General features: G+C 72.2%; 56 protein-coding genes and 1 tRNA gene (2 of these 57 running past the window's edge). 30 read left to right on the top strand and 27 right to left on the bottom strand.

Translation table 11 applies throughout. The features are described from left to right. Positions 1–27, bottom strand: partial view of a GlxA family transcriptional regulator gene (locus tag BLW85_RS13860; RefSeq protein WP_070025248.1) — the start only. It extends 966 nt beyond the left edge of the window; the window shows 27 of its 993 coding nt (coding positions 1–27); the start codon lies at positions 25–27; the stop codon falls past the left edge of the window. Between the two features lie 160 nt (positions 28–187). On the opposite strand from BLW85_RS13860, the gene BLW85_RS13855 reads away from it, so the two are divergent. From BLW85_RS13855 to BLW85_RS13845, 3 genes are all read left to right on the top strand, one after another. Next, entirely contained in the window at positions 188–781 is a 594-nt protein-coding gene (locus BLW85_RS13855) for a cysteine hydrolase family protein (protein ID WP_070025249.1), read from the top strand. Continuing rightward, positions 778–1,497 carry a cysteine hydrolase family protein gene (locus BLW85_RS13850; RefSeq protein ID WP_079172332.1) on the top strand — a complete coding sequence of 240 codons (720 nt, stop codon included), beginning with the start codon at positions 778–780 and terminating at the stop codon, positions 1,495–1,497. The genes BLW85_RS13855 and BLW85_RS13850 overlap by 4 nt, the downstream gene beginning before the upstream one ends. 168 nt (positions 1,498–1,665) lie before the next feature. Further along, complete coding sequence (locus tag BLW85_RS13845; RefSeq protein ID WP_074992196.1) at positions 1,666–2,793, top strand: hypothetical protein; 1,128 nt, start codon at positions 1,666–1,668, stop codon at positions 2,791–2,793. Positions 2,794–2,883: 90 nt separating this feature from the next. On the opposite strand, the gene BLW85_RS13840 is transcribed toward BLW85_RS13845, so the two are convergent. After that, positions 2,884–3,861: an aldose epimerase family protein gene (locus BLW85_RS13840; protein ID WP_070027638.1), complete on the bottom strand. Its 978-nt coding sequence runs from the start codon at positions 3,859–3,861 to the stop codon at positions 2,884–2,886. A gap of 26 nt (positions 3,862–3,887) precedes the next feature. Further along, positions 3,888–4,775, bottom strand: coding sequence for an SGNH/GDSL hydrolase family protein (locus BLW85_RS13835; protein WP_070027637.1), 888 nt, complete (start codon positions 4,773–4,775; stop codon positions 3,888–3,890). A gap of 256 nt (positions 4,776–5,031) precedes the next feature. On the opposite strand from BLW85_RS13835, the gene BLW85_RS13830 reads away from it, so the two are divergent. After that, positions 5,032–5,526, top strand: coding sequence for a DUF3145 domain-containing protein (locus tag BLW85_RS13830; RefSeq protein WP_070027636.1), 495 nt, complete (start codon positions 5,032–5,034; stop codon positions 5,524–5,526). 82 nt (positions 5,527–5,608) lie between these two features. On the opposite strand, the gene fabF is transcribed toward BLW85_RS13830, so the two are convergent. From fabF to BLW85_RS13805, 5 genes are all read right to left on the bottom strand, one after another. Beyond that, positions 5,609–6,871 (bottom strand): beta-ketoacyl-ACP synthase II, encoded by a 1,263-nt coding sequence (gene fabF, locus BLW85_RS13825; RefSeq protein ID WP_070027635.1) that lies wholly within the window; start codon positions 6,869–6,871, stop codon positions 5,609–5,611. Positions 6,872–6,966: 95 nt separating this feature from the next. After that, on the bottom strand, positions 6,967–7,215 hold the full coding sequence (locus BLW85_RS13820) for an acyl carrier protein (RefSeq protein WP_070027634.1): 249 nt from the start codon (positions 7,213–7,215) through the stop codon (positions 6,967–6,969). Positions 7,216–7,296: 81 nt separating this feature from the next. Continuing rightward, positions 7,297–8,328, bottom strand: coding sequence for a ketoacyl-ACP synthase III (locus BLW85_RS13815; RefSeq protein WP_070027633.1), 1,032 nt, complete (start codon positions 8,326–8,328; stop codon positions 7,297–7,299). A gap of 17 nt (positions 8,329–8,345) precedes the next feature. After that, positions 8,346–9,272 (bottom strand): ACP S-malonyltransferase, encoded by a 927-nt coding sequence (locus BLW85_RS13810; RefSeq protein WP_074992195.1) that lies wholly within the window; start codon positions 9,270–9,272, stop codon positions 8,346–8,348. 89 nt (positions 9,273–9,361) lie between these two features. Further along, positions 9,362–10,567: a PucR family transcriptional regulator gene (locus tag BLW85_RS13805; protein WP_070027631.1), complete on the bottom strand. Its 1,206-nt coding sequence runs from the start codon at positions 10,565–10,567 to the stop codon at positions 9,362–9,364. Positions 10,568–10,732: 165 nt separating this feature from the next. On the opposite strand from BLW85_RS13805, the gene BLW85_RS13800 reads away from it, so the two are divergent. Further along, positions 10,733–11,386 (top strand): pirin family protein, encoded by a 654-nt coding sequence (locus tag BLW85_RS13800; RefSeq protein WP_074996066.1) that lies wholly within the window; start codon positions 10,733–10,735, stop codon positions 11,384–11,386. 75 nt (positions 11,387–11,461) lie between these two features. Here BLW85_RS13800 and BLW85_RS13795 read toward each other — a convergent pair whose 3' ends face one another. Both BLW85_RS13795 and BLW85_RS13790 read right to left on the bottom strand, forming a co-directional pair. Continuing rightward, the gene (locus BLW85_RS13795) at positions 11,462–12,289 is read right to left on the bottom strand and encodes a serine hydrolase domain-containing protein (protein ID WP_074992191.1); all 828 of its coding nucleotides are present in this window, start codon (positions 12,287–12,289) and stop codon (positions 11,462–11,464) included. Between the two features lie 19 nt (positions 12,290–12,308). Continuing rightward, the gene (locus BLW85_RS13790; protein ID WP_070027629.1) at positions 12,309–12,782 is read right to left on the bottom strand and encodes a GNAT family N-acetyltransferase; all 474 of its coding nucleotides are present in this window, start codon (positions 12,780–12,782) and stop codon (positions 12,309–12,311) included. Positions 12,783–12,879: 97 nt separating this feature from the next. Here BLW85_RS13790 and BLW85_RS13785 point away from each other — a divergent pair, with 97 nt between their 5' ends. Both BLW85_RS13785 and BLW85_RS13780 read left to right on the top strand, forming a co-directional pair. Next, entirely contained in the window at positions 12,880–13,344 is a 465-nt protein-coding gene (locus BLW85_RS13785; protein WP_070027628.1) for a MerR family transcriptional regulator, read from the top strand. After that, positions 13,341–14,357: an aldo/keto reductase gene (locus BLW85_RS13780; protein WP_070027627.1), complete on the top strand. Its 1,017-nt coding sequence runs from the start codon at positions 13,341–13,343 to the stop codon at positions 14,355–14,357. Before BLW85_RS13785 ends, BLW85_RS13780 begins: the two co-directional genes overlap by 4 nt. Here the strand turns inward: BLW85_RS13780 and BLW85_RS13775 are convergent, their stop codons facing one another. The 3 genes from BLW85_RS13775 to BLW85_RS13765 all read right to left on the bottom strand — a co-directional run bounded on the left by BLW85_RS13775 (position 14,358) and on the right by BLW85_RS13765 (position 17,301). Continuing rightward, positions 14,358–15,203, bottom strand: coding sequence for a DUF4429 domain-containing protein (locus BLW85_RS13775; RefSeq protein ID WP_070027626.1), 846 nt, complete (start codon positions 15,201–15,203; stop codon positions 14,358–14,360). It abuts the gene before it with no gap. Positions 15,204–15,269: 66 nt separating this feature from the next. After that, on the bottom strand, positions 15,270–16,490 hold the full coding sequence (locus BLW85_RS13770; RefSeq protein ID WP_074992190.1) for an alpha/beta hydrolase: 1,221 nt from the start codon (positions 16,488–16,490) through the stop codon (positions 15,270–15,272). A 184-nt stretch (positions 16,491–16,674) separates the two neighbouring features. Continuing rightward, a complete protein-coding gene (locus BLW85_RS13765; protein WP_074992189.1) occupies positions 16,675–17,301 on the bottom strand; it encodes a TetR family transcriptional regulator in 627 nt (208 codons plus the stop codon). A gap of 121 nt (positions 17,302–17,422) precedes the next feature. On the opposite strand from BLW85_RS13765, the gene BLW85_RS13760 reads away from it, so the two are divergent. After that, positions 17,423–19,042 (top strand): MFS transporter, encoded by a 1,620-nt coding sequence (locus BLW85_RS13760; protein ID WP_070027623.1) that lies wholly within the window; start codon positions 17,423–17,425, stop codon positions 19,040–19,042. Positions 19,043–19,227: 185 nt separating this feature from the next. Here BLW85_RS13760 and aceE read toward each other — a convergent pair whose 3' ends face one another. Next, complete coding sequence (gene aceE, locus BLW85_RS13755; RefSeq protein WP_074992187.1) at positions 19,228–21,975, bottom strand: pyruvate dehydrogenase (acetyl-transferring), homodimeric type; 2,748 nt, start codon at positions 21,973–21,975, stop codon at positions 19,228–19,230. 461 nt (positions 21,976–22,436) lie between these two features. Between aceE and BLW85_RS13750 the strand changes: the two genes are divergently transcribed. The 6 genes from BLW85_RS13750 to BLW85_RS13725 all read left to right on the top strand — a co-directional run bounded on the left by BLW85_RS13750 (position 22,437) and on the right by BLW85_RS13725 (position 26,868). Beyond that, the gene (locus BLW85_RS13750; protein ID WP_070027621.1) at positions 22,437–22,874 is read left to right on the top strand and encodes a DUF3052 domain-containing protein; all 438 of its coding nucleotides are present in this window, start codon (positions 22,437–22,439) and stop codon (positions 22,872–22,874) included. Positions 22,875–22,995: 121 nt separating this feature from the next. After that, entirely contained in the window at positions 22,996–23,454 is a 459-nt protein-coding gene (locus tag BLW85_RS13745) for a peroxiredoxin (protein WP_070027620.1), read from the top strand. Positions 23,455–23,594: 140 nt separating this feature from the next. Then, entirely contained in the window at positions 23,595–24,170 is a 576-nt protein-coding gene (locus tag BLW85_RS13740; protein ID WP_070027619.1) for a TerD family protein, read from the top strand. A 102-nt stretch (positions 24,171–24,272) separates the two neighbouring features. Beyond that, positions 24,273–24,851, top strand: a complete 579-nt coding sequence (locus BLW85_RS13735; RefSeq protein WP_070027618.1) for a TerD family protein — start codon at positions 24,273–24,275, stop codon at positions 24,849–24,851. Between the two features lie 63 nt (positions 24,852–24,914). Then, the gene (locus BLW85_RS13730; RefSeq protein ID WP_074992185.1) at positions 24,915–26,054 is read left to right on the top strand and encodes a DUF475 domain-containing protein; all 1,140 of its coding nucleotides are present in this window, start codon (positions 24,915–24,917) and stop codon (positions 26,052–26,054) included. Positions 26,055–26,142: 88 nt separating this feature from the next. Beyond that, the gene (locus BLW85_RS13725) at positions 26,143–26,868 is read left to right on the top strand and encodes a TerD family protein (RefSeq protein ID WP_070027616.1); all 726 of its coding nucleotides are present in this window, start codon (positions 26,143–26,145) and stop codon (positions 26,866–26,868) included. Here the strand turns inward: BLW85_RS13725 and BLW85_RS13720 are convergent, their stop codons facing one another. Further along, the gene (locus BLW85_RS13720) at positions 26,869–27,606 is read right to left on the bottom strand and encodes a TerD family protein (protein WP_070027615.1); all 738 of its coding nucleotides are present in this window, start codon (positions 27,604–27,606) and stop codon (positions 26,869–26,871) included. A gap of 178 nt (positions 27,607–27,784) precedes the next feature. Between BLW85_RS13720 and BLW85_RS13715 the strand changes: the two genes are divergently transcribed. Genes BLW85_RS13715 through BLW85_RS13705 form a run of 3 tightly spaced genes read left to right on the top strand, consistent with a single transcriptional unit; the run spans position 27,785 to position 32,239 of the window. Beyond that, entirely contained in the window at positions 27,785–28,951 is a 1,167-nt protein-coding gene (locus tag BLW85_RS13715) for an HpcH/HpaI aldolase/citrate lyase family protein (RefSeq protein ID WP_070027614.1), read from the top strand. A gap of 16 nt (positions 28,952–28,967) precedes the next feature. Beyond that, positions 28,968–31,424, top strand: coding sequence for a phosphoribosyltransferase (locus BLW85_RS13710; RefSeq protein ID WP_074992184.1), 2,457 nt, complete (start codon positions 28,968–28,970; stop codon positions 31,422–31,424). Continuing rightward, on the top strand, positions 31,424–32,239 hold the full coding sequence (locus BLW85_RS13705) for an HAD family hydrolase (protein ID WP_074992183.1): 816 nt from the start codon (positions 31,424–31,426) through the stop codon (positions 32,237–32,239). Before BLW85_RS13710 ends, BLW85_RS13705 begins: the two co-directional genes overlap by 1 nt. 178 nt (positions 32,240–32,417) lie before the next feature. On the opposite strand, the gene BLW85_RS13700 is transcribed toward BLW85_RS13705, so the two are convergent. After that, entirely contained in the window at positions 32,418–32,627 is a 210-nt protein-coding gene (locus BLW85_RS13700; protein WP_070027611.1) for an FmdB family zinc ribbon protein, read from the bottom strand. 170 nt (positions 32,628–32,797) lie between these two features. Here BLW85_RS13700 and BLW85_RS13695 point away from each other — a divergent pair, with 170 nt between their 5' ends. The 3 genes from BLW85_RS13695 to BLW85_RS13685 all read left to right on the top strand — a co-directional run bounded on the left by BLW85_RS13695 (position 32,798) and on the right by BLW85_RS13685 (position 37,717). Then, positions 32,798–34,981, top strand: coding sequence for a transglycosylase domain-containing protein (locus BLW85_RS13695; RefSeq protein WP_403420643.1), 2,184 nt, complete (start codon positions 32,798–32,800; stop codon positions 34,979–34,981). Between the two features lie 48 nt (positions 34,982–35,029). Continuing rightward, a complete protein-coding gene (locus tag BLW85_RS13690) occupies positions 35,030–36,325 on the top strand; it encodes a polysaccharide deacetylase family protein (RefSeq protein ID WP_070027610.1) in 1,296 nt (431 codons plus the stop codon). 174 nt (positions 36,326–36,499) lie between these two features. After that, positions 36,500–37,717, top strand: a complete 1,218-nt coding sequence (locus tag BLW85_RS13685) for an amidase domain-containing protein (RefSeq protein ID WP_244175028.1) — start codon at positions 36,500–36,502, stop codon at positions 37,715–37,717. 64 nt (positions 37,718–37,781) lie between these two features. Here the strand turns inward: BLW85_RS13685 and BLW85_RS13680 are convergent, their stop codons facing one another. The 3 genes from BLW85_RS13680 to BLW85_RS13670 form a co-directional block, all read right to left on the bottom strand. After that, positions 37,782–38,393 (bottom strand): DUF4383 domain-containing protein, encoded by a 612-nt coding sequence (locus BLW85_RS13680; RefSeq protein ID WP_079172331.1) that lies wholly within the window; start codon positions 38,391–38,393, stop codon positions 37,782–37,784. 109 nt (positions 38,394–38,502) lie between these two features. Next, positions 38,503–39,933, bottom strand: a complete 1,431-nt coding sequence (locus BLW85_RS13675; RefSeq protein WP_074992182.1) for a coiled-coil domain-containing protein — start codon at positions 39,931–39,933, stop codon at positions 38,503–38,505. A 71-nt stretch (positions 39,934–40,004) separates the two neighbouring features. Further along, on the bottom strand, positions 40,005–40,772 hold the full coding sequence (locus tag BLW85_RS13670) for a DUF4097 family beta strand repeat-containing protein (RefSeq protein ID WP_070027608.1): 768 nt from the start codon (positions 40,770–40,772) through the stop codon (positions 40,005–40,007). Positions 40,773–40,961: 189 nt separating this feature from the next. Here BLW85_RS13670 and BLW85_RS13665 point away from each other — a divergent pair. Further along, positions 40,962–41,033: transfer RNA gene (locus tag BLW85_RS13665), tRNA-Val, on the top strand. Between the two features lie 47 nt (positions 41,034–41,080). Here BLW85_RS13665 and BLW85_RS13660 read toward each other — a convergent pair. From BLW85_RS13660 to helR, 3 genes are all read right to left on the bottom strand, one after another. After that, positions 41,081–41,860: a lysoplasmalogenase family protein gene (locus tag BLW85_RS13660; RefSeq protein ID WP_107409117.1), complete on the bottom strand. Its 780-nt coding sequence runs from the start codon at positions 41,858–41,860 to the stop codon at positions 41,081–41,083. 18 nt (positions 41,861–41,878) lie between these two features. Further along, a complete protein-coding gene (locus tag BLW85_RS13655; protein WP_070027607.1) occupies positions 41,879–42,223 on the bottom strand; it encodes a hypothetical protein in 345 nt (114 codons plus the stop codon). A 68-nt stretch (positions 42,224–42,291) separates the two neighbouring features. Continuing rightward, positions 42,292–44,436, bottom strand: coding sequence for an RNA polymerase recycling motor ATPase HelR (gene helR, locus BLW85_RS13650; RefSeq protein WP_244174858.1), 2,145 nt, complete (start codon positions 44,434–44,436; stop codon positions 42,292–42,294). A gap of 454 nt (positions 44,437–44,890) precedes the next feature. Here helR and BLW85_RS13645 point away from each other — a divergent pair, with 454 nt between their 5' ends. The 3 genes from BLW85_RS13645 (at position 44,891) to BLW85_RS13635 (ending at position 46,634) form a co-directional block, all read left to right on the top strand. Further along, positions 44,891–45,145 (top strand): DUF2277 domain-containing protein, encoded by a 255-nt coding sequence (locus BLW85_RS13645; protein WP_070027605.1) that lies wholly within the window; start codon positions 44,891–44,893, stop codon positions 45,143–45,145. Between the two features lie 277 nt (positions 45,146–45,422). After that, a complete protein-coding gene (locus BLW85_RS13640; protein WP_070027604.1) occupies positions 45,423–45,881 on the top strand; it encodes a DoxX family protein in 459 nt (152 codons plus the stop codon). A 138-nt stretch (positions 45,882–46,019) separates the two neighbouring features. Beyond that, entirely contained in the window at positions 46,020–46,634 is a 615-nt protein-coding gene (locus tag BLW85_RS13635; protein ID WP_070027603.1) for a DedA family protein, read from the top strand. A 68-nt stretch (positions 46,635–46,702) separates the two neighbouring features. Here BLW85_RS13635 and BLW85_RS13630 read toward each other — a convergent pair whose 3' ends face one another. Continuing rightward, positions 46,703–47,347: an HNH endonuclease family protein gene (locus BLW85_RS13630; protein ID WP_070027602.1), complete on the bottom strand. Its 645-nt coding sequence runs from the start codon at positions 47,345–47,347 to the stop codon at positions 46,703–46,705. Between the two features lie 376 nt (positions 47,348–47,723). Here BLW85_RS13630 and BLW85_RS13625 point away from each other — a divergent pair, with 376 nt between their 5' ends. Together BLW85_RS13625 and BLW85_RS13620 are read left to right on the top strand one after the other, a co-directional pair. Further along, complete coding sequence (locus BLW85_RS13625) at positions 47,724–48,305, top strand: TMEM165/GDT1 family protein (protein ID WP_070027601.1); 582 nt, start codon at positions 47,724–47,726, stop codon at positions 48,303–48,305. Positions 48,306–48,478: 173 nt separating this feature from the next. Then, positions 48,479–49,147, top strand: a complete 669-nt coding sequence (locus tag BLW85_RS13620; RefSeq protein ID WP_070027600.1) for an HAD-IA family hydrolase — start codon at positions 48,479–48,481, stop codon at positions 49,145–49,147. A gap of 6 nt (positions 49,148–49,153) precedes the next feature. Here BLW85_RS13620 and BLW85_RS13615 read toward each other — a convergent pair whose 3' ends face one another. After that, positions 49,154–50,089, bottom strand: a complete 936-nt coding sequence (locus BLW85_RS13615) for a peptidoglycan-binding domain-containing protein (RefSeq protein WP_074992181.1) — start codon at positions 50,087–50,089, stop codon at positions 49,154–49,156. Here BLW85_RS13615 and BLW85_RS13610 point away from each other — a divergent pair. After that, positions 50,058–52,313 (top strand): MDR family MFS transporter, encoded by a 2,256-nt coding sequence (locus BLW85_RS13610; protein ID WP_275657246.1) that lies wholly within the window; start codon positions 50,058–50,060, stop codon positions 52,311–52,313. The two genes, BLW85_RS13615 and BLW85_RS13610, sit on opposite strands and share 32 nt — an antisense overlap. Here BLW85_RS13610 and BLW85_RS13605 read toward each other — a convergent pair. Further along, the gene (locus BLW85_RS13605) at positions 52,306–52,803 is read right to left on the bottom strand and encodes a GNAT family N-acetyltransferase (RefSeq protein ID WP_403420256.1); all 498 of its coding nucleotides are present in this window, start codon (positions 52,801–52,803) and stop codon (positions 52,306–52,308) included. The two genes, BLW85_RS13610 and BLW85_RS13605, sit on opposite strands and share 8 nt — an antisense overlap. A gap of 137 nt (positions 52,804–52,940) precedes the next feature. On the opposite strand from BLW85_RS13605, the gene BLW85_RS13600 reads away from it, so the two are divergent. Together BLW85_RS13600 and BLW85_RS40135 are read left to right on the top strand one after the other, a co-directional pair. Beyond that, complete coding sequence (locus BLW85_RS13600; protein ID WP_239697757.1) at positions 52,941–53,516, top strand: hypothetical protein; 576 nt, start codon at positions 52,941–52,943, stop codon at positions 53,514–53,516. A 22-nt stretch (positions 53,517–53,538) separates the two neighbouring features. Further along, positions 53,539–54,285 (top strand): hypothetical protein, encoded by a 747-nt coding sequence (locus tag BLW85_RS40135; protein ID WP_244174857.1) that lies wholly within the window; start codon positions 53,539–53,541, stop codon positions 54,283–54,285. A gap of 97 nt (positions 54,286–54,382) precedes the next feature. On the opposite strand, the gene BLW85_RS13590 is transcribed toward BLW85_RS40135, so the two are convergent. Next, positions 54,383–54,805, bottom strand: a complete 423-nt coding sequence (locus BLW85_RS13590; RefSeq protein WP_070027596.1) for a DnaJ family domain-containing protein — start codon at positions 54,803–54,805, stop codon at positions 54,383–54,385. Positions 54,806–54,904: 99 nt separating this feature from the next. Here BLW85_RS13590 and BLW85_RS13585 point away from each other — a divergent pair, with 99 nt between their 5' ends. Further along, positions 54,905–55,297 (top strand): FHA domain-containing protein, encoded by a 393-nt coding sequence (locus BLW85_RS13585; protein WP_070027595.1) that lies wholly within the window; start codon positions 54,905–54,907, stop codon positions 55,295–55,297. Positions 55,298–55,307: 10 nt separating this feature from the next. Here the strand turns inward: BLW85_RS13585 and BLW85_RS13580 are convergent, their stop codons facing one another. Further along, on the bottom strand, positions 55,308–55,849 hold the 3' portion of the coding sequence (locus BLW85_RS13580) for an O-methyltransferase (protein ID WP_070027594.1). It continues 130 nt past the right edge of the window; only the last 542 of its 672 coding nucleotides appear in the window; its start codon lies off the right edge, out of view — the gene reads right to left on this strand; it ends in the stop codon at positions 55,308–55,310.

Here is a 55,849-nt window from a genome sequence, read left to right as displayed (position 1 = left end):
CACGATCAGCTGGCGGGCGGTGCGCACGAACCCCTCCGGACGGTCAGGACGACACCGGCCTCCGCGATGTCGGTTTCTGCATGCTAGACGTCATTGCCGACGCGACGGGGCGGGCCATAGCGTCATAGGCGCAAGCCGCCGCACGGCGCGCTGCCTCGCCAACTCCCGATTTCTCAGGCGGTATTCCATGCCCAGAACGACGCTGCGTCAGCTCAACGGCTTCGACGAGACCCCCGCGAAGCTGGCCGATTCCACCCTGGTCCTGATCGACTACCAGAACACCTACACCACCGGTGTGATGGAGCTGGACGGCTGGCAGCCGGCCCTCGACGCCGCGGCCCGGCTGCTGGAACGCGCCCGCCGGGAGGGCGCCAAGGTCATCCACGTCGTCAACGACGGCGGCGAGGGCACGCCGTACGACATCCGCGCCGAGATCGGACGGATCCACCCGAGCGTGGCCGCGGCCGACGGCGAGCCCGTCGTCGTCAAGCAGGCCCCCGACGCCTTCCACGGCACCGAACTGGGCCGGCTGGTGGACGAGGCGGGCCGCGGCGACCTGGTCATCGCCGGCTTCATGACCCACATGTGCGTGGCCTTCACCGCCCAGGGCGCCTTCCTGCGCGGCAACCGGCCCACCGTGGTGGCCGACGCCTGCGCCACCCGCGCGCTGCCGGTCAACGGAACGGAACTGGACGCCCAGGGCGTGCACCTCAGCGCCCTCGCCACCATCGCCGACCTGTACGGGGTCGTCGTCGCGTCCCAGGAGGAGCTGGGCCGATGAGGTCAACGCGCCGCATCGCCGCGCTCGGCACCGCCGCCCTCCTCAGCGCCACGCTCGCCGCGTGCGGCTCCGGCTCGCAGGACTCCTCCGCCGCGAAGCCGGCCGCGGCGCCCGCCGCACGGACGAACGTCGCCGAGGACACCACGACGCTGCGCGAGCTCAACGGCTTCGACGAGACCCCGGCCACGCTCTCCGACGCCACGCTCATCCTGGTCGACTACCAGAACACCTACACCGACGGTGTCATGGAACTCGACGGCTGGAAGCCGGCCGTGGCCAACGCCAAGGCGCTGCTGAACCGGGCCCGCGCGGCGGGCACGCCGGTCATCCACATCGTCGACAAGGGCTACGACCTCTCGTCGAAGGCCGGACAGATCATCCCGGACCTCGAGCCCGCGAAGGGCGAGCCGGTCGTCCGCAAGAGCGTTCCGGACGGCTTCCACGGCACCGATCTCGCGCAGAAGGTCAAGCAGGCGGGGCGCAAGAACGTCATCGTCGCCGGCTTCATGACCAACATGTGCGTCCTGTTCACCACGCAGGGCGCGTTCCTGGCCGGCTACCACCCCACCGTCGTGGCCGACGCCTCGGCCACCCGGCCGCTGCCGCTGAAGGGCGACCCCGAGGGCATCCCCGCGCGGCAGGTGCACGAGGCCGCCCTCGCCACGGTCCAGGACCTCTACGGCGTCGTGGTGCCGTCGCAGAAATCCCTGACCTGATCCGCCGCGGCGTACGCCGCCGGTGCCCCCGGGCACCCATGGACCGGCCGGCCCGCCGGTGACCGGACACGCCGGCAGGCCGGCCCACCCCCACGAACACCCCCACGCCCCCCCACGCCTTTCCCCCCACCCCACGAAGACCGATCACTGATCACGGAAAGACGGGGCATGACCACTCGCAGAGGATTTCTGGGGACCGTTTCCGCCGTAGGGGCAGCCACCCTGCTGATGGAGACCCAGGCGGCCACCAACGCCTCGGCCGCGACCACCGCGACCGACGAGAAGGCCGCGCGGGACGCGATACGCGGCGTCAACTCCGGGATGCGCGCCAACTACGCGTCCCTGAAGGCAGAACTGATCAAGCACCTCAGCCCGGTCGTCGTCGTGCAGAACAACGCCGTCGGCGGGCGCTTCACCCTGATCGACAAGGGCGTCCAGGTGGAGACGGTGGACCCGGTTCCGGAGTACTTCGAACTGGCCAAGTCCATCGCCCACGTGCCCCTCGGCATCTACTCGGTGATCGCCGCCTACCTCGGCGGCAAGGTGCCGAACATCCCCAACGCCGACCGCATCGACCCGCACGACCTGGCCATGGTCGCCTTCAAGGCCGCGGGCGACACCGGCTGGACCACCCCGCTGACCAGCTTCCGGACCACCCTCAACGCGGCCCGCACCAAGCTGCCCACGGCGAACCTCCCCGCCGACCTGGAGACCTCCAGCAACACCATCCTCACCGAGGCCATCCGGTTCATCGACACCGCCCTCGGCGCCAAGTCCTTCGACATGGTGGCCTTCAACCAGTTCGCCGCCACCGTCTACCCGTCCATCCGGGTCAACATGACCTTCGCCTCCACCGCGCAGATCACCGGCATCGAGGCGCTGATGAAGCGGTGGCGGGCGCTGATCGGCGAAGCCGCGTGGAGCGACCTGTACGTCATGGTGCTGTCGATCTGGACGACCGCCGAACTGAACCAGGCGTCCATCATCATCCGGCGCACCATGAACCAGGCGAAGGTGGACACCCACCTCATCGACCTGCCGACCGCGGAGACCCCCGCGGACCCGATCGGCGTGGCCCTGGACAACCTCGCCCGCATCGTCCAGGACAACGTGGCGGCCGAGATGGTCTTCAACTCCGCCCTCGACGTCGCCGACGCCCTCAAGGGCAAGGAGGACCTGCTCTCGAAGGAGATCCTCAAGCAGCTCGACGGCACCGCGCCCGCCGCCAGGACCGCCGCCTTCGGCGCGGCGGCGGCCGGCACCTGCCCGGTCACCGGGCGGACCGCCACCGTCTGACCGACCCGGCGTCCCCCGGCCCGCACCGGCCGGGGGACACCCCGGGGCCGCGACAGGACGGCTCCCGGGCCGGCCCGCCCCCGCGCGCGTTCAGCGCGCCGAGAACCCGTACACCGTCTCCGAGCGGTACACCTCGCCGGGCCGCAACACCGTCGAGGGGAAGTCGGGGTGGTGCGGGGAGTCGGGGAAGTGCTGGGTCTCCAGGGCGATCCCGGCACCCGGGACGAACGGGTCCGGCAAATGGTCGCCCGTGTACAGCTGGAGGCCCGGCTCGGTCGTCGAGACGGTGAGCGTGCGGCCGGAGCCGGGGTCGTGCAGCTCGGCGACCTCCTGCGCCGTCCGCGTGACCCCCTTGTCCAGCACGTAGTTGTGGTCGTACCCCGAACCCACCTTGCGCGCCGTACGGAAGTCGAGGCGCGAGTCCGCCACGTCCCGCAGCTCGCCCGTCGGGATCAGCCCCTCGTCGACCGGGGTGAACCGGGAGGCGGCGAGCCTCAGTTCGTGCCCGCCCGCGGAACCGGACTCGGCGCCGGCCAGGTTGAAGTAGCTGTGGTTGGTGAGGCTGAGCACCGTCGGCGCGTCCGTCGTCGCCTCGTACGAGATCCGCAGCGCGCCCGACGCGGACAGGGAGTAGGTCACCGCGACCTCCACGGTGCCCGGGAAGCCCTCCTCGCCGTGCGGGCTCACCCGGCTCAGCCGCACCCCGTGCTCCACCGGCGCCGCCGCCCACACCCGCTTGTCGAAGCCCCGCGCACCGCCGTGCAGCAGGTTCGGCCCCTCGTTCGGCTCCAGGGCGTACACCCGGCCGTCCAGCGGGAACCGCGCGTCCGCCAGCCGGTTGGCGTAACGGCCGATCACCGCGCCCAGGTACGGGTCCGGATGCGCGAGGTAACCGTCCAGAGCGGCGAACCCCAGCGCCACCTCCGCCGGCCGGCCCTCCCGGTCCGGCACCCGCACCGACCGCACGACCCCGCCGTACGTCAGGACCTCCACCCGTGTCCCGCCGCGCTCCAGCGTCCAGCGATGGACCTCGGTGCCGTCGGGAAGTCTGCCGAAGAGTTCACTCATGGTGAAAACCCTAGGTCACCGTTGATCTAGGACGCCGGATCCGGTGCGGTGACGGTCCGGTAGGCGATCGCCGCGAGCCGCGCCTGGCCGTCCCTGCTGGGGTGGAACCAGTCCCAGTGGCTCAGCTGGTCGGTGCCGAACCGGTAGTCGTACACCGCGTTCCCGTCGAAGCGGCAGCGCCGGTCCCGGGCGCAGACCTCCTTGAGCACCTTGTTGTACGCCACCACCCGCTCCTGCACCCGGTCCCGCCGGCGCGCCGCCGACTCGCCCAGGTCGTCCGCGTCGCCCAGCATCGAGGGGCAGATGCCGAGCTTCCAGACCTCCTTGCCCAGCGGATCGTCCCGGCCCTGCTCCCACAGCCGCTTCAGGTTGGGCACGCTCGCCACGTACACCTGGGTCGCCGGACGGGCCGCGCGCAGTGTCCGCAGCGCCTCCTCGAAGTCCGCGCGGAACCCGGCCACCGACGTCATCGCCCGGGGGGAGGAACGGCAGGCGTCGTTCGCGCCCGCCATCACCGTCACCAGCTCCGGGTCCCGGGCCGCCGCCTCGCGCATCTGCCGCGTCAGATCCGCCATCCGGGCGCCGGTCATCGCGTAGTTCCAGCTGTGCGTCGCCGCACCGGCCGCACCGAGCAGCCGTACCGCCAGCGAGTCCACCCGGGCGTCGCTGCCCGTCGCCCAGGACACCTCGGGACAGTCCGACAGCACCGTGCACGCGTCGAAGCCCCGGGTGATGGAGTCGCCCACCGCGGCGATCGAGGCCGGGCTGCGGTTCCACACCGGGGCCCGCACGGCCCGCGCCTTGGTGCCCTCGGCCGCGGGCGAACCCCCGGCGGCGTCACATCCGGCGAGGCCCAGCACGGCGGCCGCCGCGACGGCCAGCGCGGCCCGCGCACGGTGGCTTCGCTTCCGCATTCCCGCACGTCTCCTCGCTCGGTGTCGGGTGTCTCCCCCCATCACAACGTGCGAGGGTTCCCGGCGCCCGGCCCGCTGGAACGAACGGACCCCGTACAAGCGTCCCCCCGGGTGAATGGCGGAGGATTCCTGGCGCCGGGACCGACGGTACGTCACACTCCTTGCGCCGCCGCAAGGTAGCCTCGCCATCAGTGCGGCCGTCGCGCCACGGCCGCCGGCCAGCCAGCAAGATGTCCCGCTCTGCCCGGAGGTTCCGGTGACGACACGTGGAGTTCTGTACGTGCACTCCGCGCCGCGCGCGCTGTGCCCGCACGTCGAGTGGGCCGTCGCGGGGGTGCTCGGCACGCGCGTCAACCTCGACTGGATCCGGCAGCCCGCGGCCCCCGGCACCTGGCGCTCCGAGTTCTCCTGGCAGGGCCAGGCCGGCACCGCCTCCAAGCTCGCCTCCGCGCTGCGCGGCTGGCACCTGCTGCGCTTCGAGGTCACCGCCGAGCCCTGCCCGACCGCCGAGGGCGAGCGCTACAGCTGCACCCCCGAGCTGGGCATCTTCCACGCCGTCACCGGCATCCACGGCGACATCCTCATCCCCGAGGACCGGCTGCGCGCCGCCCTCACCCGCGCCCAGCGCGGCGAGAGCGACCTGGCGGCCGAACTGGCCAAGCTCCTGGGCAAGCCCTGGGACGACGAACTGGAACCCTTCAGGTACGCGGGCGAGGGCGCCCCGGTGCGCTGGCTGCACCAGGTGGTGTGAGACCGCGCACGACCCGGACGGGCAACGGGAAGGGCCCCCACCAGCCGGTGGGGGCCCTTCCCTGTGTCTCGGAGGCGGTGGCTCAGAGGGTGCGGAACGCCAGGGCCACGTTGTGCCCGCCGAACCCGAACGAGTCGTTCAGCGCGGCGATCCGGCCCTCGGGCAGCCGGCGCGCCTCGCCCACCACGATGTCCGCGTTCACCTCGGGGTCGAGGTCCGCGACATTGATCGTGGGCGGCGCCGTACGGTTCACCAGCGCCAGGATCGACGCCACGGTCTCGATACCGCCGGCACCGCCGAGCAGATGACCGGTCATCGACTTGGTCGCGGAGATCGCCATGTGCTCGACGTCGTCGCCGAACACCTTCCACAGCGCCTTGATCTCGGCGACGTCACCCTGCGGGGTGGACGTGGCGTGCGCGTTCACGTGCACGATCTCGGCCGGCTTCAGGTCCGTGTTGTCCAGCAGGTTCTGCAGCGCGTGCGCGATGCCGTTACCGGACGGCTCCGGCTGCGTGATGTGGTGGCTGTCGGCGGAGATGCCCTGGCCGACGGCCTCGACGTAGATCCGGGCGCCGCGGGCCTTCGCGTGCTCCTCGGACTCCAGGATGATCACACCGGCGCCCTCGCCGAGCACGAAGCCGTCGCGACCGGAGTCGAACGGCCGGGACGCGCCCGCCGGGTCGTCGTTGTTCTTGGACATCGCCATCATGTTGCCGAACGCGGCGATGGGCAGCGCGTGGATCGCGGCCTCGGTGCCACCGGCCACGACCACGTCCGCACGCCCGGTGCGGATCATCTCGATCGCGTACCCGATGGCCTCGGCGCCCGAGGCGCAGGCCGACACCGGGGTGTGCACACCGGCGCGGGCGCCCAGCTCGATGCCGACGTTGGCCGCCGGGGAGTTGGGCATCAGCATCGGCACGGTGTGCGGGGAGACGCGGCGCACACCCTTCTCGCGCAGCACGTCGTACTGGTCCAGAAGCGTGGTCACGCCGCCGATCCCGGAGGCGATCACCGTACCGAGACGGTCGGGGTTCACGGACGCGTCCTCGCCGGCCCGGGCGGTGAAGCCGGCGTCCTGCCAGGCCTCACGGGCGGCGATCAGCGCGAACTGCGCCGAACGGTCCAGCTTGCGGGCCTGCGGCCGGGGGATGATCTCGCCCGGCTCGACGGCGGCCCGGGCGGCGATGCGGACCGGGAGGTCCGCCGCCCAGTCCTCCTCCAGCAGGCGGACACCGGACGTGCCGGCGACCAGGGCCTCCCAGAACGAGGATGCGTCGCCACCCAGCGGTGTGGTTGCGCCGATACCGGTGACGACCACGGTGCGATTGGTCGGGCTCACGGGAATTCTTTCTCCAACGGATGCGGGAATCTACGGCGCCACCGCCGGGTGGCGGGGCTGTACAGCCTGACGGCCGTGCGGCCTCAGCGAGTGGCTCAGGCCTGGTGCTTGAGGATGTACTCGGTCGCGTCGCCGACGGTCTTGAGGTTCTTGACGTCCTCGTCGGGGATCTTCACGTCGAAGCGCTCCTCGGCGGCGACGACGACCTCGACCATGGACAGCGAGTCGACGTCCAGGTCGTCGGTGAAGGACTTGTCCAGCTGGACGTCCTCAACCGGGATGCCGGCGATCTCGTTCACGATTTCGGCGAGACCTTCGACGATCTCTTCCTGGGTGGCGGCCATGTCAGGCGCTCCTTCTTCGATAATCCAGACGGTTTGTGGCAGTTGTCCCCTTGCCGAACCGCATGATCCGGCACGGAGTGCCTAGGGGAGGGTAACGACCGTGGCGGCGTAGACGAGACCCGCCCCGAATCCGATGACGAGCGCGGTGTCGCCGCTCTTCGCCTCCCCGGTCGCCAGGAGCCGCTCCATGGCGAGCGGGATCGAGGCGGCCGAGGTGTTGCCGGTGGTACGGATGTCGCGGGCGACCGTGACATGCTCCGGCAGCTTGAGGGTCTTCACCATCGAGTCGATGATCCGCACATTGGCCTGGTGCGGGATGAAGACGTCCAGGTCGTCCGCGGTGATCCCGGCCGAGTCCAGCGCCTGCTGGGCGACCTTCGCCATCTCGAACACGGCCCAGCGGAACACCGCCTGGCCCTCCTGCGTGATCGCGGGGAACTTGACGTTGCCCTCGCTGTCCACGGGAAGCTCGGACACGTCGCCGATCCGGAAGCGGTCCCACGGGACGGTCTGCTTGATGGTGCCGGCCTTGTCGCCCTCGGAGCCCCACACGGTCGGGCCGATGGCCGGCTCCTGGGAGGGGCCCACGACGACCGCGCCCGCGCCGTCGCCGAACAGGAAGGCCGTCGCCCGGTCCTCCAGGTCGGTCAGGTCGCTCAGCCGCTCCACGCCGATGACCACGACGTACTCGGCGGAGCCCTCCACCACCATGCCCTTGGCCAGGGTGAGGCCGTAGCCGAAGCCCGCGCAGCCGGCCGAGATGTCGAACGCGGCCGCCTTGTCGGTGCCGAGCTTGTCGGCGATCTCGGTGGCGATGGCCGGGGTCTGGCTGAAGTGCGACACGGTGGAGACGACGACCGCGCCGACCTGCGACGCGTCGATGCCGGCGTCCGCGATCGCCTTGCCGGCCGCCTCGACCGACATCGCGGAGACCGTCTCCTCGGGGCCGGCCCAGTGCCGGGTCTCGATGCCGGAGCGGGAGCGGATCCACTCGTCGGACGAGTCGATCTTCTCCAGGATCACCTCGTTGGGCACGACCCGGGTCGGGCGGTAACCCCCGACGCCGAGAATGCGGGCGTACGGGGCTCCCTTACTGGGCTTGATCTTCGCCATCTACGGCTCCTTAGGCGTCAGGCGTCGACGTGCTCGGTGATGAGCGCACGGGCCGCGTCGAGGTCGTCAGGGGTCTTCAGGGCCAGCGTCTTGACGCCGGGCAGCGCCCGCTTGGCCAGTCCGGTCAGCGTGCCGCCGGGGCACACCTCGATGAGCGCGGTGACGCCCAGCTCCTTGAAGGTCTCCATGCACAGGTCCCAGCGCACCGGGTTGGCGACCTGGCCGACCAGGCGGTCGAGGACCTCGGCGCCGGTCGCGACGGCCTTGCCGTCCTTGTTGGAGACGTAGGCGACGCGCGGGTCGGCGGGCGACAGCTCCGCGGCGGCCTTGGCCAGCGTCTCGACGGCCGGGGCCATGTGCCGGGTGTGGAAGGCGCCGGCGACCTTCAGCGGGACGACCTTGCGGACGCCCTCGGGCTTGTCCTCGTTCAGCGCGGCCAGCTGCTCCAGCGTGCCGGCGGCGACGATCTGGCCCGCGCCGTTGATGTTCGCCGGGGTCAGCCCCAGCTTCTCCAGGTGCGCGATCGAGGTCTCCGGGTCGCCGCCGAGCAGCGCCGACATACCGGTCTCGGTGATCGCGGCGGCGTCCGCCATGGCCAGGCCACGCGTGCGGACCAGGCCCAGGGCGGCGGCGTCGGACAGCACGCCCGCGAAGGCGGCGGCGGTGATCTCACCGACGCTGTGGCCGGCCACCGCACCGGGCGTGAACTCGGCGGTGGCACCGAGTGCCGCGCCGGACAGGAGCCCGGCGGCGACCAGCAGCGGCTGGGCCACGGCGGTGTCCCGGATGGCGTCGGCGTCGGCCTCGGTGCCGTAGTGCACCAGGTCCAGACCGATGGCGTCCGACCAGGCGGCGACACGGTCCGAGGCACCGGGGAGTTCGAGCCAGGGGGTCAGGAAGCCGGGCGTCTGGGCGCCCTGGCCGGGAGCGACGAGTACGAGCACTCTCACACTCTCTCTTGGGGACGGGCGCGGCCGCCCGTGGGGACAGGGACGAAGAACACGAAGGGCTTTTGTTGAGCTCCGACAAAACCCTATGCCTGGGCCTCGCCGTCGACCAGACGCCCCAGGATCAGCGCGATCCGCAACGTGAACGCGGATCGTACATCCGAAGGCGACCAACCGGTGACGTCTGTCACACGTCGGAGCCGGTAGCGCACGGTGTTCGGGTGAACGAAGAGCATCCGCGCCGCGCCCTCCAGGCTGCTCGCCTGCTCCAGGTAGACACTCAAGGTCTCCAGCAGCGCCGAGCCGGCCTCTTCGAGCGGTCTGTAGATCTCCTCCACCAACTGCTCGCGGGCGCTCGGATCGCCCGCGATCGCGCGCTCCGGCAGCAGATCGTCCGCCAGCACCGGCCGCGGCGCGTCCGGCCACGCGGTGCACGCCTTCAGACCCGCGGCGGCGGCCTGCGCGGACCGGGTGGCGGCCAGCAGGTCAGGTACGACGGGACCGGCGACCACCGGCCCGGCCGCGTACGGCCCGATCAGCGACTTCGCCACCGCGAGCGGGTTGGGGCTGCCGCCCGCGATCACCACCAGCCGGTCCCCGAGGACCCCGGTGAGGACCTGGAGCTTGGCGTGCCGGGCGGCCCGCCGGATCGCCTCCACGGTCAGTTCGCTGTCCCCGTCCGGGGCCGTCCCGAGCAGGACGCACACGTGCTCGGGCGAGTTCCAGCCCAGCGCGGCGGCCCGGCTCACCGCACCCTCGTCGGCCTCGCCGCTGAGCACGGCGTTGACCACCAGCGATTCGAGCCGCGCGTCCCAGGCGCCGCGGGCCTCCGCCGCCTGCGCGTACACCTGGGCGGTGGCGAAGGCGATCTCCCGCGCGTACACCAGCAGCGCCTCGCGCAGCACCCGCTCGTCGCCCGGTGCGGCCACCTCGTCGATGGCGCTCTCCATGACCTCGATGGTGGTGCGCACCATCTCCACGGTCTGCCGCAGTGTGATGGCCCGGGTCAGTTCCCGCGGCGCGGTCCCGAACACATCGGTGGAGATCGCCTGCGGGGCGTCCGGCCGCCGGAACCACTCGGTGAACGCCGCGATGCCCGCCTGGGCGACCAGCCCGATCCAGGAACGGTTCTCCGGGGGCATGGCCCGGTACCACGGCAGGGTCTCGTCCATCCGCGCGATGGCCTGCGCGGCGAGATTCCCGGAGGACTTCTCCAGCCGTTTCAGGGTCGCGGCGTGCGTATGGACGTTCGATGCTGCGGGGTCACTGCTGTGGGATTCGGGTTCGGGCACGGGGACAAGAGTGCCTTATCCGGACGGCACCATGCGCCGCCGGGTCACCGGTGGGGACGGGCGGGGGCCACGGGGACTACGGAGCGGGACGCCGGGGCGGACCCGTGGCACGGGGCGGGGTGCGGGTCCGTCCGCGGGCGGGGCGGGGATACGGTGGTGATCGTGATGGACGTACGGCGCGCCGCCGAGCGCTACCCGGGCGGGGACCCGGCGGCCGGGATCGAGACCCGCCACGCCTTCTCCTTCGGCCCGCACTACGACCCGGACAACCTGGCCTTCGGCCCGCTGATCGCCTGCAACGAGGAGCGCCTCGCGCCGGGCGCCGGATTCGGCGAACACCCGCACAGCCACACCGAGATCGTCACCTGGGTGATCGAGGGCGAGCTGACCCACCGCGACTCCGCGGGCCACGAGACGACGGTGCGCCCGGGGGACGTCCAGCACCTGCGCGCCGCGGCCGGCGTACGGCACGTGGAACGCAACGACGGCGAGGGCCCGCTGGCCTTCCTCCAGATGTGGCTGACGCCCCGGGAGCCGGGCGGCGACCCGTCGTACGCGATCGTCCCCGGCATCGCCGACGCCACCCCCTACGCCGTCCCGGCCGCGGGCGCGACGCTCCACGTCCGCCGCCCGGCCGAGGGCGCCCGCACCGCCCTGCCCGACGCGCCGTACCTCTACGTCCATGTCGTGCGCGGCGAGGTGCGGCTGGCCGGCGAGCAGTTGCACCCCGGCGACGCGGCCCGGATCACCGGCGCCCGCGGCCTGACGGCGGTGGCGACGACCCGGGCGGAACTGCTGGTCTGGGAGATGACCGGCTGAGGCCGACGCGGCGTACCCGCGGATGTGAACCGCCTCCCGCCGGGGGACGTCGAACGGGCCGGCCTCGGGCGACGGTCAGCGGGCGGCGCGCGTCTCGGCCAGCACCGCGTCCGTGAACACCGGCCACGCCTCGATCGCCCACGGCCCGAAGGCGCGGTCGGTCAGGGCGGCGCAGGCGAGGTCCGCGTCCGGGTCGACCCACAGGAACGTACCGGACTGACCGAAGTGGCCGAAGGTGCGCGCGGAGGACGAACCACCCGTCCAGTGCGGGGACTTGGAGTCACGGATCTCGAAGCCCAGCCCCCAGTCGTTCGGGTTCTGGTGCCCGTACCCCGGCAGCACGCCCTTGGTGCCCGGGAACTGGACCGTCATCGCCTCCGCCACCGTGCGCGGGTCCAGCAGCCGGGGCGCCAGCAGCTCCGCCGCGAACCGCAGCAGGTCCTCGACCGTCGAGACCCCGTCCTTCGCCGGGGAACCCGCGAGCGAGGTGGCCGTCATGCCCAGCGGCTCCAGCACCGCCTGCCGCGCGTACTCGGCGAACGGGATGTCCGTCGCCTTGGCGACATGGTCCCCGAGCTGCTCGAACCCGGCGTTGGAGTACAGCCGCCGCTCCCCGGGCGGTGCCGTCACCCGGTGCTCGTCGAAGGCCAGGCCCGAGGTGTGCGCGAGCAGGTGGCGGACCGTCGCCCCGGGCGGGCCGGCCGGCTCGTCCAGCTCGATCGCCCCCTCCTCGTACGCCACCAGCGCCGCGTACGCGGCCAGCGGCTTGGTGACCGAGGCGAGGGGGAAGCGGTGGGCGACGGGGCCGTGCGTCCCGAGGACGGTCCCGTCGGCTCGTACGACACCCGCCGCCGCGGTGGGCACGGGCCAGTTCTCGATCGACGCCAGGCTGTTCAACGACATGCGGACGAGCCTATGCGGCTCACAGCTCCAGCCGCATCGACGGGTCGGGCTTGCGGACGAAGCCGAGCGACGCGTACAGGGGCTCGGCCTGCGCGGACGCGTTGAGGTCGACCCGCCGCACGCCCTGCGCCCGGAACCACTCCAGCAGCTCTTCCACGCACGCCCGCGCGTACCCGCGCCGCCGCGCACCGGGATCGGTGGCCACGCTGAACACATGCCCGACCCGCCCCCGCGGGTTCCCCGCCCGGCCGATGCGGTACTCCACGGTCCCGCAGGCCAGCGCGGCCAGCGCCCCCGGCCGGTCCGGGTGGTCCACGACGAAGGCCGCGAAGCCGCCGCCCGGATCGGCCAGCCGGTCCCGCAGCGCCGGAAGCGATTCGGCGTGCCAGTCCGTCGGCCCGCCGCCGTCCGCGGACATCGAGTCGATCATCACCTGCCGCAGTCGCAGGACTTCGCCGGCCTCCTCGGGCAGTGCCCGCCTCACTGGACTCATGAAGCCGTAGGCTAACCACCGGCCTCGCCGCCGGTCCCGCGCTTTTCTTACCGGCCTCGCTTGCTTGGAGTGCACTCCAAGGTCATAGCGTTGAGGCATGACGGTGATGCAGACCACGCCTGCGACGCTCGAGGAATCCCACCCAGCCGACATCTGCTCCGCCCGGCCCGCGCCCCATCCGCGCCCCGACGGCCAGGACCGCTACACGATCAGTGAGGTCGTCGCCTTCACGGGTCTGACCGCGCACACCCTGCGCTGGTACGAGCGGATCGGGCTGATGCCGCACATCGACCGCTCGCACACCGGGCAGCGCCGCTACAGCAACCGCGACCTGGACTGGCTGGACCTGGTGACCAAACTGCGGCTGACCGGCATGCCGGTGGCGGACATGGTCCGGTACGCGGAACTGGTGCGCGCGGGCAGCAGCACCTACCGGGAGCGGCAGGAACTGCTGGAGCAGACCCGCCGGGACGTCCTCGGGCGGATCGCCGAACTGCGCGACACGCTCGCCGTACTGGACCGCAAGATCAGCTTTTACGCGACAGAGGGGACCACTCGATGACCGACGCCAGGATTCCGACGGCACGCCTGGGAGCGCAGGGGCCGGAGGTCGGCGTGCAGGGCCTCGGCTGCATGGGCATGAGCTTCGGCTACGGCCCCACCGACGCCGAGCAGGCCCGCGCGGCCCTCGACCGGGCGCTGGAGCTGGGCGTGACCCTCTACGACACCGCCGACGCGTACGGCGCCGGGGAGAACGAGCGGTTCCTCGCCCCCTTCTTCCGTGCCCACCGCGACGAGGTGGTGATCGCCACCAAGTTCGCCCTGTCCATCCCGAAGGACGACCCGACCAAGCGGATCATCCGCAACGACGCCCCCTACATCCGCGAGGCCGTCGAGGGCAGCCTCCGGCGGCTCGGCGTGGACGTGATCGACCTCTACTACATGCACCGCCGCGATGTGAACGTGCCCATCGAGGAGACCGTCGGCACGATGGCGGAGCTGGTGCGCGAGGGCAAGGTCAAGCACCTGGGCCTCAGCGAGGTCACCGCCGACGAGCTGCGCGCCGCGCACGCCGTGCACCCGATCGCCGCCGTGCAGTCGGAGTGGTCCCTGTTCAGCCGGGACATCGAGGCGCACGTGGTGCCGGCCGCGCGGGAGCTGGGCGTCGCCCTGGTGCCGTACTCGCCGCTCGGGCGGGGCTTCCTCACCGGCGCCTTCGCCAACGCCGACCAGGACCTGACGGCCGACGACTTCCGCCGTCAGCAGCCCCGCTTCACCGGCGACAACGCGGCGGCCAACGCGGCCCTGCTCGAACCCCTGCGCGCCGTCGCGGAGGCCCACGGCGCCACCCCGGCCCAGATCGCCCTGGCCTGGGTGCAGCAGCGGGCGGCCGTCGACTCGCTGGCGGTCGTCCCGATCCCGGGCACCCGCAAGGCGAGCCGGGTGGCGGAGAACGTGGCCGCCACCCGCATCACCCTGACCGAGGCGGAACTGTCCCGGCTGGAGCCGATCGCGGGCAAGGTGGCCGGCGAGCGGTACGCGGACATGAGCTTCACCTCGGCGGGCCGGGAGTAGTCAGAGTTCCGCGAGCAGCTGCGCCTTCTTGCCGGCGAACTCCTCGTCGGTGACCAGCCCGGCCTGGTGCAGCTCCCCGAGGTGCCGGATGCGTTCGGCGATGTCCGCCGGGTCACGGCGGCACGGCGGCGCCGCCGGCACCGGACGGCGCGAGCGGACCGCCGCCAGCACCGCGGCGGCGAACGGCAGCGACTCGTGCACCGGACCGTAGCCGAGCCCGAACACCACCGCCGCCGGATCCTGGTCGGGCTCGGGCGCCACGTCCGGTGCCGGACCGGAGGCGCGCAACCGGAGATAGCCCGCCAGGGCCTCCGGTGAGCGCCACTCCACCCCGCACAGGTCGGCGACCGGGTAACTCTGGTCGCCGGCCTTCCACTTGGCCGACGACGCGCCCGTCCACGACCACCGGAACTGCACCGACGTGCCGTCGAAGGCGGCCTTCCCGTCGTACGCCTTGAACTGCAACGGCGCCTCGGGCGCCGCCACCAGATAGCGGTCCGCCGGCCCCGACTCGGTGAGCCGCGACGTCAACTCCCCGGCGCGGGACGCGGCCTCCGACTCCCGCTCGGCCGGCAGGACCAGCCGGTAGGGATCGGAGCCCTCCTTCAGCTGGCCGTCGGCCGCCTCCATCAGCGGATCGGCACCCGCGCGGGGCAGCAGCCGCAGGACGACGGTGCCGCGCCGGCCCGGAGCGAGCCGTACCTCCTCGACCGCGGACAGCGGGATGCGCCGCTCCCCGAGCGCCTGGAACAACTTCGGTGTTCGAATCCCCCGTTCGTAACGGATGAGCACGGAGTCGGACTCGAACTCCCAGACGGCATGAAAACCCGCCAGTACGTCACCCATGCGGCTCATCGTATGCGGCACGTCCCCCTCCGTCGCCTCCCTCGCGGACCGCACTTCCTGCTGTTTCTACGCGCGTTGGGCCGTCTTCGTGCCGGGCAGGTCCGCCCGGCACGCGGCGGTACCGCCGGCGCAGGTCACCTCGTCGTAGGCGCCCGTGCCGATGTCGGCGAGGTTGCGCAGGCTGTCCGTGCCCGGCTGGAAGTAGCCGGCGTGGCCCTGCGCGTCCTCGGCGGACAGCACCCGGGCGCCGAAGGCGGCGGAGACCGGGTCGGCGCCGTGCCCGAGCCCGCCCAGCTCCAGGTACGGCACGTCCGCGATCCAGTCGGTGGCGTCCCGCATGGCCCACACCCGGGCGGCGGTGTCCAGGTGGGCGGCCTTGGAGACCCGCATGCCGGGGCTGGCGGCGACCGCTATGTCGGTGACCCGCCGCGGCATTCCGGGCGCGGCCACGCCGCAGAGCACCGAGCCGTAGCTGTGGCAGAACATCGACACCGGGGCGCCGCCGGGCAGGGCCCGCAGCAGCGCGTTCAGCCGCAGGGAACCCTCCGCCGCGCGCAGCCCGGTGGCCGCGTCCACGCCGAGGCCGTCGGGGGAGGTGTAGTCGGCCCAGGCGATCACCGCCGTACGCGTGGCGGGACGCGTCGCGCGCTCCTGTGCGTACAGCGCCTTGGCCATGCCGACCGGGGCGGTGTACGGCCGGTTCGTCTTCTGGAAGGTGAGCAGGTCGGTGTCGACACCGGGGACGACGACCGAGATCCGCTCGGCCCTGGTCAGGTTCCCGAAGACCTCGGAGATGCGGCCGGTGCCCTCCGGGTCGAAGGAGAGGATCTGCCGGCCGGGGGTCAGCAGCGACTCGTAGCGGTGCATGCGGCGGCCCGCGTCCTGCTGGCCGGCCGTGCTGAGCCGGCTGTCGTGCATGCGCTCGCGCTCGGTCGCGCGCTCCTGCTCCAGCGCCAGGTGGTTCGCCCGGTACCGCAGGTCGACCGGCGCGCCGTTCATGTTGCCGACGGCGAGCGGGTAGCGGTGGACGAGGCGGGTGCGGTCGTGGGCGGAGAGCGTGGCGAAGAAGCGGGAGAGCCGCGCGGGGCCGGCCTCCGGATCGGGCAGGCGCAGCCCGTGGAGGCTGCCGTGTCTCCACTTGTCGAGCGAGGCCTGGAGCTCGCTCGACTCCCGGTGGGTGCGCAGCGCGGTCCATCCGGTGGTGGCGAGCATCACGAACACGACGGCCAGCGCCAGCATCGCGCGCCAGACGTTGAGTTGCGGGGAGGAGGTGTCGAAGGAAGTCACTGGGAGGACACACTAGGAGAACGAGACGGTCTCGCGGTAACCGGGTGACCGGGATCACGTTTCGACGGAAGTCGAACACGCCGTGAACGATCTTTCGAACCCGGCGAAGTGGATCTGGCGGACGCCGCGCCGGCGGTCGCCCGGACCCGCGTCGGACGATCTTTCCGGCGTGCTGCCAACGGCCTCAGGCCGAGCGCCAGTTCCCCCCGAGCGCCGAAGTCACCTGATCGAGGTACGAGACGGTGAGCTTCCGGACGGCTTCCAGACTGCAGTCACGGCCCGAGCACCACTGGCGTTCCGTGACCCTTATCACCCCGCCGAACACCGCCACCGCGAGCCGCGGCCGGGGGTCCGTGTCCACGTCCACGCCCTCCCGCTCGGCCAGCAGTCGCGCCATCGTCTCCTCGGCCGCGGTCGAGCGGCGCAGATGGGCGGCGAGCAGCGCGGGCGTCGACTCGATCGTGCGGTACATGCGCAGATACAGATCGACCGGCACGGCCGACTCCAGGTTGCCCCGGACCGCGTCCCAGCCCTCCAGGACGGCCTGCCGCAGCGCCTCCATCGGCGGCTCGTGCGGCGGACGGGCGCGCAGGGCGGCGAGGAAGAGCGCCTGCGCCCGCTCCTGCATGGCGAAGGCCGCTTCCTCCTTGCCCGCGAAGTAGCGGAAGAAGGTGCGCTGGGAGACGTCGCAGGCCGCGGCTATCTCGTCCACGGTCGTGCGCTCGTACCCCCGGGTGGTGAACAGTTCCAGAGCGGCCCGCAGCAGCGCCTCCCGGGTACGCCGCTTCTTGCGCTCGCGCAGCGTCTCCATGGCCCTCGACGGCCCCTCTCATGACGTTCGGCCAGCTCAGCAGTGTATATCCGCCTCCTGTCAGTTACCGACTTATGAAATTGTTTGTCAATTGTCAGTGGCTGTCACTAGTCTCGAACGCATGACTGGTCAGACCACCATCGACACGACAGGGCCGGGTGACGGAGCCCCGGCGGCCCCGGCGGAGCGGACCCCGGACGCGGGGCTGCGCGGCCACCCCTGGCTCACCCTGATCACCGTTGCCGTAGGGGTCATGATGGTGGCCCTGGACGGCACCATCGTGGCCATCGCCAACCCGGCCATCCGGGACCATCTGCACGCGAGCTTCGCCGATGTGCAGTGGATCACCAACGCCTACTTCCTCGCCCTCGCGGTCACCCTGATCACCGCGGGCAAGCTCGGTGACCGCTTCGGCCACCGGCAGACCTTCCTCATCGGCGTGACCGGCTTCGCCGCCGCCTCCGGGGCGATCGGCCTGTCGCACACCATCGCCACCGTCATCATCTTCCGTGTCTTCCAGGGCCTGTTCGGCGCGCTGCTGATGCCGGCCGCGCTCGGCCTGCTGCGGGCCACGTTCCCGGCCGAGAAGCTCAACATGGCCATCGGCATCTGGGGCATGGTGATCGGCGCGTCCACCGCGGGCGGCCCGATCCTCGGCGGCGTCCTCGTGCAGCACGTCAACTGGCAGTCGGTGTTCTTCATCAACGTGCCGGTCGGCGCGATCGCGCTGGTGCTCGGCGTGCTGATCCTGCTCGACCACCGGGCCCAGAACGCGCCGCGCTCCTTCGACGTGCTGGGCATCGTGCTGCTGTCCGGTGCGATGTTCTGCCTGGTCTGGGCGCTCATCAAGGCCCCGTCCTGGGGCTGGGGCGACGGCAGGACGTGGGGCTTCATCGTCGCCTCGGTCCTGCTCTTCGCGTTCTTCGCGTTCTGGGAGACCAGGGTCGCCGAGCCGCTCATCCCGCTCGGCCTGTTCCGCTCGGTGCCGCTGTCGGCCGGTGTGGTCTTGATGGTCCTCATGGCCATCGCCTTCATGGGCGGCCTGTTCTTCGTGACGTTCTACCTCCAGAACGTCCACGGCATGTCCCCGGTCAACGCGGGCCTGCACCTGCTGCCGCTCACCGGCATGATGATCGTCGCCTCGCCGCTCGCCGGCGCCGCGATCACCCGGTTCGGCCCGCGGGTGCCGCTGGCCGGCGGCATGGCCGCGACCGCGATCGCCATGTACGGCATGTCCACCCTCAAGGCCGGTACCGGCAGCGGGGTGATGTCCCTCTGGTTCGCCCTGCTCGGCCTCGGCCTCGCGCCGGTCATGGTCGGCGCGACGGAGGTCATCGTCGGCAACGCGCCCATGGAGCTGTCCGGTGTGGCCGGCGGCCTCCAGCAGGCGGCCATGCAGATCGGCGGCAGCCTCGGTACGGCGGTGCTCGGCGCGGTGATGGCCTCCAAGGTCGACAGCTCGCTGGAGGGCAACTGGAAGGCGGCCGGGCTGCCGCCGCTGACCCCGGCCCAGCTGGACCAGGCCTCCGAGGCAGTACAGGCCGGTGTGGCACCGGTGCAGAAGGGGATACCGGCGCCGATCGCCGCGAAGATCACCGAGGTGGCCCACCACACCTTCATCTCCGGCATGAGCCTCGCCTGCCTGGTGGCGGCGGGCGTCGCGGTGGTCGCCGTCCTCGTCGCCTTCCTCACCAAGCGGGGCGACAACGCGGAGGCGGGGGCGGGCGTGGGTCACATCTGACCCGCGGTCGCCCGGCCGGGTGACTCGGCCGGGGTTCCCTGGCGCGGCGCGCACCGCGCGCCGCAGAGTGGATCACGCCCGGGCGCACGCTGCAGGAGGGGAACAGCGTGCGCCCTGCGGGCCGTTGACCGGGCACGACGCGCCGCCGGGCCCCGGCGATCGCCCGCCGAAGCGGGCGGCGGTGGTCAGGCGTCGCCGCCGGCCGCTCCCGGGTGGGCCGCCGTGACGTCCAGGACCTGGTAGCGGTCGATGGCCTGCTTCAGGGCGGAGCGGTCGATCCGGCCCGCCCGTGCCAGCTCCGTGAGCACGGCCACCACGATCGACTGCGCGTCGATGTGGAAGAACCTGCGCGCCGCGCCCCGGGTGTCGGCGAAGCCGAAGCCGTCCGCGCCGAGCGACTGGTAGGGCCCCGGCACCCACCGGGCGATCTGGTCCGGCACCGACCGCATCCAGTCGGACACGGCCACGAACGGCCCCTCCGCGCCGCTCAGTTTGCGCGTCACGTAGGGGACGGCCTGCTCCTCCTCCGGGTGCAGCAGGTTGTGCTGCTCGCAGGCGACGGCCTCCCGCCGCAGCTCGTTCCAGGACGTCGCGGACCACACGGCCGCCCGCACGTTCCAGTCCTCCGCGAGGATCCGCTGCGCCTCCAGCGCCCACGGCACCGCCACCCCGGACGCCATGATCTGCGCCGGGATCGCCCCGCCGGGGCCGTCGGAGAGCTTGTGGATGCCCTTGACGATGCCCTCGACGTCCACGTCGGACGGCTCCGCCGGGTGCCGGATGGGCTCGTTGTAGACGGTGAGGTAGAAGAAGACGTCCTCGCCGTGCGGGTGTTCGGGCGAGCTGCCGTACATCCGCCGCAGACCGTCCTGCACGATGTGCGCGATCTCGTACGCGTACGCCGGGTCGTAGGCCACGCACGCCGGGTTCGTCGAGGCCAGCAGCTGCGAGTGCCCGTCGGCGTGCTGGAGGCCCTCGCCGGTCAGCGTCGTACGGCCCGCGGTCGCGCCGAGGACGAACCCGCGCGCCAACTGGTCGGCCATCTGCCAGAACTGGTCACCCGTGCGCTGGAAACCGAACATCGAGTAGAAGACGTACACCGGGATCAGCGGCTCGCCGTGCGTGGCGTACGCCGAGCCCGCCGCGATCAGCGAGGCCGTGCAGCCCGCCTCGGAGATGCCGTCGTGCAGCATCTGCCCGGTCGGCGACTCCTTGTAGGCGAGCAGCAGTTCACGGTCCACCGACTCGTACTGCTGCCCGAGCGGGTTGTAGATCTTCGCGCTCGGGAAGAAGGAGTCCATGCCGAACGTGCGGTACTCGTCCGGCGCGATCAGCACGAACCGCCGGCCGATCTCCTTGTCCCGCATGAGGTCCTTGAGCAGCCGCACAAAGGCCATCGTGGTGGCGATGGACTGCTGCCCCGTGCCCTTCTTCACGGTCGCGTACGCCTTGTCGTCCGGCAGCGCGAGCGGTTTGGAGCGCACGACGCGCGTGGGGACGTAACCGCCGCAGCCCTTGCGGCGGTCGTGCATGTACTGGATCTCCTCAGAGTCCCGGCCCGGGTGGTAGTACGGCGGCAGGCCGGACTCCAGCTCCCGGTCGGAGATCGGCAGGTGCAGCCGGTCCCGGAAGCGCTTGAGGTCGTCGACCGTCAGCTTCTTCATCTGGTGCGTGGCGTTGCGGCCCTCGAAGTTCGGGCCCAGCGTCCAGCCCTTGATCGTCTTGGCCAGGATCACCGTCGGCTGGCCCTTGTGCTCCTTGGCCGCCTTGAACGCCGCGTAGATCTTGCGGTGGTCGTGCCCGCCGCGCCCCAGGTGCAGGATCTGGTCGTCGGTCATGTTCTCGACCATGGCGCGCAGCCGGTGGTCGTCGCCGAAGAAGTGCCGGCGGATGTAGGCGCCCGACTCCGTGGCGTACGTCTGGAACTGCCCGTCCGGGGTCATGTTCATCTTGTTGACCAGGACGCCGTCCCGGTCCTGCGCGAGCAGCGGGTCCCAGCTGCGGTCCCAGATCAGCTTGATCACGTTCCAGCCGGCGCCCCGGAAGACCGACTCCAGCTCCTGGATGATCTTCCCGTTGCCGCGCACCGGTCCGTCCAGGCGCTGGAGGTTGCAGTTGACCACGAAGGTCAGGTTGTCCACGCCCTCCCGGGCCGCCAGCGTGAGCTGGCCCAGCGACTCCGGCTCGTCCATCTCGCCGTCGCCGAGGAACGCCCACACGTGCGACCTGGAGGTGTCCGCGATCCCGCGCGCCTCCATGTAGCGGTTCATCCGCGCCTGGAAGATCGCCCCCAGCGGGCCGAGGCCCATGGAGACCGTCGGGAACTCCCAGAAGTCCGGCATCGAGCGCGGGTGCGGATAGCTGGACAGGCCGTTCGGGTACTTCGACTTCTCCTGGCGGAAGCCGTCCAGCTGGTCCTCGGTGAGCCGGTCCAGCAGGTAGGCGCGCGCGTAGATGCCGGGGGAGGCGTGGCCCTGGAAGAAGACCTGGTCGCCGCCGTCGCCCTCGTCCTTGCCGCGGAAGAAGTGGTTGAAGCCCACGTCGTAGAGCGACGCCGAGGAGGCGAAGGTGGCGATGTGGCCGCCCACGCCGATGCCGGGCCGCTGGGCGCGCGAGACCATCACGGCCGCGTTCCAGCGGGTCGCGTTCAGGATCCTGCGCTCGATCTCCTCGTTGCCCGGGAAGAACGGCTCGCTCTTGGTGGGGATGGTGTTGACGTAGTCCGTGCTGCGCATCTCGGGCACGGCCACGCGCTTCTCGCGGGCCCGCTCGATCAGCCGCAGCATGAGGTAGCGCGCCCGCTCCCGGCCGCGCTCGTCCACGACCGCGTCGAGGGAGTCGAGCCACTCCTGGGTCTCTTCGGGATCGAAGTCAGGAACCTGACTCGGAAGGCCGCCAATGATGATCGGGGTGCGATCGGATCCGGAAGCCACGCTGTTCCTTACCTGTCGGAGGGCCGGTTCTTGCTCGTACTGCTGCTCGCTGCTCGTACCGCTACTCGCGCCTACTGTTCGTGCCCGCGCCGTTCCCCATCGTGTACCGAGGGAGCACGCCCGTCATCTCCACCGCCGGCTCCCCGCCGTACCGCCGGAGCACACCGCCGGTCAAAACGCAACGATACGCCCGGGGTGTGACGCGCTTGGCAAAGTTGTTCGATGGTTCCATCCGTGGATGATTCCGCGCCGTGCAAACCGGGCACATCGGGGTGATGTGGGTGGCGCGGAATCGAGATACGGTGCCAGGAGTTGCGGCGACACGGCCGGGATCGTCACCGTTTCGGCGGTCGGGACCGCCGGGTACTTGCGCGATCCGCCCCGCCCGTGTGGACTACGGCCAATGCTTCGCGCACGCGCGTGGCTGAGATATTCACCAAGACATGATCAGGAGGCAACCCGTGAGCGCGACCGCGGACCACGCGGAGGAGCGGACGAACCCTGCCGCCAGGCTGGGGTTCCAGCCCGGGCAGGTGGTCCAGGAGATCGGCTACGACGACGACGTCGACCAGGAACTCCGCGAGTCCATCGAGGAAGCCATCGAGGGCGATCTGATGGACGAGGAATACGACGACGTGGCCGACGCCGTTGTGCTGTGGTTCCGTGATGACGACGGCGACCTGACGGATGCGCTGGTGGATGCCACCACGTACATCGAGGAGGGCGGCGCGATTCTGCTCCTCACGCCGAAGACGGGTCGTGACGGGTACGTGGAGCCGAGCGACATCCAGGACGCCGCCACGACGGCCGGGCTGACCGCGGCCAAGAGCGTGAGCGTCGGCAAGGACTGGAGCGGCAACCGGCTGGCCACGCCGAAGGCGGCCAAGTCGAAGCGGTGACCGCCGCCCGGGCGGGCCGGATCCCACCGGCCCGTCCGGGAACCCTGGTGATCGCTGCGTAGGGTGGAGCCGAGCGTTTGCTGTGCTCTCACCCGAACAGCCCACCGAAGGGAAGCACGACATGGCGATCCAGGTCGGCGACAAGGCGCCCGATTTCGAGCTCAAGGACAACCACGGCCGCACCGTGCGGCTCGCCGACTTCCGCGGCGAGAAGAACGTGGTCCTGCTCTTCTACCCCTTCGCCTTCACCGGCGTGTGCACCGGCGAGCTGTGCGCGCTGCGCGACAACCTGCCGAAGTTCACCGACCGCGACACCCAGCTGCTCGCCGTCTCCAACGACTCCATCCACAGCCTGCGCGTCTTCGCCGAGCAGGAGGGCCTGGAGTACCCGCTGCTCAGCGACTTCTGGCCGCACGGCAACGTCTCGCGCGCCTACGGCGTCTTCGACGAGGACAAGGGCTGCGCGGTGCGCGGCACCTTCGTCATCGACAAGGACGGCGTGGTGCGCTGGACGGTGGTCAACGGTCTGCCGGACGCGCGCGACCTCAACGACTACGTGAAGGCGCTCGACACCCTCTAAATCGGCCGGTCGGCCGATATCCGGGGCCCTTCGGGTCCAGGGTCCGCGGGGGGCGGGAACCCGTCACTAGGATCGGTTCGTTGATCCCATATCCGAAGCACGACGGGGCTCCCCGCCCCTCGACACCACATGGAGGACTCGTGGGAGTCAGCCTCAGCAAGGGCGGCAACGTCTCGCTGACCAAGGAGGCCCCGGGCCTGACCGCCGTCATCGTCGGTCTGGGCTGGGACGTGCGGACCACGACCGGCACCGACTTCGACCTCGACGCGAGCGCGCTGCTGCTGAACACCTCCGGCAAGGTCGTCAGCGACCAGCATTTCGTCTTCTTCAACAACCTCAAGAGCCCCGACGGCTCCGTGGAGCACACCGGCGACAACCTCACCGGTGCGGGCGAGGGCGACGACGAGGCCATCAAGGTCGACCTCGCCGCGGTCCCGGCCGACGTCGACAAGATCGTCTTCCCGGTGTCGATCTACGACGCCGAGAACCGCCAGCAGTCCTTCGGCCAGGTCCGCAACGCCTTCATCCGCGTCGTCAACCAGGCCAACCAGCAGGAGATCGCCCGCTACGACCTCAGCGAGGACGCCTCCACCGAGACCGCCATGGTCTTCGGCGAGCTGTACCGCAACGGCGCCGAGTGGAAGTTCCGCGCCATCGGCCAGGGCTACGCCTCCGGCCTGCGCGGCATCGCCCAGGACTTCGGCGTCAACGTCTGACGCCCGTGCGTTTCGCGGCACTCCGTCCGGCGCCGAGCCGTTTACGGCCGGCGCCGGACGCGCAGGACAACAGGGAAGCACCGTCAGGGGAGGACCAGCATCATGGGCGTCACGCTCGCCAAGGGAGGCAACGTCTCCCTCTCCAAGGCCGCACCGAACCTCACCAACGTCATGGTCGGGCTCGGCTGGGACGCGCGGTCCACCACCGGCGCCCCCTTCGACCTGGACGCCAGCGCGCTGCTGTGCGGTGCCGGCAACCGGGTGCTGGGCGACGAGTGGTTCGTGTTCTACAACCAGCTCACGAGCCCGGACGGCTCCGTGGAGCACACCGGCGACAACCTCACCGGTGAGGGCGAGGGCGACGACGAGTCCATCCTGGTGGACCTCGCCAAGGTGCCGCCCCAGTGCGAGAAGATCATCTTCCCCGTCTCCATCCACATGGCCGACGAGCGCGGGCAGACCTTCGGCCAGGTCTCCAACGCCTTCATCCGCGTGGTCAACCAGTCCGACGGCCAGGAACTCGCGCGCTACGACCTCAGCGAGGACGCCTCCACCGAAACCGCCATGATCTTCGGCGAGCTGTACCGCTACCAGGGCGAGTGGAAGTTCCGTGCGGTGGGCCAGGGGTACGCGTCCGGATTGCGCGGCATCGCTCTAGACTTCGGAGTCAACGTTTCGTAAAGCCGTGCTCGGCGCGGGGGAGACCCTCATGGGAGGCGCCCCCACAACACGATGGGGTAACCAGTGCTTCTGAAAACCTTCGGCTGGTCGTTCGCGGTGACCGCGCTCGGCCTGGTCGCCGCCGTCTTCTACGGGGGCTGGGAGGCCTTCGGGGTCGTGGCGATCCTCGCCGTCCTCGAGATCTCGCTGTCCTTCGACAACGCGGTGGTCAACGCCGGGATCCTGAAGAAGATGAACGCCTTCTGGCAGAAGATCTTCCTCACGGTCGGCGTGCTCATCGCCGTCTTCGGCATGCGACTGGTCTTCCCCGTCGTGATCGTCGCCATCACCGCCAAGCTCAACCCGATCGACGCGGTCCACCTGGCCTTCGCCGACAAGGACCGCTACCAGCAGCTGGTCACCGACGCCCACCCGGCGATCGCGGCCTTCGGCGGCATGTTCCTGCTGATGATCTTCCTGGACTTCATCTTCGAGGACCGCGACATACAGTGGCTGCGCTGGATCGAGCGGCCCCTGGCCAAGCTCGGCAAGGTCGACATGCTGTCGGTCTGCATCGCCCTGATCGTGCTGCTGATCACCTCCTTCACCTTCGCCACCCAGGCCCACCAGCACGGCGGCATCCACGCCGACAAGGCGCAGACGGTCCTGATCTCCGGCATCGCCGGCCTGATCACCTACATGATCGTCGGAGGTCTCTCCGGCTTCTTCGAGGAACGCCTGGAGGAAGAGGAGGAGCGCGAGCACGAGGAGGAGGAAGAGGCCGCCCGCACCGGCAAGAAGAAGTCGGCCGTCCTGCTGGCCGGCCAGGCCGCGTTCTTCATGTTCCTCTACCTGGAGGTCCTGGACGCGTCCTTCTCCTTCGACGGCGTGATCGGCGCCTTCGCCATCACCAACGACATCGTGATGATGGCCCTCGGCCTCGGCATCGGCGCGATGTACGTCCGCTCGCTCACCGTCTACCTGGTCCGCCAGGGCACCCTGGACGACTACGTCTACCTGGAGCACGGCGCCCACTACGCGATCGGCGCCCTCGCCCTGATCCTGATGGTGACCATCCAGTACGAGATCAACGAGGTGATCACCGGCCTCGTCGGCGTCGTCCTGATCGCCCTGTCCTTCTGGTCCTCCGTGCGCCGCAACCGGGCCCTCGCGGCGGCCGGTGCCGGCAGCGGGGAGAAGGCCGAGGTCTCCTCCGGGGTGTGACACCCTGACCGGTGAGGAACGCTTCGTTCGGGGCGGCGGGCACGGCCGGCCGCCCCGACGGCATGCGGACGACGACCTGGGGGCGGCAATGGGCTTCTTCGACGGGCTGCTGGGCGCACGCGCGGTCGACTTCGACTCGGGCGGCACCGGCAACGCCATCGAACTCACCAAACGGCACCACACGGTGTCCCTCAGCAAGCAGGGCGCGGCCACCGGCCATCTGCGCGTCAACCTCACCTGGCGGATGCGCAGCTCCGACTTCGGCATGCAGCGGCCCAGCCTGCTGCGCCACCCCCTCAAGGCCCTGAAGCCGCCGGAGATCCAGGGCCACGGGCAGAGCATGGTCGACGTCGACCTCGACCTCGGCTGTCTGTACGAGCTGACCGACGGCACCAAGGGCGTCGTCCAGCCGCTGGGCGACTACCTGGGCGACGTCAACGCGGCCCCGTACATCAAGATCAGCGGCGACGACCGGTTCGGCTCGGGCTCCGGCGAGACGATGTACATCAACCTCGACCACCGCGAGTCCATCAAACGCGTCCTGGTCTTCGTGTACATCTACGACCAGACCCCCGCGTTCGACCGCACGCACGCCATCGTCACCCTGTACCCCAGCAGCGGCCCCCGCCTGGAGATCAGCCTGGACGAACGCCACCCCCAGGCCCGCTCCTGCGCCGTCCTGCTCATCGAGAACGTCAAGGGCGAACTCGTGGTCCGCCGCGAGGTCAAGTTCGTCTACGGCTTCCAGGCCGAGCTGGACCGCCTGTACGGGTGGGGCCTGCAATGGGGCCGCGGCTACAAGACCAAGGCCTGATCACCGCCCGATGAACTGCGGCCCCTGCGGCGGCAGCCGGAACCCGGGGTCGGGCGCCGCCGGCACCGGCTGCGGGTATCCGTACGCCGGCGCGGACGTGGGCTGCGGGTAGCCGTAGGCCGGCTGGGGCGGCACCGCCGTCGCCGGCTGCTCCGGAGGCAGCGGCTGGGACACCGTCGCCGGCTCCTCCGGTTCCGACTCGTCCACCGAGATGCCGAAGTCCGTGGCGAGGCCCTTGAGCCCGTTGGAGTAGCCCTCGCCCAGCGCCCGGAACTTCCAGCCCTCACCGCGCCGGTACAGCTCCCCGCAGATCATCGCGGTCTCCGCGCCGGTCTCCGGTTTGATCTCGAACGTCGCCCACGGCTCACCGTCGGCCACCGCCGCGTCGTACACCAGGATGCTCAGGTTCGGCACCCGGTCGAAGGCGACCCCGTCCGCCGAGGCGACCAGCAGGATCCGCCCGATCTCCGGCTCGACGCCCGCCAGGTCTGTCTGGATCGTGTCGGTGAGGCCCTCGGTGATGCGCTTCTTGCCCAGCCGCCACACCGTTCCCGACGGATGCCGGGGCTGGTTGTAGAAGACGAAGTCCTCGTCCGAGCGCACACGGCCGTCGGGGCCCAGCAGCAGCGCCGAGGCGTCCACGTCCGGGACCGACTGGCCCGGTGTCCAGCGCAGCACGGCGCGCACCGTGGTGGCCTCCAGCGGGACGTTCGAGCCCTTGAGCATCGCGTGCGTCATGCCGTCATCCTGCCCTCTCGGCCCTGGCCACGACAATGCGGGGGGTGTCGGCCGCCGACACGGCCGGGTCACCGGGAATTCACGTCCGCAGGGAACCCCGGACAGGTGTTCCTACGTACTATTACCGGCCACCTTTTACCGAATCCAGGGGTTCGGCACGCGTCTTCGAGGGAGTCCTATGCGTCATTTCGGGCACGTCGCCCCCGAGGTGCGGCAGCGCCTCTTCCACCGGGAGCCCCGCACGTTCACCGCGGACTCGCCGGCCCGGCTGCTCGCCACCGCCCTCGGCGCCACGCTCTACAGCCCCGCCACCCGGCCGAGACTGGCCGACGACATCCTCAAACAGGCGGGCAACGGCGTGGTCTCCATGGTGCTGTGCCTGGAGGACTCCATCGACGACGCGGACGTGCCCGCGGGCGAGGAGAACCTGGTCCGCCAGCTCGCCGACCTCGGCTCCCGGCCCGCCGCCGAGCCCCCGCTGCTGTTCATCCGGGTGCGCGCCCCCGAGCAGATCCCCGACCTCGTACGCCGCCTCGGCGACTGTGCACGGCTGCTGTCCGGCTTCGTGCTGCCCAAGTTCACCGAGGAGCGCGGCCTGCCCTTCCTGGAGGCCCTGGCCACCGCCGAGACCCACACCGGCCGCCGCCTGTTCGCGATGCCGGTCCTGGAGTCCCCGGAGCTGCTGTACCGCGAGTCGCGCGTGGAGACCCTGGAGGGCATCTTCCGCGCCGTCGACAAGTACCGCGACCGCGTCCTCGCGCTCCGCCTCGGCGTCACCGACTTCTGCTCCTCCTACGGGCTGCGCCGCGCCCCCGACATGACCGCCTACGACGTCCAGGTCGTCGCCTCCGTGATCGCCGACGTGGTGAACATGCTGGGCCGCGCCGACGGCACCGGATTCACCGTCACCGGCCCCGTGTGGGAGTACTTCCGCCACTCCGAGCGCATGTTCAAGCCCCAGCTGCGGCAGAGCCCCTTCCTGGAGGTGCAGGCCGTCGAACTGCGCGAGAGGCTGCTGGAGCACGCCATGGACGGGCTGCTGCGGGAGATCTCCCTCGACCAGGCCAACGGGCTGCTCGGCAAGACCTGCATCCACCCCTCCCACGTCCTGCCCGTGCACGCGCTGTCCGTGGTCAGCCACGAGGAGTTCAGCGACGCCCGGGACATACTGCGGCCCGAGCGGGGCGGCGGAGGCGTCCTCCGGTCCGTGTACACGAACAAGATGAACGAGGTGAAACCGCACCGCGCCTGGGCCGAACGGACCCTGCTGCGCGCGGAGGCGTTCGGCGTCGCCCACGAGGACGTCGGCTTCGTGGAACTGCTCGCCGCCGGCATACCCGGCTGACCCCTCCAAGGAACGCATGAACAACGCAGTGAACGACGCGGTCTGGTCCGGCAGCTGGGTCGCCGAGCGACTCGGGGTCGAGCTCCGCGGCGACGACGGGCTGCCGGCCCTGCTGGGCCTCGCCCTGCGCCGCAACCCCAAGCGGGCCCACCTGCTGGTCTCCAACGTCCTCGGCAAGCACGTACCGCAGACGCCCTCGGTGGTGTACGGCCACGGGGTGCGGCTGGGCCGGCGGGTGGCGGAGCGGCTCGGCGGGGAGGCGGCCCGCGCGGTCGTCCTCGGCTACGCGGAGACCGCGACGGGACTCGGGCACGCCGTGGCCGACGGCCTCGGCACGGCGCCGTACCTCCACTCCACGCGGCGGCCGGTCGCCCAGGTCGCCGCCGCGGGCGGGTTCGAGGAGTCGCACTCGCACGCCACCTCCCACCTGCTGCTGCCCGCGGACCCCGCACTGCTGGCGGGCGACGGGCCGTTGGTGCTGGTGGACGACGAGTTCTCCACCGGGAACACGGTGTTGAACACCATCCGTGACCTGCACGCGCGGTACCCGCGCCGCCGGTACGTGGTGGCGGCGCTCGTGGACATGCGGTCGGCCGAGGACAGCGCGCGGATGGCACGGTTCGCCGAGGAGATCGGGGCACGGGTGGACCTGGTCGCCGCGGCCTCGGGCACGGTGCTGCTGCCGGAAGGCGTGCTGGAGAAGGGGCGGGAGCTGGTGGCCCGCCACGAGTGCGCCGGGCCCGCGCCGCACGTGCGGCCGGACGCCGCGCACCGCGCCCCCGTGACGGTGGACCTGGGCTGGCCCGCCGGCCTTCCCGACGGGGGCCGGCACGGCTTCACCCCCGCCCACCGCGCCCGTCTCGAAGCCGCCCTGCCCGCCATGGCCGAGCGGATCGCGAAGGCGCTGCCCGCCGGGGCCCGGCGGGTGCTGGTCCTCGGCTCCGAGGAGCTGATGTACGCCCCGCTCCGGCTCGCCCACCAGCTGGAGCGGACCGTGACGGCCGAGGTGCGCTTCTCGACCACCACGCGGTCGCCCGTGCTCGCGGTGGACGACCCGGGGTACGCCATCCGCAGCCGCCTGGTCTTCCCGGCGCACGACGACCCGGCCGACGGGCCCGGCGAGCGGTACGCCTACAACGTCGCGGGCGGCGGCTTCGACGCCGTCGTCGCGGTCGTCGACTCGGCCGGCGACACCCCCGCGCTGCACGCGCCCGACGGACTGCTGGCGCGGCTCGCGGCGCAGGTGCCGCACGTACTGCTCGCGGTCGTCCCCTCCTACGTCCCCGCGCCCCCGCGCGCTCCCGAAAGGCCGGCCATGCTGCCCGAGCCCCTCCGCGGCCCCGCGTTCTCCTCGTACGCCCCCGAGGAGGTCGGCTGGCTGCTCCAGGACCTCTCGGACGTCGCCCTGGAGGCGCCGACCGAGGAGCGGGAGGAGGCCGTCCAGAACGGCGGGGCGCACTACGCCGAGTCGCTGCCCGTGGAGTACCAGCCCAGCGCCCGCTACCAGGAGCTGTTCCACGCGGCCCTGGACGCCTCGGCCGCACGGATCGCCCGGGCCGTCGGCGTGGTGACCGAGACCGTCCTCGGCGAGCGGTCGCCGCGCCCGGTGCTGGTGTCGCTGGCCCGCGCCGGAACCCCGGTCGGCGTGCTGATGCGCCGCTGGGCAGCGTTCCGGCATGGCCTCGAACTCCCGCACTACGCCGTGTCGATCGTGCGCGGGCGGGGCATCGACGCCAACGCGCTGCGCTGGCTGGCCGCCCACCACGACCCCCGGGACGTGGTGTTCGTGGACGGCTGGACCGGCAAGGGCGCCATCACCCGCGAACTCGCCGAGGCCGTCGAGGAGTTCGCCCGCAGGACGGGCGTCACCGGCTTCGACCCGCAGATCGCGGTGCTCGCCGACCCGGGTTCCTGCGTGCGCACCTACGGCACCCGCGAGGACTTCCTCATCCCCTCCGCCTGCCTCAACTCGACCGTCTCCGGGCTGATCTCCCGCACCGTCCTGCGCGCCGACCTGGTCGGCCCGGACGACTTCCACGGCGCCAAGTTCTACCGCGAACTCGCGGGCGCCGATGTCTCGGTGGCCTTCCTCGACGCCGTCGCCGCCCGCTTCCCGGAGGTCGCCGACACCGTGGACGAGGCGGTCAAGGAGCTGTCGGCCGAGGACCGCACCCCGACCTGGGCGGGCTGGCGGGCCGTGGAGCGGATCAGCGAGGAGTACGGCATCCACGACGTGAACCTCGTCAAGCCCGGCGTCGGCGAGACCACCCGGGTGCTGCTGCGCCGGGTGCCCTGGAAGATCCTCGCGCGCGCAGGCGCCGGCCGCGACCTGGACCATGTCCGGCTGCTCGCCGGGCAGCGCGGGGTACCGGTCGAGGAGGTCGCCGAACTGCCCTACAGCTGCGTCGGGTTGATCCACCCCAAGTACACGCGCGGGGCCACCGGGGCCGACGGCAGGGCGGTGAACGTCTGATGCCGGTGCTGGTGGCGAGCGATCTCGACCGTACGCTGATCTACTCCTCGGCGGCCCTCGCGCTGAAAATGCCGGACGCGCGGGCCCCCCGGCTGCTGTGCGTCGAGGTGCACGAGAGCAAGCCGCTGTCGTACATGACGGAGACGGCGGCGCGGCTGCTGACCGACCTCGCGGACCGGGCCGTGTTCGTGCCGGCCACGACCCGGACCCGCAAGCAGTACCAGCGCGTCAACCTGCCCGGCCCGCAACCCGGGTACGCGATCTGCGCCAACGGCGGCCATCTGCTGGTCGACGGGGTCACCGACCGCGACTGGCACGCCCGGGTGCTGGCCCGGCTCGCCGAGGAGTGCGCGCCGCTGGCGGAGGTCCGGGACCATCTGACGCGCACCGCCGACCCGGTGTGGCTGCGCCGGCAGCGGGTCGCCGAGGACCTGTTCGCCTACCTCGTGGTCGAGCGCGAACTGCTGCCCGAGGAGTGGGTGAAGGAGCTGACGGCCTGGGCGGACGACCGCGGCTGGACGGTCTCCCTCCAGGGCCGCAAGCTCTACGCTGTGCCCAGGCCGCTCACCAAGAGCGCCGCGCTGCGCGAGGTGGCCCGCCGTACCGGCGCCGGCCTCACCCTGGCGGCGGGCGACTCCCTGCTGGACGCCGACCTCCTCCTGGCCGCCGACCAGGGCTGGCGCCCGGGCCATGGCGAACTGGCGGACACCGGCTGGTCGGCCCCCAAGGTCAGCGCGCTGCCGGAGCGGGGAGTCCTCGCGGGCGAGCGCATCCTGGGCGAATTCCTGAAGGCGACGCGCGCCGCGAATCCCTAGGGTCTTTCGTTTGGATCAGGCCGGATCAGGGAGCGGGGTCTGGTGCCGTGCGTCGCAAGGCGGAGGAGGGCGCCATGGCGGAGCCATGGCAACCGACGACAACGCCGCGAGGCGCGGTGCCAGGGTCCGCGAGCCCGGCAAGATCCAACGAGAGGCCCTGGGGGCCCGGCGCGGGCGGTTAGCCGCAGCAGCCGCCGCCGCAGCAGCCCCCGCCCTGGGGCGCCGGGGCCGCGGAGCCCGCGGTACCGCCCACCGCGACCGTGGACAGCAGCTTGACCGTGTCCTCGTGCCCGGCGGGGCACACCGCGGGCGCCGCCGACTCGGACATCGGCCGGCTCAGTTCGAACGTGTCGCCGCAGCTGCGGCAGCGGTACTCGTAGCGAGGCATGAGGTCAGGGTAACCGGGGCGCCGAAAGAGGCGTCTCAATGTTTGATGAGTGTTGGGATACACCCGACACTCGTGCGGAGGAATCGAAAACTTCGCTGATAACTTGTGAACGCCGTTGCGAGGACGCTCAGCTCACCGCGCGAGCAAGAGCGAGTGCGGAGGGGAGACGCATAGTGACCGATGCGTCGCAGGGGGAGGGCCGTTCCGAGACGGGCGGTGGCGACGAGCAGCCGCTCGACTCCGACAGGACCCTGCATCTGAGAGTGGAGGGCCTGCGGGCCGACGAGACCATGCAGCTGCGCGTGCCCGCGCGGCCCGAGCCGTCCTCGGCGGGCGGCCGGGCCGAGCGGCGGCGCGGCACCCGGCCCCCGGGGAAGAAACGCGTCGGAGGCGCGGCCGCCCGCGCGCTGGGGCCGCTCGCCCCCTACGCGCGCCGCCTCAAGCCGGCCTATCCGCGTCCCGGACGGACCGGCTGGCGGCGCTGGGTGCCCTCCTGGCGGCAGTGGCTGGGCGGCGTCCTGACCTCGTTCGGCCTGCTCGGCGCCTTCCTGGTGACCGCGTACGCGGTCACCGACATACCCACCGACCTGAACACGTACGCGACCCAGCAGGACAACGTCTACTTCTGGTCCGACGGCACCCCGATGGCCCGCACCGGATGGGTGCAGCGGCAGGCGATGCCGCTGAAGGACATACCCCCGGACGTCCGCTGGGCGGTCCTCGCGGCGGAGAACGAGACCTTCTACTCGGACCCCGGCATATCCGTGAAGGGCATCAGCCGGGCGCTGTTCCGCACCGTGGGCGAGGGGGACACCCAAGGCGGCTCCACCATCACCCAGCAGTACGTCAAGAACGTCTACCTCAACCAGAACCAGACGGTCAGCCGCAAGTTCACCGAGGCGATGATCTCCCTCAAGCTCGACAACAAGATGAGCAAGGACAAGATCCTCGAGGGCTACCTCAACACCAGCTGGTTCGGCCGCGGCACCTACGGCATCCAGCGCGCCGCCCAGGCCTACTACGGCAAGGACGTCAGCGAACTCAACGTCTCCGAGGCCGCGATGCTCGCCGGACTGCTCAAGGGCGCCGGTCTTTTCGACCCCACCCTGAGCAAGGCCAACCACCAGCGGGCCGTGGAGCGCTGGTCCTGGATCCTCGACCGCATGGTCAAGATCCACAAGCTGTCGCCGCAGGAGCGCGCCACGTACACGACGTTCCCCGAGCCGCTGAAGTCCAACCCGCTGTACAACACCGGCGAGCAGAGCGACTACCTGGTGGAGCTGGCGTCCCAGTACGCCAAGAAGGCCGCCCATCTGACCGACCAGCAGTTCGACCTGGGCGGCTACCAGATCTACACCACGTTCGACCGCAAGCGGGAGAACGCGCTCACCGACGCCGTCACCAAGGCCCGCAAGCAGGCGAAGCAGGACAACCCCGACGCCGCGAAGAACGGCCACTACGGCGCCGCCTCCGTCGCCACCGACGGCCGGATCCTCGCCGTCTACGGCGGCCCCGACCACCGTACCCAGGGCTACAACGAGTCCAACGCGACCACCGTCCCGGCCGGTTCCGCGTTCCTGCCCTTCGTCTACGCCGCCGGGCTCGAACACGGCGTCCACAAGACGCGCGGCGGACCCGCCACCCCCGTCACCCCCGACAGCGTCTACGACGGCGACGACGGCGTCCCCGTGACCACCCCCGAGGGCCCCTACTGGGACCGCAGCGGCAAGAAGGTCGCGGCACACAACGACGGCAACAGGTCCTACGGGAAGATCACCCTGCGCGAGGCCCTCGCCAAGTCGGTGAACACCCCGTTCATGCAGCTCGGCATGGACACCGGCCTCGCCCAGGTACGGCAGACCGCCCAGGCCGCCGGACTGCTGTCCTCCAGCATCGGCCCCCAGGTGCCCGCCCTGTCCCTCGGCAGCTCCACCCCCAGCGCCATCCGGATGGCCAGCGGATACGCCACCTTCGCCGCCGGCGGCACCCACACGGAGCCCTACTCGGTCGGCCGCATCACCCGCAACGGCGCCCCCGTCGCCCTCGCCACCCCGCACCCGGCCCGCGCGGTCGGCACCGAGGTGGCCAAGGACGTCGACCAGGCGCTCACCGACTCCTTCCGCGCGGCCCACCCGGACGTGACCAAGCCGGGCCTGTCGGGGAAGGCCGGCACCGCCGACAAGGACACCGCCGCCTGGTACGCCGGCACGGACGACTCCGTGTCGACGGCGGTCGTCCTCTACCGCATCGATCTGGCGAAGTCCCTGGAGCCACTGCCGCTGAAGGGCCTCGCGGGCAGCTCGCCGGACAACGTGCCCTACCGCCTCTGGTCGGCCGCCATGGGTCTGGACTGACCGCCCGGACCCCCGACCCCCCTCGTCCCCTCGGAGATTGAGCCGCGCATGTCCCGCAAGAAGTCACCGAAAGGCCGGCGTCGCGCCCCCGGCCGCCGCCGCGTCCCCGCCGCCACCCGCCCGCAGGTCATCACCCTCGCCGCCCTCCTCGTCGTGGCCTCCCTGGTGGCCGGCTACCTCGCCCTGAGCCGCCCGGACGACACCACGCCGACCGCCGCCTCCGGCAAGGGAGCCGGCACCGCCGCCCCCAAGCCCTCCGCGACCCCCGAGTGGGACGGCAAGACGCACGTCCTCGGCGACGGCTCCACCTCCTACACCGGCCCGCAGAAGGGCACGCTGAAGCCCGTGCCGCTCAAGCCAGGGGAGAAGCCGCCCCAGTTCGTCGTCTTCTCCTGGGACGGCGCCCTGGAGGGCGACGACCACCTCTTCTCGCACTACCGGGAGATGGCCAAGGAGTACAACGCCCACATGACCTTCTTCCTCACCGGCATCTACCTGCTGCCCAAGAGCAAGAAGGACCTCTACCACGGGCCGATGCACCAGCCCGGCGACGCCGCCATCGACTACCCCACCGACGAGCACATCCGCACCACCCTGGAACAGCTCCGCCTCGCCTACGAGCAGGGCAACGACATCGGCACCCACTTCAACGGCCACTTCTGCGAGGCCAAGGGCGGCGGCGACTGGAGCGTCGACCAGTGGAAGAGCGAGATCGACCAGTTCTACTCCTTCGTGGAGAACTGGAAGACCAACACCGGCTACAAGGACATCCCGCCGCTGCCCTTCGACTTCAAGCAGGAGGTCGCCGGCGGCCGCGCGCCCTGCCTGGAGGGCCAGCCCAACCTCCTGAAGGCCATCAAGAGTTACGGCTGGCGCTACGACGCCAGCTCCCCGGGCGACTTCCAGATATGGCCCACCAAGAAGAACGGCGTCTGGGACTTCCCGCTCCAGATGCTCCCGTACGAGAACGGCAAGTTCCAGGGCCTGTCCATGGACTTCAACTTCCTCTACAACCAGTCCGGCGGCGAGACCGACGGCGACCCCGCCAAGTACCCGCAGTGGCTCCAGCAGACCGTCGACTCCTACATGGCCGGCTTCAACCGCGTCTACTACGGCAGCCGCGCCCCGCTGTTCATCGGCAACCACTTCGAGCACTGGAACGGCAGCATCTACATGAAGGCCATCGACCAGATCATCCCGAAGATGTGCACCAAAAAGGGCGTCAAATGCGTGTCGTTCAAGGAGCTGGCCGACTGGATGGACGTCCAGAAGCCGTCCACCCTCGCCGCGCTGCGCAGCCTCGACCCCGCCCAGTCCCCGGACTGGTCCACGGTCGTCAAGTGACGTAAACGCAGGCCAGGTTCCGCTTGTGCAACCCCCTTCACATCCGCCGCGCGCGGCATGCGAAGATGCCCCATCCCGGTAGGTCTACCGGAACAGAGGGGAACATCATTGAAGTCGAGAAAACTGAGCCGTAAGCGGCGTCGCGCCACCGTCGTCGGCGCCTCGGCCGCCGCCGTGGTCGCCGGCGTGGCGCTCATACCCAACTGGAGCGCGGGCGCGGCCGTCACCGACGACCCGACCGTGGACGCGTCCACCAAGGCGACCTTCCAGAAGCTCGCCGACGCGGTCTTCACCGACCGCACCCAGGCCCTGGTGGACGGCTCCACCAGCGCCCACACCCGCCACACCGCGGGATTCTCCGGTTCCGTCCGCCTCTCCGGCGGCCAGACCCGCGAGCAGTCCTCCGCCCTCGGCAAGCTGCGCGCCCGCAAGACCCTCCTCGCCAAGCTGGGCGAGAAGTACAGCGCCGGCGACACCAAGGTGACGCTCGACGCCACCGAGGTGCACGGCCGCAGCGCCAAGGTCGCCGTCACCGAGACCACGACGCTGACCTACAAGAAGGGCACCGTCCCGGCCAACGGCCCGAAGACCACCGGGTTCCAGGCCCACCACGAGCTGACCTTCAAGGCCGGCCGGCACGGCGACTGGCAGCTCACCGGCATCCACGACACCGACGACGGCTACCTCGCCGTCAACCAGGTCGAACCGCCGGCCACCACGTCGACGCCGACCACACCGCCCACCGGCGGCACCTCGCCGTCACCCTCCGCGCCGTCCACCGGCGGCACCTCGCCGTCGCCGTCCACGCCGCCCACCGGCACCCCGTCGTCACCCTCCGACGAGGGCCCGACGGACGCGCCCCGCGCGGCCACCAGCTACCCCGCGCCGGCCGACCCCAAGCAGCTCACCGGGGGCGCCTACGACTACAAGGCGATGGTCGCCTACGCGCAGAAGTACTGGAACCACTACAACCCGGACTACCCCGACTACAACGGTGCGGGCGCCGGCGGAGACTGCACCAACTTCGTCAGCCAGGTGCTGAAGGCCGGCGGCTGGAAGCACGTCCCCGGCTACACCGACGACTACACCAAGTGGTTCGGCAACGCCGACATCCAGTCCGACTCGTTCGTCGGCGTCAACGAGTTCTCCTGGTTCGCGCTGTCCTCCAAGCGCGTCACCCCGCTCGCCAACGTCTACCAGGCGGACCTCGGCGACGTGATCCAGATGGACTTCGACCGGGACGGGTCCAAGGACCACTCCATGGTCGTCACCTACCGCGACGGCTCCGGCGTGCCGTACGTGACCTACCACTCCACCAACACCTACAACAGGTCGGTGGCCAGCCTGGTCGCGTCGTACCCGACCGCGTACTTCTACGCCTACCGCACCTGAGCGCAGCGGCCGCCCGGGGCGCCGGCACGGGCACCCCGGGCGGCCGCACGCGCCGCGGCGCGCGCTACACCGACCCGCGCGGATCGTTCCCCGTGTCCCGCGCGTCCTTCGCGCCGGGCCACGGCATGGTCACCGGCGGCGTCCCGGTCTCGTGCTCCCGCCCCGGGGGCTCACCGCCCTCCGGGTGCCGGGCCCGCCAGTACGGGCTGTCGTGCGGCAGCGCGTGACCGACCCGGCCGTACATGCCGAAGGTCATCAGCAGCAGCCCCACCACGAAGCTGAACAGCACGTTCTGGATCCGGAACGCGAGGAAGTTCTGCGGCGTGTCCAGCAGGGCCAGGAACAGGAACCCGTTCAGCAGGAACAGGATGCCCAGCACCATGTTCAGCGTGGACGCGATGTTCCCGCCGATCACCATGCCGACCAGCAGCAGCGCCCCGATGCAGATCGACAGCACGCTCAGGGTGCCGTTGGTGTTCAGCCCGGCGACCGTGGCACCGCCGATGTCGAAGAAGCCGATGTGGTTGATCAGGCCCAGAATGCCGAAGACGACGAGGAACGCGCCGATCAGCCCCGCGCCGATCCGGTACACCAGGTTCAGCCGGTGATCGGTCGGCAGATGCTGGTCGAACTCGATCCGCCGCTTCGACCTCGTGTGCACTGCGTGTGTGGCCATATCCGCCCCCTTAGGCGCTAGCGGAGGCCATTCATCCCAAAACGGTCCATATCAATATCCGCCCGACCCGGGTCCCCCGGCAACACATCGCCACGCCACGGCCCCGCCCTCAGTGCGCGATCCCCCCGCGCTCCTCGCGGATCCCGGCCACCACCCGCGCGACCGCCTGCCGCACCGCGTCCGCCTCGCTGAGGAAGTGCCAGTAGTCCGGATGCCGGCCGCCCTCCAGCGTGCCGATCGCCCGCTCCAGCCGGGCCACCGCCTCGTCCAGCGGCCGGGCATGACGCGGATCCGGCGTCGTACGGCCCGACATCGCCAGCCGCTGCGCGTCCCGGATCGCGAACCGGGTCTTCTCGATCTCCGCCTGCGGATCCTTCTGCACCGCGTTCAGCCTGGTCAGCCGGTCACCGGCGGCCGAGACGGCGTCATCGGTCGCATTCAGCAGCGCCCGCACCGTCGACAGCAGCGAGGTGGCGTCCGCCCAGCGCTGGGCGTCCCGCGCCGACTGCGCCTCCCGCAGCTTCCGCTCCGCCTGCCCCACGTTCTCCACCGCCTGCGCCGGCACCTGCTGGAGGTCCTGCCAGCACGCGGCCGAGAACCGCCGCCGCAACTCGCTGAGCACCGGCTCGACCTGCCCCGCACGCGTGGTCAGCGCCTGCGCCCGGGTCCGCAGCGACACCAGCCGGTGATCGATCTCGGCCGCCTGCTCCGGCAGCCGCTCCGCCTCGGCCCGGATCGCCCCGGCCTCCCGCTGCACCCGCTCGGCCCGCTCCACCGTCTGCCGCACCCCGTGCCGGCCCGCGCCCTCGTTCAGCTTGGTCAGCTCCGGCGCCAGCGCGGCCAGCCGCCCCGCCAGGTCGTCGGCCCGCAGCCCCTGCTCCCGGACGCCGTCCAACGCGTTGCTCGCCGCCAGCAGCGCCTGCCGGGCCCGCTCCACGGCCGGCGCCACCCGCGCCAGCTGCGTCTCCGCCGACCCCAGCAGCGGACCGAGCGAGGCACCGAACCGGTCCAGCTCCTGCTTGACCCGCACCAGCTCGTCCCGCGCCGCCGTCAGCTCACCACGGGCCCGCGCCGCCGCCCCGGCCTCCAGATCCGCCCGGTCCAGGTCATGCGCGTCCACCGCCTGGATGTACCGCCGGCTGACCTCGTCGATCCGCGCGCCCAGCGCCTCGAAGTCCGCGACCGCACGCCGGGCCGCGGGCGTGTCGTCCACCGCCGTGATCGTCTCGACGGAGATCCGCAGGTCCCGCTGCGCGGTGTCCAGCTCGTAGAACGCGGCCGCCGCCGCGTCCTTCGCCGCCTGCGCCTCGGCCCGCTGGCTCTCCGCACGGCCGCCGAACCAGCGCCGGGTACCGCCCCCGGCGAACGCCCCCGGCAACGCGAGCGCGACCAGCACCGGCAGACCCATCAGCGCGAGCGTGTCCCGCAGGGCCGCGGCCCCGCGCGCACCCGCCCCGCCCGGCCGCCGTGTGCGCCGGGTCCGTGCGAGGGACGACGGCGGGTACGGCTGTGTCACTGACGTGCCCGGTCTCGCCGTCACATCCCTCTCCCGTGCTGTGGTCCGCTGGGGGTGCCATTCTCCCACCCGGTACGGACGAAAACACGGGCCGGTCAGTTCGCGGTGCGCACCGTGACCTTCCCGTTGGCGGAGCCCGCGGTCACCCGGTGCGCGCTGGCGGAGTCCTGGGGCACGGACACGTGCACGCCCCCGTTGTGGGACGTCGCCTTGACGTGGTAGGCGGCGCGGGGCAGCACGACCGTCAGACTCCCGTTGTCGCTGCCGGTGTCCACGCTGTCCGGTATGCGGCTGAGCCGGAGGTCCACCGAGCCGTTGTCCACCCGGGCCCGCACCCGGGTGGAGGCGACGTCCGCGTGCACCGGGCCGTTGCCGGAACTCAGGTCGAGCGGGCCGGTCGTGTCGGTGATGCGCACGCCGCCGTTGCCGGTGCGGACGGCGAGCGGATCGGCGAACCCGCGCGCCCGCACGTCCCCGTTGCCGTCCACCACCCGGACCCCGATGCCCGCGGGCACCTCGACCCGGTACCGGGCGGAGCAGTCGGCGACGAGCCCCGAGCAGTGCATCCGCAGCACCAGCCGGTCGTCCTTGAACGCCCAGCTCACCTTCGGCTTGCCGCCGACGAGCACGGACCCGTCGAACCACCGCGTCACCGCGACGTTCCGCCCCTCGCCCCGGCCGCCGACGATCTCCAGCCCCGAGTCGTCCGAATCGACGGTGAGCGTGTGGCCCCGCACGGCGAAGGACCGGTGCTCCGGATGCTTGTCCTTCCCGGCCGACGCCCCGCACCCGCTCACCGCCAGCACCACGGCCCCGACCAGCGCACCCCCGGCCACGGCCCGCATCCGCACCCTGCGACTCATCACGAAACTCCCCCCGAATCAGGTCTCCCACGACCGTAGAACCCCCCACCGCCCCCGCCCATCCGGGACGCTCCCGGAGACGGGGTGGGGATAACCCCCGGTCGCCCCTGGTTTCCGCCCGTTCGGGTTTGCCGTGCACCGCCCGCGGCAAGGTAGGCTGTCGACTCGACCTGGGCGACGCCCGGGCGCGGGTGCGTAGCTCAGGGGTAGAGCGCCTGCCTTACAAGCAGGATGTCGGCGGTTCGAAACCGTCCGCGCCCACCGCAGAACCAGAGCCCCCGGCCGTATACGGCCGGGGGCTTTCCGCTTCAGGCGGGTCGGGGGGCCGGTCGCCGGGGGGTGAAGGCGGTGGCCAGGAGGGTCAGGGCCGAGGTGTAGGTCAGCATGACCAGGACGCCGCGGCCGGGGAAGTCGAGGCCGGCGGCGCCGAGGCCCACCAGGGAGTCGGAGGCGACGAAGACGAGGCCGCCCCACAGGGCCCGGGGGCCGAGGACCCGGGCGGTCAGGGCCATGGTGAGCAGGGCCAGGGCGTAGACGGCGACCGCGCAGCCCAGGGCCGGGCCGAGCGCGGGGGCGAGGGCGGCGACGGCGCCGGCCCAGACGGCGAGGTGCGCGGCGCAGACGAGGCGGCGGGGCCGCAGGTGGCCGAGCGCGCCGGCCCGGAGGAACGCCGAGATCCAGCAGAGCTGGGCGCCCAGGAAGAACGCGAGGCCGGTGGCGAAGGCGGCGGTGCCGGGCAGCAGCAGGGCCACGTCCCCGGCGGCGGCGAGGAGGAGGCCGGCCAGGACCGGGGTGTGCCGGGTGCCGGTGCGGCGCCACAGGTGCAGGGCGAGGACGGGGGCCAGCAGGGGTTTCGCGATCCACTCCAGGGCCGGCCACCCCGCCGCCACGCCGGCGATGTCCGAGGCGGCCAGGGCGGCGAAGAGCAGGATCAGCGGCGGTACCGCCGCTCCCGCGGACCGCCCGCCCGGCGCCGCCGGTGCCGGCCGGGTGGAACTCCCCTGGTGCGGCGGGGTGTTGACCCCCGCGCTCGATATCCGTCCCTCGGTCATGGCGATCAGGGTGGGGCTGCCGGGGGCAGTGGTCAACTGGTTGGACCAGATCGGTTACGACTGTTCCCCGGCCGGTTCCTCGTGGGCGTGCTTCAGCTCGCTGCGGGCCTGCATGCGCTGGTCGGCCGCGACCTCGGCCCAGAAGCGGTGGGTGCTGATGAAGACCGCGAGTTCGTGCTCGCGGCGGCGGAGCTTCTCCACCTCGGCCTGTTCGTCGGCCGTCCAGCCCGGGGAGGCGGGGCGCTCCACCTTGCGCCAGCCGTTGTCGTCGCTGAAGCCGTCCATCGGCTCGACCGACCAGGGAAGCCGCCTGAGCAGGGCCGACAGCTCGGCCCGGACCTGATGCAGCTCCTCCTGACCGGCGAGGAGGTCACTGGGGAATTCATAGGTCGTAGCCACACGGCAATGCTACGCCTGTTCGATTTACCGTCGCGAGTTCGGCCGTGAGGTTCAGCCGAACGGGCGTTTCAGGCCGTGGTGAGGACGACCAGTTGCCGGGTCGCCCGGGTCATGGCCACATAGCGGTCCACCGCGCCCTCGACTCCCTCGCCGAACCGCTGCGGGTCGACCACCACGACCAGGTCGAATTCCAGCCCCTTCGCGAGCCCGGGGGAGAGGGAGCGGACCCGGGGCGTGTGGGGGCGGAAGGCGGGGGCGCCGATCACGCAGGCGGTGCCCTCCGGGTGGCCGGCCTGCCAGGTGTCGAGGATCGCGGCCAGGTCGGAGGCGGGGCCGCGGAGCACCGGCAGGCCGTTGCCGCGGATCGAGGTCGGCACGTTGGCGTCCGGGAGCGCGGCCCGGACGACCGGCTCGGCCTCCGCCATGATCTCCCGGGGCGTGCGGTAGTTGACCGTCAGGGCGGTCAGCTCGATCCGGTCGAAGCCGACCCGCTCCAGCCGTTCCCGCCAGGACTCCGTGAACCCGTGCCGGGCCTGCGCGCGGTCCCCGACGATGGTGAAGCTGCGCGACGGGCACCTCGACAGCAGCATCTGCCACTCCGCGTCGGTCAGCTCCTGTGCCTCGTCCACCACGATGTGCGCGAACGGTCCCGCCAGCGCGTCCGGTTCGAGGGGCGGCACGGCCGACTCGTCGACCAGCGCGTCCCGCAGGTCCTGTCCGCGCAGCATGGTCACCGCGCCCTCGCCGTCGTCGTCCGCCGCCAGCATGGTGTCGATCACGGCGGCCATGCGGGCGCGCTGCGCGGCGACGGCCGCCTTGCGCCGCCGTTCGCGCACCGCCGCCCGGGGGTCGCCGAGCCGTTGCCGCGCCGCGTCCAGGAACGGCAGGTCGGACACCGTCCACGCCCGGGGGTCCGTGCGCCGCAGCCGTCGTACCTCCTCGGGTGTGAGCCAGGGCGCGCACAGCCGCAGGTACGCGGGCACCGTCCACAGGTCTCCGACCAGGTCGGCCGCCTCCAGCAGGGGCCAGGCGCGGTCGAAGGCGGCGCGCAGTTCCCGGTCGCCTTCCAGCGACCGGCGCAGCGTCTGCGCGGGAACCTCGCCGTCGTGCCCGCCGGCCAGGACGTCGAGCAGTTCCTCCCAGACCTGCTCGCGCGCCTCGTTGTGCGGGGTGCCCGGTTCCGCCGCGTCGAACGCCGTCTCCCAGTCGGCGGCGGTCACGTCGAGGTCGCCCCAGTCGGTGGTGACCGTCAGCGGCTCGGTGGGCGGCTCCTCGTAGAAGCGCACGGCCCGTTCGATCGCTCCGACCAGCCGCGCGGACGACTTCAGCCGGGCCGTCTCCGGGTCGGGTTCGGGCCGTGCGGTGGCGCCCTCGGCGACGAGGTCGCGCAGGACGCAGGTGCGCACGCCGTCCTCGCCGAGGCTCGGCAGGACGTCGGAGACGTAGGCGAGGTAGGGGCGGTGCGGGCCGACGAACAGCACCCCGCCGCGCCGGTGGCCGAGGCGCGGGTCGGAGTGGAGGAGGTAGGCGGAGCGGTGCAGGGCGACGACCGTCTTGCCGGTGCCGGGGCCGCCGTCCACGACGAGCGCGCCGCGCGAGCCGGCCCGGATGATGGCGTCCTGGTCGGCCTGGATGGTGCCGAGCACGTCGCGCATCCGGGGCGAGCGGTTGCCGCCGAGGCTCGCGATGAACGCGGACTGGTCGTCCAGCGCGGCGTGCCCGGCGAGGGCGTCCGGGACGAAGACCTCGTCCCAGTAGTCGGCGACGCGGCCCTGCGTCCAGCGGTACCGGCGGCGGCTGGCCAGCCCCATGGGGTTGCCGTGGGTGGCGCCGAAGAACGGCCGCGCGGCCGGGGAGCGCCAGTCGAGCAGCAGCCGGCGGCCGGTGCTGTCCGTGAGTCCGAGCCGGCCGATGTACACCGGCTCGTCGGGGTGGTCCGCGTCGACCATGCGGCCCAGGCACAGGTCGAGGCCGAAGCGGCGCAGGGTGCGCAGCCGGGCGGTCAGGCGGTGGATCTCGGCGTCGCGGTCCAGTGCCTGGCGGCCCAGGCCGCCGGGGGACCTGCGTTCCTTGTCGAGCTGGTCCTCGACCTCGGCGGTCGTCTGCTCCAGGCACTCGGCGATCGCCGTGAAGTGGTGCTCGTCGGCGCTGATCAGGGCGGGGTCGGCTTTGGCGGAGAGGCGGGCGGGGAGGGCGAAGGCGGAGGTGGGCAAGGGGCTCCGATCGGGAGGGCGCGGGTGGTGGGTGGCCGGGGGAGGGGGTGGAGGTCGCAGGTCGCCGGTCGAGGGGCGGGGTCGTGGGGCGGGGCGGGCGTGTTCGGGTGGCGGCCGTGTCCCGGCGGCGGGGCGTGCCCCGGTGTGGCGGCGACGGCGCTCGGCGGGCGCGCGGACACCGGCGCCGCGCTCGCGCGGCCGCACCGCGGGTCCAGCCGGTGCTTCGACGTCCGCGCGCGATCCGTGCGCCGACGGCACGACGCGCACTCTCAGGGCCCCCGTTCCGGCGGATTTCCAGGTCAGGCGGGCGATTCTGCGGCATGAGGGGGGCCTTGCCGCAAGGCCCCCCATGCGCTATACGTTGAGAGTGGCAAGGAGTCCTTGGGGCTTCCTTGCCTTTGCTTTTGTCTCCCGCCTCTCTCGCCCCGCGCGCCCTGCGCGTGACACTGAGGGCATGTGCCGGAGCATCAAGACCCTGCGTCCGCCCGTGCTGCCCGGCGAGGCCACGGAGGAGGACATCCGCGCCGCCGCGTTGCAGTACGTGCGCAAGATCTCGGGTTTCCGCGCGCCCGCCGCCCACAATCGCGAGGTCTTCGACGCCGCCGTGGACGCCGTCGCGCGCGCCACGGCCGAACTGCTGGACGGGCTGGAGGTGCGGGGGCGGGGCGCCCGCAAGGAACCGTTCACGCGGACAGGGGACCGCTCGTAACACGGCGCCCGTAACGTCCGGCACGCGGTGCCACGCGCCCGGGCCAAGGGCGGATCAGGCCATGTTCCGGGAGGGCCGGCGCCAGGGCGCGGGTGGCCCCGCGTGCAGTCGGGCCAGGGATGGGGCCCGTTACCTGGAGTGGAACTTTGGCCAGAACTTGAAGTTGCAAGTACTACTAAAGGACACCTAACCTAGGCCTCTCGTTCGGTACCGCCGCCCCCACCGGCCCGTCCGTCCCCGACGGGCTCGCTCGCCACCGAAAGGGAGTAACTTCCCCATGCTCTCCGCTCGCCTCCATTCCGCGCAGCCCTATGCCCTCGGGCTCTTCCGCGTCGTCGTCGGCCTGCTCTTCACCGCGCACGGCGCCGCCTCGCTCTTCGGCGTCCTCGGCGGCGCCATGGGCACCCACGGCGGCACCATCGCGGCCGGCACCTGGCCCGGCTGGTACGCGGCCGTGATCCAGCTGGTCGCCGGCGCCCTGGTGCTGATCGGCCTCGGCACCAGGGGGGCCGCGCTCGTCGCCTCCGGCTCGATGGCCTTCGCGTACTTCGACATCCACCAGCAGCACGCGCTGTGGCCCATCCAGAACGGCGGCGAGCCCGCGGTCATGTTCTGCTGGGCGTTCCTGCTGCTGGTCTTCACCGGCTCCGGCGCCTTCGGCGTCGACCGGCTCCTGGTCCGGCGCACGGCGGACCGGGGCGAGGCCGTCGCGGAGCGGGCCCCGATGGCCGCCTGACCGCCGCACCCGCACGGCACCCCTCCCACCTGGGCACGGGGTGCCGTGCGAGCTGCTCGGCGCGGCCCCCCGCGCACCTCCTGTCACACCCCCGGCGTACGCTGTACGGCTGTTATCGGGGGAGTATCAGGAGACGACGTGTTCGAGAGTGTGGGGTCGCTGGCGGCCGGGCCCTGGATCTATACCGCGGTGGCCGTGTCCGTGCTGCTGGACGTGTTCCTGCCGGTGCTGCCGAGCGGTGTGCTCGTCATCACGGCGGGCACCGCGGCGGCCGCGGGCTCGGGCGCGGCGACCGGCCAGGTCCCGCACGGCGTGCCGGGCATACCGGCCCTCATACTCTGCGCCGCCACCGCCTCGCTCCTCGGCGACCTGGTGGCCTACCGGCTGGCCTGGCGGGGCGGGGAACGCCTCGACCGGGCGATAGCCCGCTCCCGGCGGCTGACCACCGCGCAGGAGCGGCTCGGCGACGCGCTGGCCCGGGGCGGCGGCGCGCTGGTCGTGCTCGCCCGCTTCGCCCCCGCGGGGCGCTCGGTCGTCTCCTTCTGCGCCGGCGCCGCCCACCGCCGGGCCCGCGACTTCCTGCCCTGGTCCGCGCTGGCCGGCCTGTCCTGGGCCGCCTACAGCGTGGCCCTCGGCTACTACGGCGCCCGCTGGCTCGGCGCCACCTGGCTGGCGACCGGGGTGTCCCTGGCCGCGCTGTTCGGGGCGGGCGCGGCGGCGGGCTTCCTGATGCGGCGGCGCCCCGCCTCCTGAAGGGCGCGAGGACGAGGCAGGGCCCGGCCGGGACACCCCGGCCGGGCCCTGCCGTCTTCCCGTGTCGCTCAGCAGCTCGCCAGGTAGTTCTGCAGCGCGCTCTTCTCGGCCGGGTCGACCGAGAGGTCGTAGTAGTACTTCACCTGGACCCAGGCGCGCACGTAGGTGCAGACGTAGGCGGAGCGGGACGGGACCCAGGTGGCCGGGTCCTGGTCGCCCTTGGACTGGTTGACGTTGTCGGTGACCGCGAGCAGCTGGGGGCGGGTGACGTCGTTGGCGAACGCCTGCCGCTGGGCCGTCGTCCACTTGCCCGCGCCCGAGTCCCAGGCCTCGGCGAGCGGCACGAGGTGGTCGATGTCGACGTCGGAGGCGGCGGTCCAGGTCGCGCCGTCGTACGGCGAGTACCAGCTGCCGCTGGTGGCCTTGCAGGCGGAGTCGGTGACGACGTTGGTGCCGTCCCGCTTGAGGATCCACTCGCGGGTGTCGCAGGTGCCCTCGATGGTGATCCAGGTCGGGAACTTGTCGCGGCTGTAGCCGGTACGGTCCTCGGTGGCGACGGTCAGCTGGGAGAGGTAGCCGCGGGCGGTGGAGGCGCTCACCGGTGTGGGCAGGGCGGCGGAGGCGGTGGGGGAGTTGAACAGCGCGGCGGTGGCGATCAGGCCGGTGAGCCCGGCGAGCAGGCTCAGGCGTCGACGCGCGTAGAACTTGGGCATGAAAGAACTCCCTTGTGGGGGTGGGGTGTTGGGCCACGAGTCAGGGAATGCTCGCGGTGTGGTCTTGCCGGAGGGTGAGCGCCCGGTAAGAAGTTAGTGACGTGATCATGTCAACGCAAGGTTCAACGGCGGACTTTGCCGTCCCGTATCATCGGAGGCGCAGAAGGGGAGTAGCTCTTCGCCGGACCGTCGACATACTGCTCAGCCAGCCTGAGCCGGCGCCCGGAGGCGGCCCTTCGGGGTGCCGCCCAGCGAGACCTTCGGCAAGCAGTGCATGTCCGCGTCCACCGGCGCGGGCGCCGAGTGTGCTGCCGTGCCGAGGTGCCTCGTGACGTAACGCACTCTCGGCGGGGTGGCCCCGACCGATTGAGGAACCTTGATCAGCATCACCGTGACGGCGCTCGTCTTCGGCGTCATCTTCCTCGCCGAACTGCCGGACAAGACCGCGCTCGCCGGTCTCGTCCTCGGCACCCGCTACCGGGCGAGCTACGTCTTCGCGGGCGTCGCCGCCGCCTTCCTGGTCCATGTGGTGCTCGCCGTCGCCGCCGGCAGCGTGCTCACCCTGCTGCCCCAGCGCATCGTGCACGCGGTCACCGGACTGCTCTTCCTCGGTGGCGCCGCGATGCTGCTGCTGAGCAAGGGCGAGGAGGAGGAAGAGGTCAAGAAGCCCGCGGACCAGACCTTCTGGAAGGTCGCGGGCACGGGCTTCATGCTCATCCTGGTCGCCGAGTTCGGCGACCTCACCCAGATCATGACCGCCAACCTCGCCGCCCGCTACGACGACCCGATCTCCGTCGGGCTCGGCGCGGTGCTCGGCCTGTGGGCCGTCGCCGGACTCGGCATCGTGGGCGGAAAGGCCCTGATGAAGAAGGTTCCGCTGCGGCTGATCACACAGATCGCGGCGCTGCTGATGCTGGCCCTCGGTGCCTGGAGCCTGTACGAGGCGGTCGCGGGCTGAGCCGAACGCCCGGTGAACGCCCGCCGGGGGGTGGTGGCGGGAAGGGCCCCGGTTTTGTACCGTGGAGGAACAAAGTGGCTCCCGCCCGTTTTCCCTGACCGGCGGGCGGGGCCGCCTTGTCCCTCCCCCGCGGCCCCCGCGCAGGGGGTCTTTCCTCCCTGGAGTCACCGCCGATGACGGCCACCGCAACGCCCACCGTCCTGACCGCCCGCGCCCTGCTGCTCGACATGGACGGCACCCTCGTCGACTCGGACGCCGTCGTGGAGCGCATCTGGCGGCGCTGGGCCGCACGGCACGGGCTGGACGGCGACGAGGTGCTGAGCGTCGTGCACGGCAGGCAGGGGCACGCCTCCATGGCCGTACTGCTGCCCGACCGGCCGCGGGAGGAGAACCTCGCGGACAACGCGCGCATGCTCGCCGAGGAGACCGCCGACATGGACGGCGTGGTCGAGGTCCCCGGAGCCTCCGTCTTCCTGGCCGCGTTGCGGGACCTGCCGCACGCGCTGGTGACCTCGGCGGACGTCGCCCTGTCCACCGCCCGGATGAACGCCGCCGGGCTGCCGCTGCCCGAGGTCCGGATCACCGCCGAGTCGGTCGGCGCGAGCAAGCCCGACCCCGAGGGCTTCCTCAAGGGCGCCGCCGAGCTGGGCGTCGCGGCGGCCGACTGCGTCGTCTTCGAGGACTCCGGCGCGGGCATCGCGGCGGGACGCGCGGCCGGCATGACCGTGGTCGGCGTCGGACCCCGCGCGGGCGCGCACGGTCCCGACGCGGTCGTCCCCGACCTCACCCGGGTCCGAGTGGAGGGCCTGCCGGACGGCACGATCCGGCTGCACCTGGGCTGAGCCGCCTCAGCGCCCCGACGTCTCCCCTTCCAGGGCGGCCCGGGTCGCCGGCCCGTACACGCCCGCGGGATCGCCCTGGACGCCCCGGGCCAGTTGGTAGGTGCGCACGCCGTTCTCCACGGAGCGGGTGAAGACGCCGTCGAAGGCGCCCTGGTAGAGGTTCAACTGCCACAGCCGGAACTGGAGATCCGCGACCTGGGGTCCGACGTCCCCGCGCCGCAGTGCCGGGGCACCGGCCGGGGTGGTGTGCGGGGCGGTCGTCGCCGAGGGGGTGGGGGAGGCCGCCCCGGACGGCGTACGGCGCGCGGTCGGCGTCGGCGACGGCGCGGAGGGCGACGGCGAGGGCGTGGTGCTCGGCGGGGCCGACGGCAGCGGCGAGCGCGCGGCCGACCGGGAGGGCGCGGGGGCGCCGTGGACCGGTGTGCCCGACGGGTCCGGCGGGGGGAGGTCCGGGACGCTCTCCCTGATGTCGGGGGCCGCGCCGTCCCGAGACGGCGCGTGGTACGAGAACAGCGCGAGACCCACCGCCGCGACGGCCACCGCCCCCGCCCCCGCGGCGGCGACCAGCGCCGTACGGCGCAGCCGGTGCCGCCCGCCCGCCGGCCCCGGCGGCTCGGGCCGCTCGGGCGCCGGGGGCTCCGCCCCGCCCACAGCCGCCGGGGACGCGAAGACGGCCGGGCCGTCCGCCGGGCGCGGCGGCAGCGTGGCCCCGACGGGCGGCACCGGCCGGGTCGCGTCCGGGTCGTCCGGCCCCACCTCCACGTACGGGCGTATCCGCAGCAGGTCGAAGTCCTCCGCCGCGGCCGCCTCCGCCTCCCGCGTCTCGCGCAGCGCCTCGGCCGCGCGCTCCGCGCAGTCGCAGGACGGGGCGCCCGCCGCGCTCCTCGGCCCGCCGCACTCCGGGCAGGGCGTGCCCCGCTCCCCCCTCGCGTCCCCGGTCACGTTCGTCCCCTCCCCTCGGAACCCCCGGCGGCCCCCCAGCCCCGTGAGCCCCGCCTTCCTCCGAAGCTTCAGAGGGTATGCCCATCTCCTCCGCATCCCCAGGAGTCGACAGGCCATAAATGGTGACACCGACCAGGATGGAAGAGGCGCACCCCAGCCTCAGGCCCGGCTCCGGGAGGTCTCCATGGCCCTGGACACGCACGGTGCGGTCAAGGACGTGAGCGGTGACGACCACGTGGCGCGGGGCGTGTTCGTCTCGATCGGCGCCCTGCTGCTCGGGCTGCTGCTCGCCGCTCTCGACCAGACCATCGTGTCGACCGCGCTGCCCACCATCGTCAGCGACCTCGGCGGCCTCGAACACCTGTCCTGGGTGGTGACCGCCTATCTGCTGGCCTCCACCGCCGCGACCCCGCTGTGGGGCAAGCTCGGGGACCAGTACGGGCGCAAGAAGCTGTTCCAGACCGCCATCGTGATCTTCCTGGTCGGCTCGGCACTGTGCGGCATGGCGCGGAACATGCCCCAGCTGATCGGCTTCCGGGCGCTCCAGGGCCTGGGCGGCGGCGGGCTGATGGTGTTGTCGATGGCGATCGTCGGCGACATCGTGCCGCCCCGCGACCGGGGCCGTTACCAGGGCCTGTTCGGCGCCGTGTTCGGGGCGACCAGCGTGCTCGGCCCGCTGCTGGGCGGCCTGTTCACCGAGCATCTGAGCTGGCGCTGGGTGTTCTACGTCAACCTGCCCGTCGGCGTCGTCGCGCTCGCCGTGATCGCCGGTGCCCTGCGCATACCGGCGCGCAGCTCCCGCCACGTCATCGACTACCTGGGCACCTTCCTGATCGCCGCGGTCGCCACCTGCCTCGTCCTCGTCGCCTCTCTCGGCGGCAGCACCTGGGCCTGGGGCTCGCCGCAGATCATCGGCCTCGCGGTGCTCGGCGTACTGCTCGCGCTCGCGTTCGCGGCCGTGGAGCGCCGGGCCGCGGAACCGGTGCTGCCGCTCGACCTGTTCCGCATCCGCACCTTCACCCTCGCCGCCGTCATCAGCTTCATCGTCGGCTTCGCCATGTTCGGCGCCATGACCTATCTGCCGACCTTCCTCCAGGTGGTGCACGGCGTCTCCCCGACCGTGTCCGGGGTGTACATGCTGCCGATGGTCGTCGGCCTGCTGCTGTCCTCCACGGTCTCCGGGCAGATCGTCAGCCGCACCGGCCGCTGGAAGGTGTTCCCGGTCGCCGGCACCGCCGTCACCACCCTCGGCCTGCTCCTGCTGCACCGCCTGGACGAGCACAGCCCGACCGCCGAGATGAGCGTCTACTTCTTCGTCTTCGGCCTCGGACTGGGCCTCGTGATGCAGGTCCTGGTGCTCATCGTGCAGAACGCCGTCTCCTACGAGGACCTGGGCGTCGCCACCTCCGGCGCCACCTTCTTCCGCTCCATCGGCGCCTCCTTCGGCGTCGCCATCTTCGGCACGGTCTTCGCGAGCCGCCTCGGCGACCAGCTCGCCGCCGCCTTCCGGGGCGTCCACCTGCCGCCCGGGGTGAACGCCGACGCGCTCAAGGCCGACCCGCGCGGCATCGCCGCCCTGCCGCCCGCCCTGCGCCCCGCCGCGCTGGGCGCCTACGCCTCGTCCATCACCGACGTCTTCCTCTACGCCGCCCCCGTCGCCCTCCTCGGCTTCGTGCTGGCCTGGTTCCTGAAGGAGGACCGGCTGCGCGGCTCGGTCACCGCGCCGGACGTCTCCGAGACCCTCGCGCCCAACCCCGTCGAGCGGTCCTCCTACGACGAGGTCTGCCGCGCCCTGTCCGCGCTGGGCACCCGCGAGGGCCGCCGCGAGGTCTACCGGGACATCACCGAGCGGGCCGGGTACGACCTGCTGCCCGCCGCCAGCTGGCTGCTGCTGCGCATCCGCAGGCACGGCTCCGTGGAGCCGGGCGTGCTCGCCGAGCGCAGTCCCGTCCCGCTGGAGGCCGTGCTCGACGCCGCCCGGCAGGTCGAGGAGCGGCGGCTCGCCGAACGCCGGGGCCTGGACCTGTATCTGACCGCGTCCGGGCGCGAGGCCGCCGAGCGGCTCGCCGTCGCCCGCGAGGAGTCGCTGGCCGAACTGCTCGGCGACTGGTGGCAGCCCGGCCGCAGCACCGATCTGACGAGACTGGTCAAGGAGCTGTCCGCCGAACTGTGCGGCGCGGACAGCGAACGCCCGCACACGGCCGAGCGGACCGGGCTCAGCTGACCAGCTCCTTGCGGAACCAGTGCTCGGCGTACCGGTCCCGGTTGTGCGGGCCGGTCTCGGTGTAGCCGAGGCGGGCGTACAGGGCGCGGGCCTCGACCAGATCGTCACGGGTGTCCAGGACCAGCCGCCGGGCGCCGAGCGCGCGGGCGGCCTCCTCGGCGGCCGCCACCAGCAGCGGGGCCCCGCCCCGGCCGCGCAGGTCGGCGCGCACGAACACCCGGGTCAGCTCCGCGGTCTCGGCGTCGAGCAGCCGTACGCCCGCGGACCCGGCCGCCGTGCCGCCGTACCAGCCCACCAGCAACCGCCCCGTGGGCGGCGCGAGTTCGGCGCCGGTGGCGGCCGCGATCTCCCGCTCCAGCTCGGCCGGATCGGTGCGGCGGCCCTCGTACCGCAGATACCAGCGGTCGCTGACCTCGGTGTAGTACGCGCGCCAGAGCGCTGCCGCGACCGGCGAACCGGGCTCCTGCGGGCTGATCGTCCACGTCGTCATGCGGGTCATTGTGGGGCGCCGGGCCCGGCCGGCCCGAGCGGTTTTCGGGCGGTGCCGCACGGCCGCCGTTTGCGGGCGGGGTTCCGGGTGACCCGGTAGGAGAGCCGGCCGGCGGGGCCGGTCCGACGGAGGAACCAATGTCCACAGGATTGATCATCTTGCTGGTCGTGATCGTGGCGCTGGTGGTCGTCGCCGCGCTCGTCACCGTGCTGCTCGGCCACCGCAGGGGCGGCGGAGCCGGTCTGAAGCGGCGCTTCGGGCCCGAGTACGAGCGGACCGTGGCCGCCCACGGCGGGGACACCAAGGCCGCCGAGCAGGAGCTGAACGAACGCGTCGAACGCCACGGCGACCTGCGCGAACGGCCGCTCGACCCGGACGAGCGGGAGCGGTACGAGGCCCGCTGGACCAGCGTCCAGGAGCACTTCGTGGAGTCGCCGCGGCAGGCGGTGGCCGAGGCCGACCGACTGCTCGGCGAGGTCGCCGCCGTGCGCGGCTACCCCGACGGCGGCCGCTACGACGAGCAGCTGGCCGCGCTGTCCGTGCACCACGCCGACCACGTCGACGGCTACCGCCGGGTCCACCGGATGGCCCGCGCGCAGACGGGCGGCGCCGGCACCGAGGAGATGCGCTCCGCCCTGGTCGGGGCCCACGCCCTCTTCGACGACCTGACCCGCGCCGGCAGCGGCGCAACGCCCGGCCGCCACCGGGCCTGACCCAGCAGAAGGGACGAGCACCATGCCGGACAGGATGCGAGGACCGGGCGACGAGCGGCAGCCCACCGGCCGCTACGCCCGCCCGCCGGACGACGAGTGGATGCCGGAGGCCGAGAACACCGAGCGGCCCGAGACGGGCGAGCGCCCGTTCAGAAGGCCCGCCCCGTCCGAACGGCTGCCCGGGGAGCCGGGCGGTGCGACGCCGCCGCCCCCGCCCGGACCGGCGGCCCGGGGACACGGCACGGAAGGGCTGCGCCCCGGCACCGAGGACCTGGGCACGGCCGAGCGGGACCGCTCCCTGCGGGCGGGCGGCGAGTCCGACCTCGGCACGTCCGCGCCGAACGCGGCCCCGATGCCCGACGACGGGCTCGGCGCGCCCGCGCCCGGGGGCCTCAGCGGCCGGGAGGCGCGCACCAGCGAGGGCACCGCGCCGGACGCCTGGCCGGCCGCGCCGGGGGCCGCCGAGTCGCCCTCGGGGACGGGCGCCCCGCTGCTGCCGCACGAGGAGCACGAACGCTGGGAGCAGCGGATACGGGAGGTCACGGCCGGGTTCGTGGACCGGCCCCGGGAGGCCGTGGAGGAGGCGGACCGGGCCGTGGAGGAGATCGCCGCCCGGTTCACCGAGGCCGTCACCCGGCGCCGCCGTACCCTGCGCATGTCCTGGGAGGACACCGACGAGCGCGGCTCCGCCGCCGAGACCGGCACGGAGCAGCTGCGGCTGGCCCTGCGCGACTACCGTGACCTGGCCGAACGGCTGCTGCGCGGCTGACGACGGGAGCGGGCCGGGCCGGTGTCCCGGCCCGGCCCGGAGCGTTCAGGGCGGGGGGACCGGTCGCGGCCGGCCGGCGGGTCGGTCCCGCGCCGGCTCACGCCTCCGGTTCCCGTACCTCCGTCCGCAGCCGCCGCCATTCGCGGACGACCTCCTCGACGTCGTACGGCTTCCTGCCCAGCGGGGGACCCGGTGGCGGCTTGAACATCATGTCGCGGATCTTGACGTTGACGTCCTCGACGATCTTCCGGGCGATCCGCTCCGAGGGCGCCGCGTACGCCGCCGTCAGCGCGTCCTCCGCCTCCTTGCGCAGGGCCAGCGCGGGCGGCAGCACCGCCAGCCCCTCGCGCGCCATCTTCCGCTTGACCCACCACAGTTCGTCGTAGGTGGAGTCGACCTCGGCGGGCAGCGGCTCACCCGCTCCGGGCAGCCTCTCGAACTCGCCGCGCGCCTGTGCGTCCCGGATCTGCTTGTCGACCCAGGACTCGAACGGCACGCCGGGCGGCTTGCGCTCGGTCATGGCCCCATTGTGCCGGACGGGGCCCGGCGGGGCGTTCTATCATGCGGCGGCGGCGCCCGGTGACCGCCGGGCGCGCGACGATGTTCAGGGGGAACGCAGGTGCTCGAACTCACCATGGCCACCGTCTCGGCGGCCGACGCGGGGGCCACCGCCGGGATGACGATGGCACAGGCGGCGAGCGAGCCGGGCGCCGTGCTGCGGGTCGGCCGGGACGCGGCCGTGTGCCGGCTGGTCGTCCCCGAGGACTGGCTGTTCGTCTCCCGCGTCCACCTGGAGTTCTCCTGCGGACCCGACGGCACCTGGCGGCTGACCTGGCTGCGCGGCTCGCAGCCCGACCCGGCCGCCGAGGTCCGGCTGACCGCCCAGGGGACCACCCGGCCCCTGGGCTACGGCGCGACCGTGCCGCTGCCGCGCGGCGCGTCCGGCGAGGTCGTCGTGCGGGACCGTGCCGCCGCGCGCAGCGTCGACGTCGGCTTCCACCACGAGGCGTGAGCCGGCCGGCTCAGCCCAGCACCCGGGCGAGCGCGAAGCCGTCGTAGCCCTTGGCGCCGACCGTCTGGATCGCGGTCCCGCTGAGCCTCGGGTGGGAGGCGATCAGCTCGATCGCGGTCCGGGTGCCGACCACGTCCGGCTCGGTGCTGTCCGCGTTCGCGACCCGGCCGCCGCGCACCACGTTGTCCAGCACGATCAGGCTGCCCGCGCGGGTGAGCCGCAGCGCCCACTCCACGTAGTGGCCGTTGTTGGCCTTGTCGGCGTCGATGAAGACCAGGTCGAAGGGGGCCGGGTTCTCGTCGGCGAGCTTGGGCAGCGACTCCAGGGCCGGGCCCACCCGTACCTCGGCGATCCGCTCCAGGCCCGCGCGGGCGATGTTGCGGGTGGCCACCTCGGCGTGCCTGGCGTTGTACTCCAGCGAGACCAGCCTGCCGTCCTCGGGCAGGGCGCGGGCCAGCCAGATCGTGCTGTAGCCGCCCAGCGTGCCGATCTCCAGCACCGTGCGCGCGCCCTGCACCTGGGCGAGCAGCTGGAGCAGCTTGCCCTGGGCGG

The organism is Streptomyces misionensis, assembly GCF_900104815.1.
In the GTDB taxonomy this organism is placed as follows: Bacteria; Actinomycetota; Actinomycetes; order Streptomycetales; family Streptomycetaceae; genus Streptomyces; species Streptomyces misionensis.
This window is presented reverse-complemented; position numbering and strand designations above follow the sequence as displayed.

Excerpts from the sequence above, each read along its gene's own strand:
- BLW85_RS13645 (WP_070027605.1), top strand. The coding sequence starts at position 44,891 with ATGTGCCGGAGCATCAAGACCCTGCGTCCGCCCGTGCTGCCCGGCGAG.
- BLW85_RS40135 (WP_244174857.1), top strand. The coding sequence starts at position 53,539 with ATGCCGGACAGGATGCGAGGACCGGGCGACGAGCGGCAGCCCACCGGC.
- BLW85_RS13780 (WP_070027627.1), top strand. The coding sequence starts at position 13,341 with ATGACCGACGCCAGGATTCCGACGGCACGCCTGGGAGCGCAGGGGCCG.
- BLW85_RS13600 (WP_239697757.1), top strand. The coding sequence starts at position 52,941 with ATGTCCACAGGATTGATCATCTTGCTGGTCGTGATCGTGGCGCTGGTG.
- BLW85_RS13640 (WP_070027604.1), top strand. The coding sequence starts at position 45,423 with ATGCTCTCCGCTCGCCTCCATTCCGCGCAGCCCTATGCCCTCGGGCTC.
- BLW85_RS13630 (WP_070027602.1), bottom strand. The coding sequence starts at position 47,347 with ATGCCCAAGTTCTACGCGCGTCGACGCCTGAGCCTGCTCGCCGGGCTC.
- BLW85_RS13785 (WP_070027628.1), top strand. The coding sequence starts at position 12,880 with ATGACGGTGATGCAGACCACGCCTGCGACGCTCGAGGAATCCCACCCA.
- BLW85_RS13760 (WP_070027623.1), top strand. The coding sequence starts at position 17,423 with ATGACTGGTCAGACCACCATCGACACGACAGGGCCGGGTGACGGAGCC.
- BLW85_RS13850 (WP_079172332.1), top strand. The coding sequence starts at position 778 with ATGAGGTCAACGCGCCGCATCGCCGCGCTCGGCACCGCCGCCCTCCTC.
- BLW85_RS13745 (WP_070027620.1), top strand. The coding sequence starts at position 22,996 with ATGGCGATCCAGGTCGGCGACAAGGCGCCCGATTTCGAGCTCAAGGAC.
- BLW85_RS13815 (WP_070027633.1), bottom strand. The coding sequence starts at position 8,328 with ATGGCGAAGATCAAGCCCAGTAAGGGAGCCCCGTACGCCCGCATTCTC.
- BLW85_RS13835 (WP_070027637.1), bottom strand. The coding sequence starts at position 4,775 with ATGCGGAAGCGAAGCCACCGTGCGCGGGCCGCGCTGGCCGTCGCGGCG.
- BLW85_RS13800 (WP_074996066.1), top strand. The coding sequence starts at position 10,733 with ATGGACGTACGGCGCGCCGCCGAGCGCTACCCGGGCGGGGACCCGGCG.
- BLW85_RS13605 (WP_403420256.1), bottom strand. The coding sequence starts at position 52,803 with ATGACGACGTGGACGATCAGCCCGCAGGAGCCCGGTTCGCCGGTCGCG.
- BLW85_RS13840 (WP_070027638.1), bottom strand. The coding sequence starts at position 3,861 with ATGAGTGAACTCTTCGGCAGACTTCCCGACGGCACCGAGGTCCATCGC.
- BLW85_RS13765 (WP_074992189.1), bottom strand. The coding sequence starts at position 17,301 with ATGGAGACGCTGCGCGAGCGCAAGAAGCGGCGTACCCGGGAGGCGCTG.
- BLW85_RS13795 (WP_074992191.1), bottom strand. The coding sequence starts at position 12,289 with ATGTCGTTGAACAGCCTGGCGTCGATCGAGAACTGGCCCGTGCCCACC.
- BLW85_RS13775 (WP_070027626.1), bottom strand. The coding sequence starts at position 15,203 with ATGGGTGACGTACTGGCGGGTTTTCATGCCGTCTGGGAGTTCGAGTCC.
- BLW85_RS13590 (WP_070027596.1), bottom strand. The coding sequence starts at position 54,805 with ATGACCGAGCGCAAGCCGCCCGGCGTGCCGTTCGAGTCCTGGGTCGAC.
- BLW85_RS13715 (WP_070027614.1), top strand. The coding sequence starts at position 27,785 with ATGCGTCATTTCGGGCACGTCGCCCCCGAGGTGCGGCAGCGCCTCTTC.
- BLW85_RS13790 (WP_070027629.1), bottom strand. The coding sequence starts at position 12,782 with ATGAGTCCAGTGAGGCGGGCACTGCCCGAGGAGGCCGGCGAAGTCCTG.
- BLW85_RS13705 (WP_074992183.1), top strand. The coding sequence starts at position 31,424 with ATGCCGGTGCTGGTGGCGAGCGATCTCGACCGTACGCTGATCTACTCC.
- BLW85_RS13680 (WP_079172331.1), bottom strand. The coding sequence starts at position 38,393 with ATGGCCACACACGCAGTGCACACGAGGTCGAAGCGGCGGATCGAGTTC.
- BLW85_RS13720 (WP_070027615.1), bottom strand. The coding sequence starts at position 27,606 with ATGACGCACGCGATGCTCAAGGGCTCGAACGTCCCGCTGGAGGCCACC.
- BLW85_RS13710 (WP_074992184.1), top strand. The coding sequence starts at position 28,968 with ATGAACAACGCAGTGAACGACGCGGTCTGGTCCGGCAGCTGGGTCGCC.
- BLW85_RS13855 (WP_070025249.1), top strand. The coding sequence starts at position 188 with ATGCCCAGAACGACGCTGCGTCAGCTCAACGGCTTCGACGAGACCCCC.
- BLW85_RS13620 (WP_070027600.1), top strand. The coding sequence starts at position 48,479 with ATGACGGCCACCGCAACGCCCACCGTCCTGACCGCCCGCGCCCTGCTG.
- BLW85_RS13820 (WP_070027634.1), bottom strand. The coding sequence starts at position 7,215 with ATGGCCGCCACCCAGGAAGAGATCGTCGAAGGTCTCGCCGAAATCGTG.
- BLW85_RS13735 (WP_070027618.1), top strand. The coding sequence starts at position 24,273 with ATGGGCGTCACGCTCGCCAAGGGAGGCAACGTCTCCCTCTCCAAGGCC.
- BLW85_RS13690 (WP_070027610.1), top strand. The coding sequence starts at position 35,030 with ATGTCCCGCAAGAAGTCACCGAAAGGCCGGCGTCGCGCCCCCGGCCGC.
- BLW85_RS13700 (WP_070027611.1), bottom strand. The coding sequence starts at position 32,627 with ATGCCTCGCTACGAGTACCGCTGCCGCAGCTGCGGCGACACGTTCGAA.
- BLW85_RS13670 (WP_070027608.1), bottom strand. The coding sequence starts at position 40,772 with ATGAGTCGCAGGGTGCGGATGCGGGCCGTGGCCGGGGGTGCGCTGGTC.
- BLW85_RS13845 (WP_074992196.1), top strand. The coding sequence starts at position 1,666 with ATGACCACTCGCAGAGGATTTCTGGGGACCGTTTCCGCCGTAGGGGCA.
- BLW85_RS13725 (WP_070027616.1), top strand. The coding sequence starts at position 26,143 with ATGGGCTTCTTCGACGGGCTGCTGGGCGCACGCGCGGTCGACTTCGAC.